The 57,671-nt window shown below is 43.0% G+C and carries 49 protein-coding genes (2 of these 49 running past the window's edge); 25 read left to right on the plus strand and 24 right to left on the minus strand.

Features of this window, described 5'->3' with window-relative positions; genetic code table 11:
• Positions 1-90: the end of a tRNA (guanosine(37)-N1)-methyltransferase TrmD gene (gene trmD, locus AAEY88_RS10795; RefSeq protein ID WP_350562282.1), read on the plus strand. The gene continues 675 nt to the left of window position 1, outside the view; 90 of the gene's 765 nt are visible here — the last part of the coding sequence; its start codon lies beyond the left edge, outside the window; the stop codon is at positions 88-90.
• A gap of 208 nt (positions 91-298) precedes the next feature.
• On the plus strand, positions 299-730 hold the full coding sequence (gene rplS / locus AAEY88_RS10800; protein WP_350562284.1) for a 50S ribosomal protein L19: 432 nt from the start codon (positions 299-301) through the stop codon (positions 728-730).
• Positions 731-913: 183 nt separating this feature from the next.
• Here the strand turns inward: rplS and AAEY88_RS10805 are convergent, their stop codons facing one another.
• The gene (locus AAEY88_RS10805; protein WP_350562286.1) at positions 914-1,471 is read right to left on the minus strand and encodes a DUF4442 domain-containing protein; all 558 of its coding nucleotides are present in this window, start codon (positions 1,469-1,471) and stop codon (positions 914-916) included.
• Between the two features lie 316 nt (positions 1,472-1,787).
• Between AAEY88_RS10805 and AAEY88_RS10810 the strand changes: the two genes are divergently transcribed.
• From AAEY88_RS10810 to uvrC, 3 genes are all read left to right on the plus strand, one after another.
• A complete protein-coding gene (locus AAEY88_RS10810) occupies positions 1,788-2,147 on the plus strand; it encodes an HNH endonuclease (protein ID WP_350562288.1) in 360 nt (119 codons plus the stop codon).
• Positions 2,148-2,305: 158 nt separating this feature from the next.
• A complete protein-coding gene (locus AAEY88_RS10815) occupies positions 2,306-3,832 on the plus strand; it encodes a DUF3360 family protein (RefSeq protein WP_350562290.1) in 1,527 nt (508 codons plus the stop codon).
• A gap of 170 nt (positions 3,833-4,002) precedes the next feature.
• Complete coding sequence (gene uvrC, locus AAEY88_RS10820; RefSeq protein WP_350562292.1) at positions 4,003-5,847, plus strand: excinuclease ABC subunit UvrC; 1,845 nt, start codon at positions 4,003-4,005, stop codon at positions 5,845-5,847.
• A gap of 72 nt (positions 5,848-5,919) precedes the next feature.
• On the opposite strand, the gene AAEY88_RS10825 is transcribed toward uvrC, so the two are convergent.
• From AAEY88_RS10825 to lgt, 3 genes are all read right to left on the minus strand, one after another.
• Positions 5,920-6,516 (minus strand): dihydrofolate reductase, encoded by a 597-nt coding sequence (locus AAEY88_RS10825; RefSeq protein ID WP_350562294.1) that lies wholly within the window; start codon positions 6,514-6,516, stop codon positions 5,920-5,922.
• Between the two features lie 84 nt (positions 6,517-6,600).
• Positions 6,601-7,473, minus strand: a complete 873-nt coding sequence (locus tag AAEY88_RS10830; RefSeq protein WP_350562296.1) for a thymidylate synthase — start codon at positions 7,471-7,473, stop codon at positions 6,601-6,603.
• Positions 7,474-7,548: 75 nt separating this feature from the next.
• On the minus strand, positions 7,549-8,433 hold the full coding sequence (lgt, locus tag AAEY88_RS10835) for a prolipoprotein diacylglyceryl transferase (protein ID WP_350562298.1): 885 nt from the start codon (positions 8,431-8,433) through the stop codon (positions 7,549-7,551).
• 322 nt (positions 8,434-8,755) lie between these two features.
• On the opposite strand from lgt, the gene AAEY88_RS10840 reads away from it, so the two are divergent.
• Positions 8,756-10,408 carry a DUF4139 domain-containing protein gene (locus AAEY88_RS10840; protein ID WP_350562300.1) on the plus strand — a complete coding sequence of 551 codons (1,653 nt, stop codon included), beginning with the start codon at positions 8,756-8,758 and terminating at the stop codon, positions 10,406-10,408.
• A gap of 213 nt (positions 10,409-10,621) precedes the next feature.
• Entirely contained in the window at positions 10,622-11,473 is an 852-nt protein-coding gene (locus AAEY88_RS10845; protein WP_350562302.1) for an NRDE family protein, read from the plus strand.
• Positions 11,474-11,651: 178 nt separating this feature from the next.
• On the opposite strand, the gene AAEY88_RS10850 is transcribed toward AAEY88_RS10845, so the two are convergent.
• Positions 11,652-12,170 (minus strand): RNA pyrophosphohydrolase, encoded by a 519-nt coding sequence (locus AAEY88_RS10850; RefSeq protein WP_350562304.1) that lies wholly within the window; start codon positions 12,168-12,170, stop codon positions 11,652-11,654.
• 450 nt (positions 12,171-12,620) lie between these two features.
• Between AAEY88_RS10850 and AAEY88_RS10855 the strand changes: the two genes are divergently transcribed.
• Positions 12,621-13,034, plus strand: coding sequence for an OsmC family protein (locus tag AAEY88_RS10855; protein ID WP_350562306.1), 414 nt, complete (start codon positions 12,621-12,623; stop codon positions 13,032-13,034).
• Positions 13,035-13,048: 14 nt separating this feature from the next.
• Positions 13,049-13,474 carry an MAPEG family protein gene (locus tag AAEY88_RS10860; protein WP_350562308.1) on the plus strand — a complete coding sequence of 142 codons (426 nt, stop codon included), beginning with the start codon at positions 13,049-13,051 and terminating at the stop codon, positions 13,472-13,474.
• A gap of 74 nt (positions 13,475-13,548) precedes the next feature.
• On the opposite strand, the gene AAEY88_RS10865 is transcribed toward AAEY88_RS10860, so the two are convergent.
• The 7 genes from AAEY88_RS10865 to AAEY88_RS10895 form a co-directional block, all read right to left on the minus strand.
• A complete protein-coding gene (locus tag AAEY88_RS10865; RefSeq protein ID WP_350562310.1) occupies positions 13,549-14,595 on the minus strand; it encodes a tRNA-dihydrouridine synthase in 1,047 nt (348 codons plus the stop codon).
• Between the two features lie 65 nt (positions 14,596-14,660).
• Complete coding sequence (locus AAEY88_RS10870) at positions 14,661-16,157, minus strand: UvrD-helicase domain-containing protein (RefSeq protein WP_350562312.1); 1,497 nt, start codon at positions 16,155-16,157, stop codon at positions 14,661-14,663.
• Positions 16,158-16,287: 130 nt separating this feature from the next.
• On the minus strand, positions 16,288-17,163 hold the full coding sequence (tatC, locus tag AAEY88_RS10875) for a twin-arginine translocase subunit TatC (RefSeq protein WP_350562314.1): 876 nt from the start codon (positions 17,161-17,163) through the stop codon (positions 16,288-16,290).
• Positions 17,160-17,885 carry a Sec-independent protein translocase protein TatB gene (tatB, locus tag AAEY88_RS10880; RefSeq protein WP_350562316.1) on the minus strand — a complete coding sequence of 242 codons (726 nt, stop codon included), beginning with the start codon at positions 17,883-17,885 and terminating at the stop codon, positions 17,160-17,162. The genes tatC and tatB overlap by 4 nt, the downstream gene beginning before the upstream one ends.
• A gap of 55 nt (positions 17,886-17,940) precedes the next feature.
• Positions 17,941-18,225 (minus strand): Sec-independent protein translocase subunit TatA, encoded by a 285-nt coding sequence (gene tatA / locus AAEY88_RS10885; RefSeq protein ID WP_350562318.1) that lies wholly within the window; start codon positions 18,223-18,225, stop codon positions 17,941-17,943.
• A 178-nt stretch (positions 18,226-18,403) separates the two neighbouring features.
• Complete coding sequence (gene hisI, locus AAEY88_RS10890) at positions 18,404-19,282, minus strand: phosphoribosyl-AMP cyclohydrolase (RefSeq protein ID WP_350562320.1); 879 nt, start codon at positions 19,280-19,282, stop codon at positions 18,404-18,406.
• 101 nt (positions 19,283-19,383) lie between these two features.
• A complete protein-coding gene (locus AAEY88_RS10895) occupies positions 19,384-19,827 on the minus strand; it encodes a thioesterase family protein (RefSeq protein WP_350562322.1) in 444 nt (147 codons plus the stop codon).
• Positions 19,828-20,587: 760 nt separating this feature from the next.
• Between AAEY88_RS10895 and rpmI the strand changes: the two genes are divergently transcribed.
• The 5 genes from rpmI to AAEY88_RS10920 all read left to right on the plus strand — a co-directional run bounded on the left by rpmI (position 20,588) and on the right by AAEY88_RS10920 (position 25,784).
• A complete protein-coding gene (gene rpmI, locus AAEY88_RS10900; protein WP_350562324.1) occupies positions 20,588-20,785 on the plus strand; it encodes a 50S ribosomal protein L35 in 198 nt (65 codons plus the stop codon).
• A gap of 110 nt (positions 20,786-20,895) precedes the next feature.
• Positions 20,896-21,252 carry a 50S ribosomal protein L20 gene (gene rplT, locus AAEY88_RS10905; protein ID WP_350562326.1) on the plus strand — a complete coding sequence of 119 codons (357 nt, stop codon included), beginning with the start codon at positions 20,896-20,898 and terminating at the stop codon, positions 21,250-21,252.
• Positions 21,253-21,694: 442 nt separating this feature from the next.
• Positions 21,695-22,750 carry a phenylalanine--tRNA ligase subunit alpha gene (gene pheS, locus AAEY88_RS10910; RefSeq protein ID WP_350562328.1) on the plus strand — a complete coding sequence of 352 codons (1,056 nt, stop codon included), beginning with the start codon at positions 21,695-21,697 and terminating at the stop codon, positions 22,748-22,750.
• A 95-nt stretch (positions 22,751-22,845) separates the two neighbouring features.
• Positions 22,846-25,263 carry a phenylalanine--tRNA ligase subunit beta gene (pheT, locus tag AAEY88_RS10915; protein WP_350562330.1) on the plus strand — a complete coding sequence of 806 codons (2,418 nt, stop codon included), beginning with the start codon at positions 22,846-22,848 and terminating at the stop codon, positions 25,261-25,263.
• Positions 25,264-25,484: 221 nt separating this feature from the next.
• Positions 25,485-25,784: an integration host factor subunit alpha gene (locus AAEY88_RS10920; protein ID WP_350562332.1), complete on the plus strand. Its 300-nt coding sequence runs from the start codon at positions 25,485-25,487 to the stop codon at positions 25,782-25,784.
• A gap of 286 nt (positions 25,785-26,070) precedes the next feature.
• Here AAEY88_RS10920 and AAEY88_RS10925 read toward each other — a convergent pair whose 3' ends face one another.
• Positions 26,071-26,409: a hypothetical protein gene (locus AAEY88_RS10925; RefSeq protein WP_350562334.1), complete on the minus strand. Its 339-nt coding sequence runs from the start codon at positions 26,407-26,409 to the stop codon at positions 26,071-26,073.
• Between the two features lie 667 nt (positions 26,410-27,076).
• Between AAEY88_RS10925 and AAEY88_RS10930 the strand changes: the two genes are divergently transcribed.
• A complete protein-coding gene (locus AAEY88_RS10930) occupies positions 27,077-27,982 on the plus strand; it encodes a neutral zinc metallopeptidase (RefSeq protein WP_350562336.1) in 906 nt (301 codons plus the stop codon).
• Positions 27,983-28,124: 142 nt separating this feature from the next.
• Here AAEY88_RS10930 and AAEY88_RS10935 read toward each other — a convergent pair whose 3' ends face one another.
• The 3 genes from AAEY88_RS10935 to trxA form a co-directional block, all read right to left on the minus strand.
• On the minus strand, positions 28,125-28,367 hold the full coding sequence (locus AAEY88_RS10935) for a hypothetical protein (RefSeq protein WP_350562338.1): 243 nt from the start codon (positions 28,365-28,367) through the stop codon (positions 28,125-28,127).
• A gap of 328 nt (positions 28,368-28,695) precedes the next feature.
• Entirely contained in the window at positions 28,696-29,964 is a 1,269-nt protein-coding gene (rho, locus tag AAEY88_RS10940; RefSeq protein ID WP_055125334.1) for a transcription termination factor Rho, read from the minus strand.
• A 539-nt stretch (positions 29,965-30,503) separates the two neighbouring features.
• On the minus strand, positions 30,504-30,830 hold the full coding sequence (gene trxA / locus AAEY88_RS10945) for a thioredoxin (protein ID WP_350562341.1): 327 nt from the start codon (positions 30,828-30,830) through the stop codon (positions 30,504-30,506).
• A gap of 443 nt (positions 30,831-31,273) precedes the next feature.
• On the opposite strand from trxA, the gene AAEY88_RS10950 reads away from it, so the two are divergent.
• On the plus strand, positions 31,274-31,987 hold the full coding sequence (locus AAEY88_RS10950) for an RluA family pseudouridine synthase (RefSeq protein WP_350562343.1): 714 nt from the start codon (positions 31,274-31,276) through the stop codon (positions 31,985-31,987).
• Positions 31,988-32,234: 247 nt separating this feature from the next.
• Positions 32,235-33,851, plus strand: coding sequence for an NAD(P)/FAD-dependent oxidoreductase (locus tag AAEY88_RS10955; RefSeq protein WP_350562345.1), 1,617 nt, complete (start codon positions 32,235-32,237; stop codon positions 33,849-33,851).
• Between the two features lie 22 nt (positions 33,852-33,873).
• On the opposite strand, the gene AAEY88_RS10960 is transcribed toward AAEY88_RS10955, so the two are convergent.
• The gene (locus tag AAEY88_RS10960; protein ID WP_350562347.1) at positions 33,874-34,815 is read right to left on the minus strand and encodes a D-2-hydroxyacid dehydrogenase; all 942 of its coding nucleotides are present in this window, start codon (positions 34,813-34,815) and stop codon (positions 33,874-33,876) included.
• A gap of 476 nt (positions 34,816-35,291) precedes the next feature.
• On the opposite strand from AAEY88_RS10960, the gene rapA reads away from it, so the two are divergent.
• Positions 35,292-38,180, plus strand: coding sequence for an RNA polymerase-associated protein RapA (gene rapA, locus AAEY88_RS10965; protein ID WP_350562349.1), 2,889 nt, complete (start codon positions 35,292-35,294; stop codon positions 38,178-38,180).
• Between the two features lie 386 nt (positions 38,181-38,566).
• Entirely contained in the window at positions 38,567-39,469 is a 903-nt protein-coding gene (locus tag AAEY88_RS10970) for an acyl-CoA thioesterase II (protein ID WP_350562351.1), read from the plus strand.
• Between the two features lie 138 nt (positions 39,470-39,607).
• On the opposite strand, the gene mutY is transcribed toward AAEY88_RS10970, so the two are convergent.
• From mutY to AAEY88_RS10995, 5 genes are all read right to left on the minus strand, one after another.
• Complete coding sequence (gene mutY, locus AAEY88_RS10975; protein ID WP_350562353.1) at positions 39,608-40,876, minus strand: A/G-specific adenine glycosylase; 1,269 nt, start codon at positions 40,874-40,876, stop codon at positions 39,608-39,610.
• A gap of 179 nt (positions 40,877-41,055) precedes the next feature.
• Positions 41,056-41,988 carry a GIY-YIG nuclease family protein gene (locus AAEY88_RS10980; protein WP_350562355.1) on the minus strand — a complete coding sequence of 311 codons (933 nt, stop codon included), beginning with the start codon at positions 41,986-41,988 and terminating at the stop codon, positions 41,056-41,058.
• A 72-nt stretch (positions 41,989-42,060) separates the two neighbouring features.
• A complete protein-coding gene (gene ylqF, locus AAEY88_RS10985; protein ID WP_350562357.1) occupies positions 42,061-43,017 on the minus strand; it encodes a ribosome biogenesis GTPase YlqF in 957 nt (318 codons plus the stop codon).
• A 142-nt stretch (positions 43,018-43,159) separates the two neighbouring features.
• Complete coding sequence (locus tag AAEY88_RS10990; RefSeq protein WP_350562393.1) at positions 43,160-46,258, minus strand: DUF2339 domain-containing protein; 3,099 nt, start codon at positions 46,256-46,258, stop codon at positions 43,160-43,162.
• A 245-nt stretch (positions 46,259-46,503) separates the two neighbouring features.
• Positions 46,504-47,241, minus strand: coding sequence for a dienelactone hydrolase family protein (locus AAEY88_RS10995; RefSeq protein WP_350562359.1), 738 nt, complete (start codon positions 47,239-47,241; stop codon positions 46,504-46,506).
• Between the two features lie 251 nt (positions 47,242-47,492).
• On the opposite strand from AAEY88_RS10995, the gene AAEY88_RS11000 reads away from it, so the two are divergent.
• On the plus strand, positions 47,493-47,996 hold the full coding sequence (locus tag AAEY88_RS11000) for a YcgN family cysteine cluster protein (RefSeq protein WP_350562395.1): 504 nt from the start codon (positions 47,493-47,495) through the stop codon (positions 47,994-47,996).
• A 26-nt stretch (positions 47,997-48,022) separates the two neighbouring features.
• Here AAEY88_RS11000 and AAEY88_RS11005 read toward each other — a convergent pair whose 3' ends face one another.
• Positions 48,023-49,381 carry a DUF4105 domain-containing protein gene (locus tag AAEY88_RS11005; RefSeq protein ID WP_350562361.1) on the minus strand — a complete coding sequence of 453 codons (1,359 nt, stop codon included), beginning with the start codon at positions 49,379-49,381 and terminating at the stop codon, positions 48,023-48,025.
• Between the two features lie 257 nt (positions 49,382-49,638).
• Between AAEY88_RS11005 and AAEY88_RS11010 the strand changes: the two genes are divergently transcribed.
• The 5 genes from AAEY88_RS11010 (at position 49,639) to AAEY88_RS11030 (ending at position 57,148) form a co-directional block, all read left to right on the plus strand.
• Positions 49,639-50,538, plus strand: coding sequence for a CBS domain-containing protein (locus AAEY88_RS11010; RefSeq protein WP_350562363.1), 900 nt, complete (start codon positions 49,639-49,641; stop codon positions 50,536-50,538).
• A 320-nt stretch (positions 50,539-50,858) separates the two neighbouring features.
• Entirely contained in the window at positions 50,859-52,433 is a 1,575-nt protein-coding gene (gene lnt, locus AAEY88_RS11015; RefSeq protein ID WP_350562365.1) for an apolipoprotein N-acyltransferase, read from the plus strand.
• Positions 52,434-52,590: 157 nt separating this feature from the next.
• The gene (locus AAEY88_RS11020) at positions 52,591-53,043 is read left to right on the plus strand and encodes a hypothetical protein (protein WP_350562367.1); all 453 of its coding nucleotides are present in this window, start codon (positions 52,591-52,593) and stop codon (positions 53,041-53,043) included.
• 318 nt (positions 53,044-53,361) lie between these two features.
• On the plus strand, positions 53,362-54,924 hold the full coding sequence (locus tag AAEY88_RS11025) for a peptide MFS transporter (protein WP_350562369.1): 1,563 nt from the start codon (positions 53,362-53,364) through the stop codon (positions 54,922-54,924).
• A gap of 406 nt (positions 54,925-55,330) precedes the next feature.
• Complete coding sequence (locus AAEY88_RS11030; RefSeq protein WP_350562371.1) at positions 55,331-57,148, plus strand: aminopeptidase P family protein; 1,818 nt, start codon at positions 55,331-55,333, stop codon at positions 57,146-57,148.
• A gap of 147 nt (positions 57,149-57,295) precedes the next feature.
• Here AAEY88_RS11030 and AAEY88_RS11035 read toward each other — a convergent pair whose 3' ends face one another.
• A protein-coding gene (locus AAEY88_RS11035) for a hypothetical protein (protein WP_350562373.1) crosses the window boundary here: on the minus strand, positions 57,296-57,671 show its final stretch. The gene runs 392 nt beyond the window's last position; 376 of the gene's 768 nt are visible here — the last part of the coding sequence; the start codon falls outside the window, past its right edge; the stop codon is at positions 57,296-57,298.

The raw sequence follows: 57,671 nt of genomic DNA on the forward strand, positions 1-57,671 counted from the left end.
GCACGGCGACCAGACTTATGGCAAGTATTCACTCCGACGGTACAGCAAGCCAAATGGTTAAAAGCATTGGCAAAAACAGATAAAAAGTAACTTTTATAAAGAGTAATTTTTATAAAAAGTAACTTTGATAAACAGTTAATTAATAAAATTTTGAGCAACAACAAGACGAGTCATATCATAATGGCCGTTTGTCAAACCCCCATTTATGTTGTATCCAGTTAATACGAGATACGATTACCTATTACAAACAGGTGATACGCGTGAAGCCTCTATCGTCTAATGTGAGGAGATAACTCTCATGAGCAACAAGCATCCATTGGTTCAGGTCATTGAAAACGCTCAATTGCGTGAGCACCCAAGCTTTGCCCCCGGCGATACCGTCGTGGTTCAAGTAAAAGTACGTGAAGGTGAGCGTGAGCGTCTACAGGCTTTTGAAGGCGTCGTTATTGCTAAGCGTAACCGCGGTTTAAACTCAGCGTTTACCGTCCGTAAAATCTCAAGTGGTGTCGGCGTTGAGCGTGCATTCCAATTGCATTCACCCATCGTTGATAGCATTGTAGTGAAACGTCGCGGCGCTGTTCGTCGTGCGAAACTGTACTACTTACGCGAACGTTCTGGTAAATCAGCACGTATCCGCGAAAAGCTTGGCGTCCGTCCATCAAAACCAGCTGCTCAGAAAAAACCTGACGCTGGCGTACCTGATGCAGTTGAGACTGCCCCTGGTATTTAAGCATTGCGCTTAAACTTGCCACAGTTGCTGAGCCGTTTATTATGCGGCAACGCAACCAAGCAAAAGTAGATACAAGCCCTTATTCATAGGTTTATTTATAAATAAGTGGGCGTGCCAAAAAAGACAAAACCCCAATCTGTGCTGATGCCAGATTGGGGTTTTTGTATGTATAAAGTCTAATTTTTATGACCTAATATTATCAATGTGGCTACTTTGGTCTTTTGATTTACTATTCTTACGCAGACGAATATAAATGGTTTTGGTCACAGTGGCGATAACTTTTTGCTGGTCATCCACGATATCCGTCGTGTATTCACGAAATACGGCCTCACCCTCTTTTGCCAATTCTTGAATGGTGGCGATCTCAGTACTAGGAATTTTCATCCGGGTGGTAACTTTGCTGTTACCAGGAGCGACAAATTCAATATGGGAGCTTTTGTCCCACACCACATAAGTGCTACCCAACTGATGCATGAGCATCAACATATAAAACGGATCAACCATCGAGTATAAGCTACCACCGAATTGGGTGCCCACGATATTTTTATTGAGGGCATTGAGCCCCATACTGACCACGCATAACCCTTGATCGAGATCGACATGTTCTACCTTAATACTTGCGCCGACATAAGGGGCGTAGGTATTGATACGCAGCTTGAGCAGATGCGGTGTCAGTAGCGGCATGATGTTTTTTTTAGTCTTACGTCTTAGATTCTCTAAATTCTTCGGTAATAAACTCATATTTTTATCCTTTTATCTTTTGATACTCATGCCAGTTGTGCAAGTTTATACTGATAAGCTAAGTAGATTTCGCTTGGGAAGTAACGATTATATTGCTATTTTAAAGCATTAAGGTAGAGAGGGTTAATTTTCTTCTTTCTTCTACTAACCATTACCATTCAACATGAGCTGAGCAAAATAGCTCTATCATAATTAGAAATAGTCGGTGCTACCAGCTTTAAAGCGTAACTAAAATAGCTGCTTATTTGCTATACACAATGTTTTATCTAATTTAGATTGGTCGTATAAAATATAGATAGGATAGGAGGCGTTTCTCATGGCCATTATTTATGACAATGATGACTACAATAATAGTAATGAGCAAGTAGGCGATAAAGATATTGTATGTGAACTTTGTGGTCGTAGCGAGCTGACGCTAACTCGGCATCATTTAATTCCACAATCGCGGCACAACAAAGCCCATACTCAGCGTACATTCAGCCGTGAATCAATGAGAACTGATATCGCTATTTTGTGTCGGCCCTGTCATAGCCAAATTCACCGAATTTTTGATAATCATGAGCTATCAAGGTATTACCATACTATCAAGCGCCTGCAAGGACATAGTGAGGTACAAAAATTTGTTAGTTGGGTCAAAAAACGGCCAGTGGGTCTAAAGGTAAGAGTAAGACGTTGATTCTTGAGCAATACCGCTCCCAACAAAATTCGCATTTCGGGCCTTGATAGCATACAATAGCTGCGAATTTGTGTCGGGCGGCTTATTTTTTACAGTTTTGGGCAATTAAGTCGTCACTCACGGAAGAACTGAAATTTCAGTTACCATAAGGAGATGTGATGAGTAACACCCAAGTCCCCGCTTCAGGGTCTAATCCACAGAAACCAAATCCATCTGATTCCGATAATGAGTTGCAAGGCAGCTATAAAGAATTACATAAGCCAAGCTCTAGCTTTAAGAACCGTGACGCTTATCTTAATCGCGAATTACAAATCATGCAGCCTAAGCGCTGGCGTGCAAATTTACCGTTTCGTGATTATCGTTTTGAGTATGAAGACACTATCCCAGCGATGGCGGCAACGATTGGTAAAGTAGTGATGGTGGGCGCCATTGCTGCAACATTTGCAGGGCCATTAGGGCTAGGCGAAGCATTTGTGTTGGAAAACGTACGCTATGAGCTATTAATCGTTTCCGTTTTTATTATTTTATTCTCAGGGTTCTTTTTACCTACAGCCAACCTTGCTGGTACCCATGGGCCACTGATTCCTTTGATTCCGATTGTAGTCGCAGCCGGTGGTCATCCAATGGCCTTTGGTCTGCTTATCGGTGCTTTTGGTCTCTTGCTAGCGGTTAGCAAAGGGGGTAGTTTGCTGGCAAACCTGACTAGTAAGGGGGTGTGCGGTGGTCTGCTACTATACTTGGGCTTCATTGGCACCACCTCGCAGGTCAAAAATTTATTTGCGTGGGCAGAAGGTATTGGTATGTCGCATATTGCCTTTATTGTCATTTTACTGACGATTGTGTTGTATGCGGTGCTAGAAAATTTTCAAAAGCGCTGGCTTGCCGTACCGCTCAGTTGCTTACTAGGCGGTGGGGTGGCCTTTGCCTTAGGCGCGCCATTTGAGTTTCAGACCGGACCAGGTTTGCCGCATATGAGCCCTATGTATTGGTGGGGTGAGAACAGTGGTTGGATGCTTGGTCTGCCAACCGTCGAAAGCTTTGTTGTGGTGCTACCGTTTGCGGTATTGGCAGTAGCGATGTGGTCACCTGATTTTTTGGGTCACCAAGTGTTTCAAAAAATCAGCTATCCTAAACGTACCGAAAAAGTATTGATGGACATTGATGATACGATGGTCAGCGCCTCCGTTCGTCAAGTTGCAGGCTCGGTACTCGGCGGTGCTAACTTTGCCTCCTCATGGGGCACCTATATTGTCCCAGCAGCGATTGCTAAGCGTCCTATTCCTGCTGGTGCCGTACTGACGGCAGTATTCTGTGTGGTAGCAGGTCTTTGGGGCTATCCGATGGATTTAGCCATTTGGGAACCGGTCATGTGTGTGGCTTTGATTGTCGGGGTTTTTATTCCGCTACTAGAAGCTGGTATGGAGATGACCCGTGAAGGTAAAACCACCCAGTCCGCTGCGATCGTGGTATTCGCCTCTGCACTGGTCAACCCTGCATTTGGTTGGTCAATTACTCTTTTGCTTGATAATTTAGGCTTGATTGGTTCAAAAGAACGCAGTGCTAATTTGTCAAAAATGAGCCGCTGGATTATTCCTGGGGTGATGTTTGTAGTATTGACGGGCGTCATGGCAGTGGTCGGTATGCTGCCTGGTATTCCAGCTTTGCTACCGAATTTCCGTCAGTAAACGTCTTTGTTAAGCGTATCTACTTAAACATAAAAAAGTCAGCCACGTGCTGGCTTTTTTTGGCTTAGAATTACTAGCGCTTGCTTGTAATACCGATAAAGCATGCTTGCAAAACAGCCATTATCCCCCATAATTAGTGCTATATCAGCATCTTTGAGAGCACTACTTTTATGGCCAATGTCTCAGCGTCGAGTGCTATCGACGATAAGAAAGCCCGTCTTAAGCACCTTATTAAACGCCTGCCAAATCTGCCAGGGGTCTATAAAATGCTAGGAAAAAATGGCGATATTCTTTATGTAGGCAAAGCAAAATCGCTGAAAAGTCGGGTGAATAGCTATTTTGCCAAGACCATTGATCATCCAAAAACTCGGGCATTGGTCGCCCGTATCCATAATATTGAGACCATTATTACTCGTGGTGAAACTGAAGCGTTGTTGCTCGAGCAAAATTTAATTAAGGAATATCGTCCACCCTATAATGTGCTACTGCGTGATGATAAGTCGTATTTGTATGTGTTTATTTCAGCGGACAAGCCTTATCCACGATTGGCTTATGGTCGCGGTAAAGGCAATCATCAAAAAGGCCGTTTTTTTGGGCCTTTCCCCTCAGCCCATGCGGCGAAAGAAACATTGGTGTTAATGCAAAAAATGTTTCAAATGCGCCAGTGTACTAATACCTTTTTCCGTCAGCGTCAGCGCCCTTGTTTAGAATATCAAATCAAACGCTGCCGTGCGCCCTGCGTAGGTCTAGTATCACCGGAAGATTATGCTGAGGATATGAACAATACCATTCGTTTTTTAAAAGGTGATTCTGGTGATATTCATAGTGCTTTGATTGAGAAAATGGAAGCGGCCGCCGAAGAATTAGATTTTGAAAAGGCGGTATTTTATCGCGATCAGCTGTCGATGTTGCGCGAGGTGCAAGCAAAGCAAGCGGTCTATACCGTAGAGGGCGAGGCCGATGTGATCTCGATTGCCAGTCAGGCAGGAATGAGTTGTGTTAATGTTCTGACCGTACGCGGCGGACGGGTACTTGGCGGTAAAAACTATTTCCCTGACGTCGATAGCAGTGAGCCGCTGGCAGATAATCTATCCGCTTTTATCACCTCATTTTATTTTCAAGTAACCGATGATCTGCCCGCTGAGATTATTTTAAGTCATGAACTCCCAGACCAAACGGCGGTCAGTGAAGCACTGGCGACCCATTTTGGCAGTAAGGTCACCATAAAAACCAGCGTGCGCGAACATCGGGCAGAATGGTTAGAATTGGCAACTTTAAATACTAACAATGCCCTAAAAACCAAATTGGGTGATTATCTTGAGCTTCATGCACGTTTTGGGGCACTTAAAGATGTACTAGCGTCAGTAACGGACCGAGTTATTGATCGTATCGAGTGCTTCGATATCTCCCATACTATGGGCGAGGCAACCATTGGCAGCTGTGTGGTTTTTGATCAAGGCGGCTCACGTCGACGTGATTATCGCCAGTATGCCATCCATGATATTAAAGGTGGCGATGATTACGCCGCGATGAAGCAAGTGTTGACTCGCCGCTATAAGAAACAACCGTTGCCAGATTTATTATTAATTGATGGCGGTAAAGGTCAGCTCAGTATGGCAAAAGAAGTACTGGTTGAGCTGGGTATTCTCGGTGATACTTTGCTGATTGGTGTTGCCAAAGGGGAAGGGCGTAAGGCAGGACTGGAAGTGCTACATTTCTTAGAGCATGAGCCGCTTGATTTACCTATGGACAGTAAAGCGTTACATTTGCTGATGCATATTCGCGATGAAGCGCATCGTTTTGCTATTACCGCGCATCGTAAAAAACGCGATAAGCGTCGGTCATCGTCGGTATTAGAAGTCATTCCAGGACTGGGTGAAAAGCGTCGCCGCGATATACTCAATCATTTTGGCGGAATGCAGCAGTTGCTGGGAGCATCGCAGCAAGAGTTGGGCGGAGTGCAGGGGATAGGTCCGGTGTTGGCGAAGACTATTTATAAAGTCTTGCACGAGTAGGGTGATTTTACTTTAACCCTGCAAATATGACACTCTAAATTATCTAATAAATGAGCCGCTACTGCTTTATACTTAGCGGCTTTCTCTTTGGTAGGTCACAAATTTAAAGTCTAAGCTGCTTTTATCGTCGTGCATTTGCTCAGACTCTTGTTTAATATCAAAATCACTAGGTAGCTCAGGATAGAAAGCATCGCCATCACTGATTTCAGTATCTACATGAGTCAGCTCAATGCGATCGGTATACATGAGGGCATCGCTAAAGACGCGCTCACCGCCAATCACCCAAATCGTATCAAGGTGCAATCCATGCGCTAAACTTGCTGCTTGCGTTAACGCCTCATCTAAGTTATGAACCACATAAGCGTTATCACGTCCTACCAAACCTTTTTGCTCGGCATAGTCCAATTGGCTAGTGATAATAAAGCTAATACGCTTTGGCAATGGCTTGCTGTCCATCGATTCAAAGGTTTTGCGGCCCATGATGACGATACCTTGCACTGTACTTTCATTTACAGAGCTTTCCGTTTTGCTAGTTTGGTCACGCGTGGTCATTTTCTTAAAATGTTGTAGGTCCGCGGAGATATGCCAAGGTAGCTCATTACCTTTTCCGATGCAGCGGTTACTACTGATGGCCGCGATTTGGGCGACTTGGATATTGGCATAACTCATAGAGAATCCTTTTGATTAATACACATAACTGCTGTCGGCAAAATGTGCTTACTTATAGAACGAATTACTTATAAAAATAGGCATTTATACCGCAACCTTGGCTTTAATACCAGGATGCGATTCATAGCCCTCAATGCGGATGTCATCATACTCAAACGCGAAAATATCTTTAACTTCAGGATTTAACGTTAAGGTTGGCAACGCATAAGGCGTGCGGGTTAACTGTAACTCAGCTTGTTCACGGTGGTTTTGGTAAATATGACAATCGCCACCGGTCCAGATAAATTCACCGACTTCAAGGCCACAAACTTGCGCCACCATTTGGGTTAGAAGCGCATAGCTAGCAATATTAAACGGCACCCCTAAGAACAAATCAGCCGAACGCTGATACAGCTGGCATGATAGCTTATTGTCTGCCACAAAAAACTGAAACATCGTATGACAGGGCGGCAATGCGACTTGCTCCGCTTCGCAAGGATTCCAACCTGAAACGATCAATCGCCGTGAGTTAGGATTGGTTTTTATTTGATTAATAACATTCGTGATTTGGTCAATACCATCGTCATTATAAACCTTGTTGTAGCTACCATCTTCGCTTTTACTGGCACCGTAATTACGCCACTGATGACCATAAATAGGGCCTAAGTCGCCAGCAGGACGATTAAAGCGCGCAGTCTGCTCAGCGGTTGCCCACTCATTCCAAATCCGGACATTATGCTGCTGTAAATAATCGACGTGGGTGCTACCCGTTAAAAACCATAGCAGCTCATAAAGGATAGATTTAAAATGGACCTTTTTGGTGGTTAATAGCGGAAAGCCTGACCCTAAGTCAAAGCGCAACTGTGCCCCAAAATGGCTCAGCGTCCCGGTTCCAGTACGATCGCCTTTCTCTGTACCTTGGTTGAGGACGTGGCGCAGCAAATCAAGATACGCTTGCTCATTGTTGTTATTGATCATAAAAGTGCTCTTTGGTATTATTAAAACGTATCATCAAAACGTATTATTAAAAACAGTGCCGACGAAAAATGGCACTTAATAAGCCGCTTGCTTACCCCAATCATAGATATCGCGCTTATAGGCGTAAATCAACAAGATGATACCGAGGATAACCATCGGTGCACTCAATATTTGTCCTTTGGTCATCCAGCCTAATAAAACAAAGCCTTGGTCGGCATCCGGCTGACGGAAAAACTCAATAATGAAGCGACTGAAACCGTAGCCTAATAAGAAGACCGCGGTCACTGCCATACGCGGGCGCGGCTTAGATGAATACCACCATAAAAAGAGGAACAATAACAGACCTTCGGCCAAGGCTTCATACAGCTGCGAGGGATGACGCGGCAATAAATACTGACCGTTTACATCAAGCATTAGCTCTTGTAAAGCAGGATTGGCTTGGAGCTGTTGTATATCAAAGCCAGCAGCTTGCGGGAAATAGGTTAGCCAGTTATAACCACCATCAGAGACCCGTCCCCACAGCTCACCATTAATATAGTTACCCAAACGTCCGAAGAGCAGGCCGGTTGGCACACAGGGAACGATAAAGTCGAATACTTGAAAAGGGGTCTTTTTGTACTTACGGGCAAAGAACCACATACCGAGCATGACACCAATAAAGCCACCATGGAACGACATCCCGCCTTCCCATACCTTTAAAAGGTAAACTGGGTTTTGCAGCAGCTCGCTGAACTGATAGAACAGTACATAGCCGATACGCCCCCCTAAGATAACCCCCAGCGCTCCATAAAACACTAAGTCAGAGACCATATCAGTCGACCAGTTATCGCGTTTAGTACTGCGATACCACGCCAGACCGTAAGCGGCAGCAAATGCCAATAAATACATCAAGCCGTACCAATGAACTTCGATAGGTCCAAGCGATAACGCTACGGGATCATACTGGGGGTGAATCATCATAAGGGCATCATAAATTTAGCAATAATATGCCGCTCATGATAGCAAATTTCGTCCTTCGAGCATACATAATTGCTATTATGGTTAAGTCATTACTATCGTCTAGTTAAAGACAGGAGGTTGTAGTAATGCCATCAAAAAGTCGATAATATATATCAATGTATTGATAATTTTTAGGGTCGGGCGCTTTATAAAAAGCGATTCAAAAGAGCAGACAGTAAATAGAATCATATTTTAAAAAGACAGCGAGCACAGTCGATACTATGCTAGTTACTTACTGTACTGCTTACATCATGGATTGATTATATTTTTTGAGAGATTATTTATGCAAACTTACTTATTAGTATTACCTGCTGCGATTGATAAAATTATCTCATCATGGTTTGTCGTATCAACATTTAGGAAAACTGTACCGTCGCTAGCGTTCTTTGGTATAGCGGCGTTTGGTTTACCGACTGCCCAAGCAGCAATGAGTAGTATTGAACAAGTTACCATCTATCAAGGCTCAGCAAGTGTGACGCGTGCTTTGCCCATTAGTGGTACAGGCGAGCAAACACTTATTTTTTCTTGTTTGTCCCCTTTTATTGATACCGATAGCGTGAGTGTCCAAACGCTTGGAGGTGTTAATGTTGGCGAAGTTAGTATTGAAACTCTCAGCGGTGAACAAGCAGCACAATGCCAGTATCAAGGCGATGAAAAAGTACAAACCCAGCAGCAGACCTTAGCAGATATTAGTGCTGAGCTAGAAGCGGCGCGCTTAGCAAAAGCCTACCTGCAAAATCTGACCAAAGTTACCCAAATTAGTATTGATGGTAATTTGGGTACTAGTGCTCGTGATATAGAAGCACAAGCTAAAGCAGTCAATAAAAGAATTTTAGATATCCAGCAGCAACAAGCGCGTGCTCAAAATATCCTCAATCAGTTGATGGTTGGAAGCTCAGGAGCTACACGTGATAGCGTCACTCAAGTAAGTGTCCGTACTGCCAGCCGTTCTCCAAGCTCTGTTAAGCTGCATTATCAAGTTCGCGGTGCAGGATGGGAGCCGACTTATCAAGCGCGCTTGAATACCGATAGTGAGCAGTTGAGTATCACTGCATCCGCTATTATCGCCCAGCAGACCGGTGAGAATTGGACAAACGTACCCCTAACTCTAAGTACTGTTAATCCCAATCAAACGACCACTAGCCAACTGCCGTTAGTAGATCGTTTATCGTTATATGAAGAAGATAAAGATAGATTGGTTAGACGTGCACCCCCTATGATGGAAGCGGTTGCTGACGTGGCCATGGAAAAAAGCTACATTGCTTCCGCAGGCTCTAGTATGGCACCGCTACCTAGCTTTACAGTGAGTAGTCAAAATAAGAACGGCATTATAGAATATCGCTTACCACAGCGGGTAAGTATCCCAAGTGATGGTCGACGCGTACGTACGGTCATTGACGAGCAATCTGGTAAGAGTAAGCTTTGGATTCGCAGTACCCCCAGTCAAGAGGCGGCTGGTTACTGGTATGCTTCAGCACCGTTTTTGACCCCAGCTTGGGCTGATGGTTCGCTACAGCTATACCGTGATGATAACTATATCGGGCAATCGCGCTATAATTATCAAATGCTAAAAGAGCAAGGCATTGGCTTTGGTATTGATCCCAATATGATCATCAAGCAATTGATCAATGAAAGCAAGCAAGGTGATAAAGGTGTTTTCAACCGTATGCAAACGCTGACGACTACCCAAGCGTATCAGTTTACCAATCAACATAATCGTAGCGTGCGCCTGCAAGTGCTAAGTGCTGAACCTATTAGCAGCGATGACGATATTAAAGTCATTGCAACGCATACGCCGCCGATTAGCGAACAGGATTGGAATGATAATAAAGGTATGATTGCTTGGGAATTTGCTTTACCAAGTAAACAATCACAAGTGGTAAAGTCTACTTATCAGATAAGCTATCCTACTGAGAAAAAGTTAGAAACTAATTAATCCCTATAGTAAGTACCAAATAAGAGAGACACAACACATAACATCGCATGGCTGGTAAAATCTTATCGCTTGTTATGCGGTCAGGCCATTTTTCGATGCTGCAAAAATTTCTCCAGTCACGCCTTATCCGTTTTAGAATAGAGTAACTATAGACAGAAATATCGCTATCAAAACCTCTTAATAAAATTGTATCGTCAATAAAAAAGGAGCCATATGTGTATTGTCGCCATCGCTTGGCAGTTATTTGATGAGTTGCCGCTAGTACTCCTGTCTAATCGTGATGAGTTTTTGCAACGCCCGACTGACACATTACACCAATGGTCAGATAAATCCATTTATGCCGGACGTGACTGTCAAAGTGGTGGCACTTGGCTGGGCATTCATCAAGAGCTACAGCAAGAACCAAATCAACAGATAATGCAGCAAACACCACAAGCAACCTATCACCAAAATGGACGTTGGGCAGCGGTGCTGAACTTTCGTGATGGCGTGCAGGCAAGCTCGAACGAGCGTTCACGAGGCGAATTAGTGGCCGACTTTTTAACCAGTACGATGAGTCCTATGGCTTTTGCGCGGCAAATTAACTTGCAAGATTATGCAGGCTTTAATTTGATTATCGGTGATAGAAAACAAGCGGTTATCGTTAATAATCGCGGTCATGCACCCACCCTGTTATATGCAGGGCTGCATGTATTTTCTAATGGACAGCCAGAAGAAGGCTGGTTTAAAACTGAGCGGTTGCGAGGTAGATTACGTCAAGAAGTGTTACCGCTGATAGCTGAGGACAGCTCGCCTGAATATTGGCAAGAGGCTGCCTTTAGTGTACTGTCAGATAACACCAAAGCGCCAACGGACAGGTTGCCCAATACTGGAGTAGATATAGCTATTGAGCAAGCGCTATCTTCTATCTATATTGAACCTGTTGCTTTAGCTAATCTTGAGACCACAATGCCAAATTACGGCACACGTACTCAAAGTATTTTGACCCTACGCCATGAAAGCGCTGTAAATTCACAAATTAGCGCCGAGCTTATGAGTCATGAGATAGTTTATAATAATTTTTAGGGCGTGTTAGCAATTGATATCTACACCCACTTTAAGTCTTATAATCTAATTGATAGTAAGCTATAAATTCTCGTAATATGGATACAAAATATAAAGCAGTTGGCATAAAAAATGCCTACCCTAATAACTGATATTTCACAGATTTTAGGGTAGACACCTATCGATAACCAACCATCTATTAAACTGATAAATGATCGTTTTGTTCAGGGATAATCAGCTCCTGCCTGAGGGGCAGTTCACGCGCCAGTTCTTGCAAGGCGCGGCGATAAACCCCACGTTTAAAGTGAATCACTTGCCCAAGTGGATACCAGTAGCTGACCCATTGCCAGTGATCAAATTCAGGTTTCCCCGAATCAAAGCGGATATGTTGAGTATTCAGCTCATCTAAGCGCAGCAAAAACCATTTTTGTTTCTGCCCAATACACAGCGGATATTGTCCATGGCGTACATAGCGTTTTGGTAGACGATAGCGCAACCAATCTTGCGTCACTGCCAATAAATCTACGTGACACGGATATAGCCCGACCTCTTCCCAAAGCTCGCGATACATCGCATCCATCGGCGTCTCCCCACGGTCAATACCACCTTGAGGGAACTGCCAAGCATTGTGACCAATACGTTTTGCCCACAGAACTTGCCCTTGTGTATTTGCCAAGATGATACCGACATTGGCGCGAAAGCCGTCTGCATCTATCATGACCAAACCCTTAAAATTATTTAAAAACAGCTTATTTTAATCTCATATTAATACGGCAGTCATAGTTATTATTGGGTGACTGGATCACTATGCAATCAAAACAAGTTTCATTACCATTATTAAAGCAAGAAACGGCCTAAATGTGTAACAATATTTTGCTATAAAATGTTTCACGAATTTTAATCATTAAAATCAAGCGTTTATATGTTAGCTTTTTTGACTAAGTTGTAGTGAGGATTTGGCAGAAATCTTAATCTATGGTTAAGCGTATTTCTAACGATATTTTTATAAAATAGAATTACTTAATCATAAATAACAGTTGTCCTATAAGTGGCGTTTTGCCTTATGCTAAACTAGCAACGTGGCGTCACTAGCGATCAAAACCATCAATCAAAACCATCAATCAAACTAAAAAATTCAACCCGCCGCTTTAGAAAAGGATAACGAATAATGGCAGAGACAAAAGCAAGCGTCACCTGGCAAGAAAACAAAGCCTTTATAGGCGTGTCTCCATCAGGACATAACGTACAAATTGATGCCGATAAAGAAAAAGGCGCCAGTCCCATGGAGTTGATTTTGCTTGGGCTTGGTGGTTGTGCCAGCTATGATGTCGTAGCGATTTTACAAAAGTCGCGCCAAGAGTTAGTAGGCGTGCGTTGTGAGCTCACCGCTCAGCGTGCCGAAACGGTACCAGCGGTATATACTGATATTCATATGCATTTTGTAGTGACCGGAGATGATATTCAAGAGAAGCAAGTTGAAAGGGCCATTAAGCTGTCAGCAGAAAAATATTGCTCAGCCAGTCGGATGTTGGTACAGGGCGGGGTGAAGGTGACCCACGATTTTGAAATTATCGCAGGGTAGGGGCAAAGATACTTATGAATGCACTATTTGGGTTTATTCCCGATACCGCCGCCGCCGCCATATGGGCGATGGTAGTGGCCAGTCTGTTGCCATTATCTATGGCGATGTTAGCTAAAGTATTTGGTGGTTTTAGTCTGTCTGATAACGCGCATCCGCGTGAGTTTTTGCAGGGTACTACGGGACCAGCAGCGCGTGCGAATGCCGCGCAACAAAACAGCTATGAGACGCTACCAATATTTTTAATCGCGGTATTAGTGGCGATGCTGTTTTTTGTTCCGCAAGTGATTATCAATAAGCTGGCATGGCTTTATGTGCTTATTCGTATTGGTTATTGCGCTGCATATATTGCCAATCTATCGATATTTCGCTCGATACTGTGGGTACTATCGATTGCTTGTTGCTTGATGCTGTTTTATTTAGCGATTCGGATTAGCGCTTAATACTAATGTTTTGACAATTTCTATAATCTTTCTTCTAAAAGTGGCTATTAATTATTAGGCGTTATGACTATTAATTAATAATGGGTGTCGTTATTAATGGTACTGGTCTGTAACGCAGTAATAATAGCTGCTTTATTTTTTTCTCGTTTAATAGTATTCCATAACAGTTGCGCCTCGATATAACCTTTAGTGAGCATACCCAGCCACTGCTTATATCGACCAATTAGCACCACATCATTTTTCGCTTGCCCTTCTAAGAACTTAATTTGATGCGCTATCAGTGCGTGCCATGGTAATACCGTAGTAGTGTCATTTTCTGCTTGGTTATTATTCTTATCAACAAGGGCAATCAAATCCGGGCGCGTCACTGCCCCACGCCCTAGCATGAGATGCGCTGTGCCCGCTTGCTGCATGCAAGCTTGTGCCTGTTCAGCTGTCCAAATCTCACCATTGGCAATTACCGGAATATCAAGTGCGTTGAAGCTCTGAATTTTATCCCAATAGGCAGGTGGCTTATAGCCTTGGGTTTTAGTACGCGCATGAATGGTTAGCCAATCTGCGCCACTATCCGCGATAGCAGCACGTATTTCATCCATCCTAGAAGTATCGGTATAGCCCAAACGAATCTTTGCAGAGACAGGAATATCAGCAGGGACGGCTTGACGTACCGTACTTATAATCTCATATAGCACCGCTGGTTCATCTAATAATACTGAGCCACCACGATGATTATTGACGGTCTTTGCAGGGCAGCCAAAGTTAATATCAATCGCTGGTGCACCAAGCTCGCAGGCATAAGCGGCATTTTCTGCCATCAGCTGCGCCTCACTACCCAACAGCTGCACATGAATTGGAGTACCAGAGGCGGTCTTGGCATTATGATGCAACTCTGGCACATATTTATAAAATACGTGTGCTGGCAAGACATGCTGGGTCACCCGAATAAACTCACTGACTGACCAATCATAAGGACGGCCTAAATTATGGGCTATTTGGGTCAAAATCTGGCGCATTAAAGGGTCGCTCAAGCCTTCCATGGGTGCTAATAAACGCACCGGCTGCGCAAATAACTGCTGTATCTTAGATGGCTGTGATGAATTAGGTTGCTGGTTATTATTCATATCTAATGCTTCATTTTTAAAGTAAAACCGTTAAAAAAGTGATGCTGGTGACTATTGCTGGGCGATCAACTGCCATAAATCACTTTTTTACCCGTTTGTAGCCCTGAGATTAGACTTTGAATATTATGAATGTCTAAGTTGGATTGAGCTCGGGTACAGGCCACATATAACAATCGTAATTCTTCGGGACTAATTTTAACGGCATTGGTAGTAACGTCATAATAAAAGTCATCATCAAGCTGGACGCGTCCCCATTCTAGCCCTTTGGCCTTATGTGCGGTAGAGATGACGTAATCGGCATTCTCAATACTGGTCAAGCTATTGACCGCTTGGCTTAACACATTGGTACCGTGATCATCGACCAGTTTTACCAAGGTTTTAAGGTCACTACCTTCTGAAGTTTCAGAATACTCCTGCACATCAGACCAGTTATAGAAATAAGCCAGTTCGGGAACGCCATATGCAGACTTGCCGTTCTTGAGATTTTCTGCTGCCTGACAGAATTTCAGCATACGATCCGTATCGGCTTGCAGTGCGACTCGGTGTCCTAACTTAAGCCCCGTCAATAATTGCGACATGGCTGCAGCGTTAGTACGACATAGAATCGCATCTTTTTTACTATGCACTAAGCCTTTTTCGGTCGAGGACTGCTTATTGGGATTGCCTTTGAGTGGCACGTCTTCTTGTAGTGCTTTTAACAAGGTATTGGCAATCTCTGCAATAGGGTCACCAAAGCGAAACGACTGGGTTAATAAGGTTTGCGGTAGCGGCAGTTTTTTCATCGCATTGACCGCGCCGCGCCATTCATAAATCTGTTGATGAGCATCACCCACATAAATAACTTGCTTTGATTGTTGGGTTAAAATTCCCATCATCAAGGGATCCGCATCTTGTGCTTCATCGAAGAGGATAAAGTCAGCAGGAATACTAGGCTTAGACAACGCCCAAAGTTTGAGATAAATATCATGACCGACACCGGCTGGATGGCGCACATCAATCGACTGTAACCAGCGCTGTTCCACGGCAGGGTAGAGCATTTCTCGTAGCTGCTCTGCATCAGACCCATCGAGCCAACTTGGAAACAATAGATGCCTTGGGGCCGGATAGCTGGCATGAGTACTACAAAAGTTGCTGACTGCATCACTGACAAAGCGCGCCAATCTCGCCGGTGTTAAGGTAATATACTTATTGATTCCATCCATTTGCCGGCGGACTTGCACTGGCTGCAATCCTAAGTCATCACCAAGGCGTTTGGGTGAAAAGCGGGGTAATGACAGCTTGGCAGTTATATCACGAGGAACATGACGATAGGCCAGTGAATGAAAGGTGCGACAATCAACATGCGACGGGAATTTTTGCCGCGCATCGTTAGCAATCGCCTTGTTAAAAGCTAAATATAAGCCGCGTCCGCGCAGACGCTCGCCGATAAGTTTTAGCGTCGTCGTTTTACCTGCACCAGCATAGGCCACTACTTTAAAGGACTTGTGATCCATCGCCATATTGAGTGCGTTGAGCTGTTCATCGGTAGGATGGCTCATATAAGCGGGCATAGATGCGGACATAAAACAGTACCTAGAATGCGAAAAACGACAGGGGTAAAAAAAGCCACTGCATAGACAATGGCTGATTAACAAATAATGGTGATAATAATAAAAAGTGAAAAAAGAGCGGATGTATAAGCTTAACGTGATGTTATTTATTATCTAATACTGCATCTTTGGCCGTTGAAGTAGTGCTAGGCTCTTCTTTAATTAATATTTTTGCTAATAATAAACCCAGCTCGAACAACAGCCACATTGGAATCGCTAGCATCAACATTGAGACGCCATCGGGCGGGGTCACTACCGCAGCAAGGCCAAAACAGCCGACAATAATATATCGCCGCTTGTCCTCTAGGGTCTGAATGGAGACGAGACCGATTAATATCAAGAGCAGAGTGACCACCGGAATCTCAAATGTCAGTCCAAAAACCATAAATAGTTTTAAGGCAAAGCTCAGATAACTGTCGATATCAGTCATCGGTAGCACGTTTTGCGGAGCGAACATGATAAAAAACTTTAAGACACCTTTGAGCACAATAAAGTAGGCAAAAGCGACGCCCGCATAAAACAGGAAAATAGAAGACAATAACACTGGAATGGCAATTTTCTTTTCTTTTTTATACAAGCCAGGCGCAACGAATGACCATACTTGATACAAGATATAAGGCATTGCAAAGAAAGCGGCGACGAATACTGTCAAGCGTATCGGTGCCATAAAGTTAGAAGTAATATCGGTGGCAATCATAGTCGAATTGATGGGGAGCTGAGCGACTAATGGATCTGATAAAAAGTTATATAAATCACGTGAGAATCCCACCAACGCCAAAAATATCAGCAATACTGCGACGCATATCTTAATTAAATGTGTGCGTAGCTCAATTAAATGCTCAGTAATGGGCATATCTGCAAGGGTACTCAATATCTCGTCGGATTTGCTCTCGCTAGCATTATCCGCTTGAGGTTGCCCGCTGTCTTCTACTTCAGCTATTTTTTCTTGGCGGCTTTTTCGCCGTTTGAATAAATTCATTCATCCGCTCCTTGCTTATCCAAAGAGGGTTGGGTATTTGGTGCAGGGCTATGTTCGGTTTTGTTTAAATTTGCATTTAATAAGATATCAGCTTGATAGTTTGGCAGAAACGGCGGCGTAGGTAGACGCCGCGCCTTATCATAGGCGCCAAGACGGAACCACATATTTTCCCATGGTTTGGTAGTAATAGGTGAGACAGCAGTATGAGCGGAAGACTCATCTAAGGTTTCAGTATCATCCGTTGACTTTATCGAGTCGGTTATCTGATGCTCTTGTTGATTATTTTTATCTTGGTCTGGATTAGAACTGGAGTCTTGATTGGCATTGATATCTTGATGATAGGCATAAGCAAATGCTGCTGGTGTGGCTTGTTTTTGTTTATCTTTCTCTTGCTCATAATGCTTAGCTGTCTGAGAGGAGTTATTTAGATTTTGATTTTGTGAATGCTCAAACTCTTGCATACTACCGCGCATTTCTGCTATTTCGCGCTTCATATTTGCTTCAGTCTGACGGATTTTGGCAATCTCATTTTGCATTTGTTGACGGGTTTCTGCCAAATCAAGCTCTGCTTCTATTTCAGACTGCAATGTCGACACTGTACGGCGAATTTTGGCATACCATTGCCCAGCAGTACGCGCGGCCTGCGGCAATTTTTCTGGGCCCAATACAATTAAGGCAATGACGCCAAACAGGAGTAATTCGGAAAACCCGATATCAAACATAGTAGTTAAACACCGCTATTTACACCTACGCGAAACAGTCAAAAAACCGCATATTTTATACCTTATGCTGGTCGTCAACAGGAGCAGGGCTGATATCAATATCATCAACCTTAGTACCTGCGTTACTGCTATATTTGGTATCTGACGGCTGAGCCTTGGCATCATGATCAAGAACGCGATGCTTGTGGGCGTGTTCGGTCTCTTCGTTTTTGACGGCCTCTTTAAAACCTTTCACTGCACCGCCCAAATCTTTGCCAGCGTTTTTGAGCTTGGAGGTACCAAATACCACCACCACCACAACCAACAAAATAAGCCAATGCGTAATGGAAAAACTACCCATAACGGTATCCTTCTGTCTTGGAAAGAATAATATCTAGTATGGTACTTTGAACCTATCAGCCAAATGGTAACATAAGACGATTTGGCAGAATAAAACTTAGGCAACAGTCCTATATTATAACGCGCACTGATGACAAAAAGGTGAAAACAACAATAAATACACAGGCTTAACTGTTAATCTAAGTCTGGCGTAGTGCTTTTTCATCAATACCTGATAGGCCAAAGCGCCGCCCTAGCTCATTCAGTACGGCATCTGACTCAATATTGAACCACGCTAGACCTACCAAAGTATGAAACCAGACATCCGCGACTTCATAGATAAACTCATGACGCGCCGCATCATATTGCTCTTTCCCTGTTAGCTCATCGCAATTGGCTAAGTCTTTAGCCGCAATGATGCTTTCTGTAGTCTCCTCGCCCACTTTTTCTAGTATTTTATTGAGGCCACGCGCGTATAAACTGGCGACATAGGAGCTATCGGCATCCGCTTGTTTCCGCATTGCCAGTACTCGATCAAGCTGCGGTAGAATCGCTGCGTTGATAGAGTTATTCATATTGTGAGTATTATGGGTGTCATTAGTCTGTGTACTAGTATCGGCAGGCTTATCCACTTTGTTTTTATTTAAATGCTGTTTATCTAAGTTAGTGTTGTTATCTGAATGATAGATATCAGCAGGGTCTTTGAGGATATCATCGACGGTCTGCCATATGGGCTCTGGCCCTGACAAATCTAAGCGCTGATAAAAACAAGACTCACGCCCGGTATGACAGGCGATACCCCCAACCTGGGTGACGCTAAGTACAATCACATCAGCATCGCAATCTAAGCGAATGTCATGTACTTGCTGAGTATGACCTGAGGTTTCTCCTTTATGCCACAGTTTATTGCGTGAACGCGAAAAATAAACTGCAGTCTGGGTTTGTACCGTCAATTGGAGCGCATCGGTATTCATCCATGCCATCATCAAAATGCGTCCTGACTGATGGTCTTGCGCAATCGCAGGTATCAGTCCATCAGTATTAAAACTTACAGTGCTAAGCCAAGCAGGTACCGTCATAATCTGTCATCTTATAAAAGGTTAAGTTAATAGAAATGGCAGTAACAAGGATTAGAAATTTAATAACTGCAAATTTGGACAGTCAATTCTTTAAGATGTCATTAATGTTCAAATCGCTGTTGGTCTAATGCCTCTTTGATACTGCTATTGAATAATATCATTTTATTTGCACGATAGTCATAGTGAATAAAACGTTTGATAGCCTTTGCCACTAATGAGCCATCATACATACGAGTGACTTTGATGACCATATCACCGCTATCATTAGACAAATTTTCTATACCCACCTCAAACAATAATTTTTCACGCACCCGTACCCGACTGACGACAATTAACTGTAAGCTATCGACAATCAAGCCTTGGTAGTCCGCGCTCATCTCTTTAATGCCTTTAGAATAGAAAAATCGTGCCTGTGCTTCGGTTAGTAGGGCAATAAGCGATTCTAGTCTCAAGTGCTGACCAACATCAATCTCTGTATTACGTACACGCATGACCGTTTCAAAGACAAACACCCTATCATCGAAGGCTAATTCTTGGTCTGTCAACATCATCTCCTACATTACTACCTTTATACAGTGAGTTGCGATTAATGAATGAACAGCAATATTATCAAAGCCATAATCAATAGCTGGGAAAATAAATAGTCCAATACTTTTACAGATAGTGCGGTTTTAATAACTTTTTAAACACTACTTAAATGGTTTACAAACTACGCAAACGTTACTGCTACCAATAAAGCATAGCTTAGGTTGACATACAATATATTTAGGAATAGGCGGTCGTATTAGGTAACAGGCTGTTCATACCTACTAATAAAGCATCGCTTAAGTTGAGATTCAGTATATTTCAGAATAAGCAGTCGTATTAAATAATAGACTGTTTTGACCTCTGTAAAAGACCGTCGTGATCAAGTTTTTATAGATGTTGATCGTTGTTTTCTATAACAAGCCAGTGTTTTTTATAACAAAAGAGGTATTGATGGTTTGGAAACGATTAAAGAGAGTAATGACTAAAATAATGAGTACAATCGCAGTTTTAACTGGTAAGACTTTATGAATAAAAAGCCCCAAAGTAAGCTTAAAGGTATATTAATAACTGAGCATAGAAGAATCTGCAAATAAACGCTTAAGTAACCCGCTCTAAAACTTTGCTTGGCAAAATGGCGTCACTTCTGCTAAAATAGCGCCTCCCACCTCGAGGCAAATAGCGGGTTAGCTATTATCTAGACCCAACAGATTAGATAAAGCATGCTAGCATTAACTATTTGACGACCAGGTTCTAACAAAGACAAAGAGGCAATCACTCATGAAAGTGAAGATGAAAACCAAACGCGGTGCCGCTAAACGCTTCAAAAAAACAGCGCACGGCTTTAAGCACAAGCAAGCATTCAAAAGCCATATTCTGACCAAGAAATCAGCTAAGCGTATTCGCCAGTTGCGCGGTCTTAAGATGGTGGACAAGTCTGACGAAGCAGCAGTTCGTCGTATGTGCCCATACATCTAATCGACTATCGTCATCTGAATTTTATTTGACTTTGCAATCTGACAACACTGTTTATCGCTAAAATATCATTTATCGCTTAACAGTGCTTACAAAAAATCTTGGAGCAAATTATGGCCCGTGTAAAACGTGGTGTACAGGCGAATCGCCGTCACAAAAAAATCTTAAAGCGTGCAAAAGGCTACTACGGTGCCCGTTCACGTGTTTATCGTGTAGCGGTACAAGCAGTTACTAAAGCTGGTCAATATGCATATCGTGACCGTCGCAACAAAAAACGTACTTTCCGTCGTCTTTGGATTGCCCGTATTAACGCTGGTGCACGTTTAAACGGCTTAAGCTATAGCCGCTTTATCAACGGTATGAAACATGCCAACATCACTGTTGACCGTCGCGTACTTGCTGACATCGCTATGCATGATGCCGCAACTTTCAGCGTATTGGTTGAAAAAGCAAAAGCAGCCTTGGCGTAAATATTAAATTCGTTCAAACGCTTTATTCGATTAAAAGTAATGAGTGTTTGAACATATGAGTTTACTATTAATTAATAGTACGATATTAATAAAAGCTACCGCTGGTCGGTGGCTTTTTTTATATTACCCATTCTAGTCGCTGGTTAGTATTGCTAACTGGTATGGGTAATTAATTGCTCTTATAGCTGTATAAATCAGTTGTCTAAATATTCAAGCCATTGATCTTAATGATATTTATCTAATAGATGACTGGGTAAATGGTTTGTAATATTTGGTCAAACCCTTACAATTACTGTAGATTAGTCTAGATAATTTCGATACAAAGAAACCGAGCGCAGATAGTAGCTAGCTTATCAAAGCAGACACATCAAGCGAGGTTGACGTTGTAGCGGATTTATATCGGTTTCACTACAGTCTGTTTAAATCAGGAATGAAACGTCTTATGACTACCCCTGCTGCTACGGCCGATTTGTCGGCGCTACCGACCTTATCCACTGAAATTAGTGAGCTCAACGAAGCGCAGTTAAGCGATTTTACCAGTGCTGCCGAAACCTTAATTGCTCAGGCTACTGAGGTGCCCGCACTACAAAGTCTGCGCGTACAACTGACGGGTAAAAAAAGCCTATTAACTGGCTGGTCCAAACAGTTGGGTAAGCTTGATAGCGGTGATAAGAAAATCTATGGCGGTATGCTGCATCAAGTACGTAGCCGTATTCAGCAAGCACTCACTGAACAGCAGCAGCAGCTAGAGGCTCAAGCGCTACAAGCCAAGCTAGAAGCGGAGCGCATTGATATCACTTTGCCAGCGCGCGGTGGTCAAAAAGGTCACTTGCATCCGGTCACTATGATTACTCAGCGTATGCAGCAGTTTTTTGTGCAAGCTGGTTTTAATGTGGCGACTGGCCCCGAAGTTGAAAGTGACTATTATAACTTTGAGGCGCTAAATATTCCGTCGCATCATCCAGCACGTGCCATGCATGATACCTTTTATTTTGATGCCCATTATTTGCTACGCACCCATACCAGTCCGGTACAGATTCGTACGATGGAAAAAACCGCACCGCCGATCCGTATTATTTGTCCAGGCCGTGTTTATCGCAATGATTCAGACCAAACCCATTCGCCAATGTTCCATCAACTAGAAGGGTTAATGGTGACAGAATCAAGTACCTTTGCTGAGCTTAAAGGTTTAATTAGCGAGTTTTTGCAGGCGTTCTTTGCTAAAGAACTAACCGTCCGTTTTCGTCCGTCATTCTTTCCTTTCACTGAACCATCGGCTGAAGTCGATATTTTAGCGGATAACGGTAAATGGCTTGAGGTGATGGGCTGCGGTATGGTACATCCACAAGTGCTGACCAACTGCGGTATTGATGCTGATAAATACACTGGCTTTGCATTTGGTATGGGTATTGAACGCTTTGCAATGCTGTATTACGGCATTGACGATTTGCGTCTATTCTTCCAAAATGATGTGCGTTTTTTAAAACAGTTTGGCTAAGTATATATTTATATAGCCTAGCAATGATAAGCTAATAGCGCCGCAATTCTGGCAATTTTACTACAATTATTTTGATGTTTTGATCCGAGATATTTATGAAAATCAGCGAACAATGGCTACGTCAATGGGTAAACCCTGCTAACACTAGTGAGCAATTGGCTGAACAGCTCACCATGGCGGGGCTTGAGATTGATGATCGCTCTGCGGTCGCGCGTCCATTTAGTGGCGTGGTAGTCGGTGAAGTCATCAGCGTTGAGCCCCATCCGGATGCTGATAAGCTACGTGTCACACAGGTCAATATTGGCGCTGCTGAACTCATACAAATCGTCTGCGGGGCGCCCAATGTCCGTGTTGGTATGAAGGCGCCGGTTGCGACTGTTGGTGCGGTGCTGCCAAGCGGCAATGCTGATAATGATGGCGCAGGCTTTAAAATCACAGAAAGTAATCTACGGGGTATCGATTCTAATGGCATGCTATGCGGTGCTTCTGAAATCGATTTGAAAGATGATATAGACGGTTTGCTTGAGTTGCCAGATGATGCGCCGATTGGTATAGATATTCGCGACTATTTAGGATTGGATAATCAGATATTTGATATCTCTATTACCCCCAATCGTGGTGACTGTTTTAGCGTACGCGGTATTGCTCGTGAGATTTCAGTCATTAATGATTTGTCGATACAGACCCCCGATATTGCGGATAACGTATCATCATCTGATAGTAATGCTATACCTGCGGTCACAGTAATTGCAACAGAAGCATGCCCGCGCTACTTGTTGCAGTCAATCAATAATATTGATCGTAACGTTGATAGCCCAAAATGGATGCAAGCGTTACTTATCCAATCAGGTCTACGCTCGCATAACTTCTTAGTTGATGTGACCAATTATGTGCTGATGGAGCTTGGACAACCGCTACACGCCTTTGACGCCGATACCATTGTCGGTGATATCGTTGTACGTTTGGCACAACCTCAAGAAAGCATTATTTTATTAAATGAGCAAACTATCAGCCTAACCGGTGATGAGTTGGTTATTGCCGATGATAAAGGCCTATTGGCACTAGCCGGTATCATGGGCGGAGCGCGCAGCAGTGTGACTGATAGTACGATTAACATTGTATTAGAAAGCGCATTTTTTAGTCCGTTAGCTATCGCTGGGCGTGCGCGTCGTTATAGTTTGCATACCGATGCCTCACAGCGTTTTGAGCGTGGGGTAGATTTTGAATTACCAGCATTGGCACTGGCACGCGCTCGTGAGTTGATTACTAGTATTACTGGCGGACAAGCAGGGCAAATCATCAGCGCTGAAAGTCTTGATAATTTGCCAGCCCGTGCACCTATTACCTTACCGATTACTAAAGTCAAAGCGGTTATCGGTATTGATATTGAAACGGTAGTTATGGTGCGCATTTTAACCCAGTTAGGATTTGATGTAGAGCAACAACCGGAAGCACTAATTTGTACGCCGCCATCGTATCGCTTTGATATGAGTATAAAAGAAGATTTGATTGAAGAAATTGCGCGTATTTATGGCTATGATAATATTCCCAGCACCTTACCGCACTTGCAAGTCAGCATGGATTATGATGATACCGCTGATTTGACTTATGAGATGAAGCTAGCAATGGTTGATGCGGGCTACATGGAAGCGATTAGCTTTAGCTTTAGTGATGCAAAACTCGAAGCATTAATAAATGATGAGGCACTAGGAGAAGTATTGGCACTTGCCAATCCGATATCTAATGATTTGGCCGTCATGCGTCGTACTTTATTGTCAAGCTTGTTGCCTTGTGTGCAATACAACTTAAATCGTCAGCAGTCACGGGTGCGCTTTTTTGAGACCGGTCTTAGCTTTGTTGGTCATAGTATTAGCGAATTAGTACAAACGCCAAGTATTGCTTTAGTAACAGTCGGTGACATTTGGGATGAGCAGGCATATCAAAACCGCGCGATAGACTTTTACGATCTCAAGCATGACGTTGAACAGTTACTACCTGCACAAATAGATAATGCTCGTATTCGTTATGAGCGCAGTGAGCTTGATTTTCTGCATCCTGGTCAAAGCGCCAAGTTATATATCGATGATCACTATGTTGGCTGGCTGGGGCAACTGCATCCGAATACGGCTAAGCAGCTTGATTTGCCAGCAACGTGGGTCGCACAGTTAGAATTAGTACCATTATTAGCCCTAGCGCGTGAGCAACATGCCATAACAACCCCTAGTAAGTTCCCGCAAGTACGACGTGATATCGCAATTTTGCTAGATAGTGATATCAGTTTGCAGACGTTACAATCTACCATTCGCGCAGCAGCGGGAGAGATGTTAACGAACTTATGGTTGTTTGATATTTATCAAGGTGAGCATGTGCCGACCGGGCAGCGTTCATTGGCTTTTGCGCTTATTTGGCAAGATAGTATGCAAACCTTATCAGATGAAGCTGTTAAAGCGGCAACTGATAAGGTAATTCAGGCATTAACTGAGCAGCATAATGCGCAACTGCGTGACAGTTAACGTTAAATACCATCTTAGTTGTTGGTAGCTAAAAGCCTTACTAACGGTAGGCTTGGTAACATTACATCAGTCAAAAAAATAGTTAACTGGTTATTAATAAAGGGTTTTATCATACACTTTGTCAAAAAGACGGTAAAAACCCTTTATAATAGCCAAGATTATTCGTCATACCGCTACACGACGTTAGCCACGATATATCAAAATAGTATAGGAGTCGTACTGTGAGTACCTTAACCAAATCTGATATGATTGAACATTTGATGAATCATCTCAACTTAACACGTCAAGAAGGCCGCTGTGTGGTTGAGAACTTTTTTGATGAACTGTCAGATAGCCTAATTGATGGTAAAGAGGTCAAGCTTTCAGGCTTTGGTAACTTTGAGCTTAAAGATAAAAGTAGCCGTCCAGGACGTAATCCAAAAACCGGCGAGCCTGTTGATGTCTCTGCACGCCGTGTGGTTACTTTTAAGACGGGTCAAAAGTTCCGTCAAAAAGTTGACGAGTGTCTATTTGAAGTTTAGAAGCGCGCGCTAAATCGCTTTGATCAACCTGAGTAAGCTGTCAAAAATTTGCCGATGTTATTGGATAACGTTGATAAGTATTTCTTCTACATGTCGTTGTGATCATAGGCAGTTGTAGAGATTATTATTAGTAGATATTGAATAATGCTAACGTTCTTATAACAGTATTAGCCATCTATAAAATCATTAACAGACACGCATAAAAAAAGAGAGCCTAGGCTCTCTTTTTTTGTAAGATATTCGGTATTTATTACATACGATATTAATAATCGATGGTAATAAAAAATTATTGAGCAGGCTCTTCAATAACAACCACTTCGTCAGCAGCGTTAGCAGCGTCAGAATCAACAGCGCCAGCTTCAACAACAGGAACTTCAGCGTCCATTTCGTCAGTAGCAGTAGCAACTTGAGCGTCGGCGATATCGGCTTCAGCAGCGGCAACAGCAGTATCAGCATCGGCAGTAGGAACAGTTGCATCAGCTTCGTTTAGCTCTTCTGAAGCGTCTTGTACTTCTTCTTGTGCATCAGTTAAATCTTCAGCAGCGTTTTCTTTGTTGCTGTCACAGGCAGTTAGGCCCATAGTGGCAGTCATGATACCGGCTAGTGCAAGTAATTTAAGTTTCATATGGTTTTCTCCAAAAAATGAAATGAGCTGTAGCCACAACAAAAGGTTGACCGACCGAACTATTTCGGAAGTCAACTATTCTTAGTCACAGCTACTCAGCTTTGGTGTATTCTATATGTTTTTCTCAGGAAGGAAAAGCAATTGTACAATTGAATAACAATAAAATAGTAAATAATCATTATGAACTGTAATTTAGTATCTTTTTTAGTACAGTTAATAGCATTAATTTTCGTATTATTAATGAGTATATAGTAATTAACAGTAATATTTTCAAGGCCTCAACGGGTTTAAGAGCACGTTGTAAGAATAACGTGCTCTAAACACTTATTAAATGAATATTTCGTCAAAAAGAAATGGACAGATGGTATTTTGTGAGATATAAAGCTAAATAATAATATTGTCAGTCGCCTTACTATTTAATCAAGCACTAAGCCTAGTAGTCACTGATATGTTTAAAGACAATCAAATCTATAAAGAACAAAATGACTCAAATGATGGAACAATAAGAAATAGTATCATAAGGATAAAGACAGTAGATTGATTCAATAAATACTTACCGAGCGCAGAATAGCTGAAATATTCTATGCCCTTTATGTCGTTTAACTTTTTACAGCATATGAACGCCAAAGATAATAATGATATATAGCATATATTTAAGGGGGACACCATGAAATGGCAAGGCAGACGAGGCAGTTCTAACGTACGGACGAGTAGTGGTGGCGGTAAAATGCTCGGCGGTGGTATAGGTGGAATCATTATTGCTGGTATTCTATGGTTAGTATTTGGAGTAAACCCAATGACTGCCCTACAAACAGGTCAAGTAGTGGCTGGTGGTGGCGATAACACGTCCACTGAACCGGCTACCAGCGACGACCGTGATACACAGTTTGTCAAAGTTGTATTGGCCGATACTGAAGCGGTCTGGCATCAAGTATTTAATGAAGCCGGGCAAACCTATCAAGAGCCGTCGTTACTGCTATTTAATAATCAAGTTAGCTCAGCATGCGGCAGTGCTACTGCTGCGACAGGTCCTTTTTATTGCCCAGGCGATCAGACGGTTTATCTAGATTTATCATTTTTTGCAGAAATGCGCCAGAATCTCGGCATCACTGGTGACCAGCAAGGTTCAGGTGACCGCGAAAATCAAGGGAAAGCGGGTGATTTTGCTCAAGCTTATGTCATCTCACACGAAGTTGGGCACCACGTACAGACTCTATTAGGTATTACGCAGCAGGTCAGTCAGGCGAGCAGACAGGTAACCCAAACCCAGGCTAATAAATTATCTGTCCTACAAGAACTACAAGCAGATTGCTTTGCAGGTGTTTGGGCGCACCGCAATCAGCAGCGTACTGAGTCTATAGTAGCAGGTGGTTTTTTAGAGGCAGGTGATGTGGACGAAGCGATTAATGCGGCTGGGCAGATTGGAGACGATCGCCTAGCACGTGCGAGTGGTGGTGCGGTAGTGCCAGATAATTTTACTCATGGTACCAGTCAGCAGCGGGTTTATTGGTTCACTCGCGGTCTTGAGAATGGGAATGTGCAAACGTGTGATACTTTCAGTGGTGCGTTATAATAGTTTTTATTTTTATAGCTACCTTATAAATAGACAATAACAAAAAAGCCTGCAAATAAATTGCAGGCTTTTTTGTTTTTTAAACTACTTTGACAATAAATTAAGCCAGGTTCTTTAAAGTAGATTATTTACAAATAGCAGACTAGTTAGACTTATCGATGATGTAACCACCAGCACCACCAAGTGCTGCACCAGCTAATGCACCGCGAGCGATGTCTTTGCTGTCACCTTTACTTCTAATAAGCGCACCAGCAGCAGCACCAGCAGCAGCACCTTTAGCAGTGTTGCTAACGTTGCCACCATAGCCACCTGTTGAATTACAACCAGTCATAATGATAGCAGAGCTTGCAATGGCAGTCATTGCGATATTTTTGGCAAAGTTCATATTGTCACCTATTAAGTCATCAAATTTAAATTAAGTTGTCTTCAAATTTATACCATTTTATAAAATAAATACATACTCTATAAAGTATATTCATACTGTGTCTAATCTTAACCTCTCCATATCATTTTGGTCGTAGTAGAAACGCTAAGCTTTGCAAATAGTCTGTAAGCGATGTTGCCACTCTGTATCATTGGTAGTGCTTTCACTGAGGGTTCTTGTATTTATAACGATAATACGCTAACTGTTTTTTATAATTCATGTAAGTTTGAATCAAAAAAAGACCACCTCAGGGCGATCTCTCTTAAAATAATTATAAATTTGACCAAAACTAGTTCTGTGATTTGCGCTTCATTTGCTCAAAGAACTCGTCATTAGTTTTAGCTTCTTTCAGACGGTCGAGTAAAAACTCGGTTGCTTGTACGCCGTCCATCGGCTGCAATAACTTACGCAGAATCCAAACTTTGCGTAGCTTGTCTTCATCAAGTAAGCGCTCTTCGCGGCGGGTACCTGATTTTTTGATATTAATCGCTGGGAAAACGCGTTTTTCAGCCAAATCTCGCTCAAGAGTAATTTCTTGGTTACCGGTACCTTTGAATTCTTCAAAGATAACGCTGTCCATTTTACTACCAGTATCAATCAAGGCACTGGCAATAATCGTTAAGCTGCCGCCTTCTTCAACATTACGTGCGGCACCAAAAAAGCGTTTTGGACGCTCAAGAGCATTGGCATCAAGACCACCAGTTAACACTTTACCTGATGAGGGAATGACAGTGTTATAAGCCCGAGCAAGGCGGGTAATAGAATCTAGTAAGATGACGACATCTTGCTTATGTTCTACCAGGCGCTTGGCTTTTTCGATGACCATTTCGGCCACTTGTACGTGACGCTGTGGTGGTTCATCAAAGGTAGAGGCCACCACTTCACCGCGTACCGTCCGTACCATCTCGGTCACTTCTTCTGGGCGCTCATCAATGAGCAGCACGATTAAGTAACATTCAGGATTATTACGGGTGATAGATTGAGCGATGGTCTGTAGTAACATCGTTTTACCCGCTTTTGGCGGTGCGACGATAATAGAGCGCTGACCTTTACCAATCGGGGCAATTAGATCGATGATGCGACCAGTCAGATCCTCAGTAGTACCGTTACCCAATTCAAGCTTAAGATGTTCAGTTGGAAATAGGGGCGTTAAGTTTTCAAAAATAAGCTTATGGCGTGAGCGGTCTGGGGTATCAAAGTTTATTTCACCCACTTTTAATAGGGCAAAATAACGCTCAGAATCTTTTGGCGGGCGAATAGTGCCAGCAATACTGTCGCCTGTTTTTAAACTAAAACGACGTATTTGGCTGGGGCTGACATAAATATCATCAGGACCGGCCAAATATGAGCCTTCAGAGGAGCGCAAAAAGCCAAAGCCATCCGGTAGCACTTCAAGCACACCATCACCGTAGATGGCTTCACCATTACGAGCATGCGTTTTTAGGATAGCAAAAATAATGTCTTGCTTACGGCTACGCGCCATATTGTCAAGACCCATTTCTTTGGCAATAGCCAATAGCTCAGCGATTGATTTTTTCTTTAATTCAGTTAGATTCATAGATAAGTCATTAGCAATTGATCGGGTGAAAACTGCCATTAGCAGCACAACCCACGACATTGATTTAAACAACGATAGTGGAACAATAGGGTGTGTGTGCACAGAGTTGAGTTTTAGGTAGCGCTGGTTTTTACCTATCAAGTTATTATCAGCTGTCTAAGTTTAGAACAGAATGACAAAAAGCGAAGATAAAGAAGGCTATATAAGAGTCAAAGAAAAGAACTCAGTATCAGTAATTTTATTTAGTAGTTGTATTCAATAGTTGTGTTTAGTAATTATATTCAATAGTACAATTGTGTTTTGTGTTGATAAACACGGGGAGAACAGCGACAAGACGCTAAGGAACAAGGTTAAGTTTTTCTTGTCAGCAGACTATACGTTTTTCACATTGGACTTGTCAATTATTTTTGTTAAAAAAGTCGTATAATTTACTGTTTTGGTAGGAAAGGACGAAAAAAGCCATTATCTTGTACAGATAATGGCCAATGATAACTGGTTTTAGTTGGCTTGTTATTTATAACAAATTTGGTTTTAGATGCTTATAAATATTTATCAAGCACTTTAGCGAGCTCAGCTTTTGGTTGTAGACCCATGACTGAATCCACTTTTTCGCCATCTTTAAAGACGAATAGGGTTGGAATATTACGAATGCCAAAACGGCTTGCTGCTTGTGGGTTGTTATCGACATCGACTTTAACGATTTTAACTTTACCTTGGTATTCGGTAGCCAAATCTTCTAAGATAGGGGCGATGGCTTTACAAGGACCGCACCAGGTTGCCCAGAAATCTACTAAGACTGGCACATCAGATTGCAGTACGTCTTGGTCGAAGTTGGCATCGGTGGTATTTACAATAAGGTCTGACATAATTTTTCTCTCTTGTTGTGTCATCTCTGCTGCCTGTTAACTATAAGTATTTTGGCGGATGATATTTAAATGCCAGTTCATTAAATTGCTTATTTATTAACGGCCTAACAGGAATTAAGAATGGGTGAAAATGTGCCATTATACTAACATGTTTGTTGTATCTTGACAGATAGAGACGGGTTAAATTACTCAACAATTAATATTAGTATAATAAATCGAAACACAACTCAACAAGTTGCATCGTAGCGGTCGCCAATATTACACTTAACATTACAAATGGCTATTATAATTATTAAACTTGGTAATTTATAGAAAAATTGACTTTTATGGGCAGTGATTTTTATGCTCATATAGTCAGTCAAACTGAGACAGGTATAATATCCTAGTTGGTCAGCTTTTAACTTCATCTACATTCCAATTAACTCAAATAAATAGCGATTTATATGCCTTTTAGTAATGACGTCATAGCAGATCTAAATAGACAAGAAACCCAATATCCACGCGAGTTTTTTCAGACATTTGCGCAACAGATTACTATCTATCAAGATGAAGATATTTGGGTAGTTGATAAGCCAGCTGGGCTGCTCAGCGTCGATGGCAAGACATTGAAGGTCAGCTTGTTATCACGGCTTGAGCAAGCTAATCCAAAGGTTAAGCTAATTCATCGTCTCGATATGGATACCTCAGGGTTATTAATTTTTGCTAAAAATGCGGCGGCACAGACCAATATTAGTAAGCAATTTATTGATCGTCTACCGCAAAAAACATACCAAGCCCGAGTGTTTGGTACCTGGGAAACGGTTGGGGCGACTGGCAAGATATCAGTACCTGTCCGTTATGAGCCGGCAACCAAACCGCGCCATATTGTCGATCATGATTGGCATAAAAACGCGCTGACGTTGTATGAGATTCTGGCACATGAAAGCTGCGAGGGGCAGGCAGTCACACGGGTAGCGCTTAAGCCAGTGACTGGTCGTAGCCATCAGTTGCGCGTTCATATGGTGCACTGTGAGCATGTTATTATTGGTGATCCTATTTATGCAGAAGGCTTGGCGTTGGATATTGCGCCACGCTTGAATTTACATGCACAGCAATTAAGGCTAAAACATCCGGTGCTTGGCGCTTGGATGGACTGGGAAAGCGCTGTCCCTTTCTAAACGCTTATTATCCAACAGTATGTAGTCGAAATAGCCCAGTAAGGTTAATTGAGAAAAGATGAATAAGCGACGGTGCATATCTATGAACAGTAGAGTCAGATATTCTTTATAAAGCGTCTAACTATTAAACTACTATAAATGCTGATGTGTCTGTTTTAGGTTACATTGATTCTATCAGAAGAACCGTTAAAACAGCGTAGCACTAGATAGGTTAAGGATAATAAAATACCAGAAAAAGGATAGGACTATGATGGGTATTAACTCTACTAAAAACGCTATTAACAAACGGTTTGCACGCTCAAGATCCCAAGCTAGTACCTCCGTAGATTATGAGATACTCATTATCGGTGCCGGTATCGCTGGAATTGGTATGGCTTGTCGCTTACAACAACAAGGCCAAGCGTTTTTCGGTCATAAAAATGCCACAAAGCAAAAGCATAAACGCGAAAGACAGAATGCAAGCCAGCGGTTTGTCGTACTAGAAAAACGTGCGGATCTCGGCGGTACTTGGGATTTATTTAATTATCCTGGCATTCGTTCTGATTCTGATGCCTTGACCTTTGGCTATAGTTTCCGGCCGTGGTTAGATCATAAAATGCTGGTAAAAGGTGCTGATATTAAACGCTATGTTGCTGATACTGCTCGCGAGTTTAAGGTAATAGAACATATTCGTTATCGTCATGAAGTACAGCAGCTCTCATGGTCGAGTAGCAATCAGCAATGGACGGCAATGGTCAAAGATCATACCAGCGGTGAGGTATTCACTTTAACGGCGAACTTTATCGTTGGGGCGACTGGCTATTATGATTACGATGCGGGATACCGCCCGTACTTCAAAGATGAAGAGCAGTTTCAAGGCGATATTGTGCATCCACAGCATTGGCAAAATATCGATTATGATGATAAAAAAGTAGTGATCATTGGCAGTGGGGCGACGGCGATGACTCTATTGCCGGCACTTGTTGATAAAAATAGCAAGCAATGCGCACGCCACGTCACGATGTTGCAGCGCTCACCGACCTATGTGGCCAGTGTGCCCGGTGATGATCATGCGCTTGATTGGCTATCTGGTAAATTTTCACCCTTGTCAAAGCGGCACGCCTATACCCTATTGCGCGTGCGTAACGTATTATTTCAACAAGGGGTTTATCAAGCAGCTACCCATGCACCGAAAGTAATGAAAGCATTCTTGAGACATGGGGTAAAAAAAGAGCTTAAAGGTAGCGGCGTTGATATCGCGCATTTTATGCCTGCATATAATCCATGGGATGAGCGCTTGTGTGCGGTGCCAGACAGTGATTTATTTAACGCTTTGCATAGCACGCGGGCAGCAGTTGTCACCGATCAAATTAGCCACTTTACTAAGACCGGCATTGCGCTGAAATCTGGTAAGCATATTGACGCTAATATCATTATTACTGCAACGGGACTTAAATTGCAGATGCTGGGCGGCGCCTCATTATACGTTGATGGGCAACCAATTGACGTCGGTAGCCGCATGACTTATAAAGCAGTGCTGCTTGAGGGCGTACCTAATATAGCGATACTGTTTGGCTACACTAATGCCTCTTGGACATTAAAGATTGATTTGGCCTGTCAGTATCTGGTTCGGCTGCTTGATTATATGCATAAATACCGCTATCAGGTGGCGTGCGCGCAGGCCGAAACGGAGCAAGAACAAGTAAAAGCTCAACCGGACACCATACTTGGGGCACTATCAGCAGGCTATGTGCGCCGTGCCAAGGATGAGCTACCCAAACAAGGCGACCGTTATCCATGGCAGGTCACTAATAATTATCTAAGCGATCGCGTCATGTTCAAATACCGCAAAATTAATGATGAATGGCTGCGTTTTATGCGTTAAAGCTATCTTAGCTTTTATGGGTTTAGCTGTTATTAATAAAGTCAGCGACTTGTTTACTTAGGATTTGCCAAAGTTTTTCTTGGGCACTTTTACTACCCCAGGCATTATGCGGACTAAAGATCACCCGTGGATGATTGCCAAGGTCGAGTAGAGGATCATCATTAGTAATAGGCTCTTGTTCAAAAACATCGCTAGCATAGCCGATAATTTGCTCATTGTTAAGAGCATCAGCGAGTGCTTGACTGTCAACAATACCGCCGCGTGCGACGTTGACCAGTAGCGGCTGTTTGCTCATCTTTGCTAAAGTATCTTTATTGATCAAGTGCTGTGTATGCTCGTTCAATGGACAATGCAGACTGATGACATCAGCGCAAGCAAGTACCTCATCAAATGCCGTATAGTCATTATTGCGCGGCTTACGGCCCTGATGCTCTGCCCATAATACGGGCATACCAAAAGCTTGAGCAATCTCGGTCACGCGCTTACCGATAGTGCCAACACCAATAATACCTAGAGTTTTATCTTCTAAATCTATGAGCGGCACATCAAGTAGACAAAAATTACCATTGGTTTGCCAAGTGCCATCAACGACTTTTTGATGATAATAAATACCCGCACGCATGGCATTGAGCATCAGCATAAAAGTGTGCTCAGGGACGCTTTTGACCGCATAGCCGGCGACATTATATAAGGTGATATTATGGGTAGCGCAAGCATCTTGGTCGACATTATTCATACCGGTAGCTGTCAGCTGAATAAGCTTGAGCTTGGGTAGCTGATTGATAACTTCAGCAGTAATTTGCACTTTATTGGTAATGATGATTTCAGCGTCTTTACAGCGCTCAATGATAATTTTTGGGTCTGGTGGTGTGTCATCGTAAGTAATATAGTCGTTAATGCCTACTGGTGCTGGCAGATTAATGCCATCAGAAAAGGTTCCTTTATCTAAAAATACCGCTTGCATGTTATCTCCTTATTTATAGGTCTTGAGACATTATTTATTATTCAAATGAATGTTGTTTAAATTGCTCTTATTTCAAGTGATAAGGTGATCACTGTTAAGTTTATTAGTCCTAATGGTCAGACATCAATGATTTATGCCGCCTAGCAGAATAGCAACTATTTGTTATAATGATGCTTGCTTAATGTAGCATGACTGACTTAAAACAAAAAATGCAAGAAGATATAGCATGTTGTCAGCTTTATGAAACCTTACTGGCCTCAATGCTAATGCTTGCTATTAATATGCTCTTGAAAAGTCAACTTATCGCACGCATCTAACCGCTAACGCTATATAATGGTTCGGCTTATTAACGTTACTCGTTAACGGCTAAACCAGACAATAAATATAGGCATCTTTTAATCCTTGATGCCTGCTTAATATGGTAGCAGCTGCTACCGTCTATTTTTTATCACTTGAGTACAAAAAGACATCGCCCTATGACTATCTCTGCCGCTTCATTGCACAGTACCGAATTCGCCGTTGGTCAACGCCATTTATCTGATACTGAGTCCGAACTGGGCTTAGGTGTGGTCATCGATGTAGACGACCGATGTGTGCATATTCTATTCCCTCAAAGTGAAGAGACCCGCGTCTACGCAAAAAGCTCCGCCCCGTTATCACGTGTGGTGTTCAAAGTTGGTGATAGCATCTGTGATCAAGAGAATCACAGTTATACCGTCACCGCCGTTGATGAGGTGATGGGGGTACTCAAATATAGTGTCGATGGCAATAAAAAAGGCATTATGGAAACCCGTCTCGCTGCCAATATTACTTTGGCAAAACCGCTTGAGCGTCTATTAGCAGGACGCATTGAGCGCGGGGATTGGTATGATTTGCGTCAAGATATTCTGCGTATGCAATCCGCACTTGCCGGACACCCGCTAAAAGGCATGATGGGCGCGCGTGTTGACATTATTGAGCATCAACTGTATATCGCCCATGAGGTAGGTAAACGTATTGCACCACGTGTATTGCTCGCCGATGAGGTGGGACTGGGTAAAACCATCGAAGCCGGTCTGATTATTCATCAGCAGCTGCTATCAGGTAAGGCTGAGCGGGTCTTGATATTAGTACCGGACAGTTTGCAATATCAGTGGATGATTGAGTTGCGCCGCCGCTTTAATCTCAATTTTGCCTTATTTGATTTGGTACGTACCGCGGCAATTAAAGAGCATGATCCTGAGCAAAATGTATTTTTGACCGAACAATGTATGATTGCCGGTATGGATTTGTTGCTTGACCATCCTGATTTATATGATCAAGCGATGGAAGCGGGCTTTGATTTGTTAGTGGTTGATGAGGCGCATCATTTGCATTGGGATGAAGAACGCGGTGGCAATGATAAATATGATCTAATTGCTGACTTTGCCGAGGAAACGCCAGGGGTGATGCTATTAACGGCAACACCTGAGCAGCTTGGTACGCAAAGCCATTTTGCGCGTTTGCGTTTGCTTGATCCAGATCGCTTCGATAATTTAGATGAATTTATCGCCGGTCAAGAAGCTTTTGCTGAAACTGCAGCTGTTGCAGATATTCTGATAGAAGACAAACCGTTAAGTGCGGCGCAAATTTCAGCCTTGACCAGTCTCTTAGGGCTAAATTCAAATGAGCTGGCAACGATTAATGAAGACGATAAGTTACGTACTCATGCGCTCAATGAATTATTAGATCGGCATGGTACGGGGCGAATATTATTCCGTAATACCCGCGAGAGTGTCAAAGGGTTCTATGGACGTAGCAGCCATCCGCATCCACTGCCGTTACCTGATGTATGGCAAAACAGTTACCAGACCACAGGCAAGCTGCGTGAACAACTATGGGGTGAAGAAAATCAGCCTGATGGTGGCTGGCTAGAGGACGACCCACGTGTGCCGTGGCTGATTGACATTCTAAAAGGTGAACTCAAACATACTAAAGTGTTGTTGATAGCTCGTAGTGGCGCGACGGTTGAAAGTCTAGAAGCCGTATTGCGCTTACATGCCGGTATCAAAACCGCTATCTTTACGGAACAGATGACCCTGCTTGAGCGTGACCAAGCGGCAGCATTCTTTGCTGATAGCGAAGGTGCGCAGATATTACTATGCTCGGAGATTGGCTCTGAAGGGCGTAATTTTCAATTTGCAAGCCAACTAATATTATGGGATTTACCTGCCAATCCTGATACTTTAGAGCAGCGTATTGGTCGTCTTGACCGTATTGGACAAACGCAGCAAATAACCTTGCACGTTCCTTATGTTCAAGGTACGGCACAAGAACGCTTATATCACTGGTATGATAGTGCGCTTAATATGTTTAATCAAATTTCACCGACGGCCCAAAGCGTACAAGAGCAATATATCCAGACGCTGAAGCCATTACTTGAAGGTGCGGACACGGCCGATAATCGCACAATTCTACAAGAGCTGATCACTGATGCATTGCAAACCCGAATGGCACTTGAAGCGCAGCTACAAGCAGGTCGTGACCGTCTATTAGAATATAACTCCTGTCGTCCACGTGTTGCTAGTCGTATCGCCGAAGCCATGCATGATTTTGATGGTCATAATCTATTACCGCAGTTTGTTGAGCGCTTTTTAGCCTCCGCCAATATTGACTATAGCGTCCAGCGCGATGGTTCTTGGGTGATTGCACCACTAGACAGTACTGAGATTAGCGAGTATATCGATGGTCTACCGCTTGGTGACGAAGACGGTATGACTTTGACCTTTGAGCGTGATCTGGCACTGCAACGTGAAGATATCGAGTTTATCACTCACGAGCATCCGTTGATGCGCGGCATTTATGAACTTGCTAGCACCAGTACCTTTGGCAATACTACTGTTGGTATGCTCAAAAGTGCTGCGATGCCGCAAGGAACGATCATGCTAGAGGTCAACTTTCGCGTTGAAGCCATTGCACCAAGGCTTCTGAACTTACCGGCGACCTTGTCCGCACAAAATATTCGTATTTTTATTAGCGAGCAAGGCAGTGACCTATCAGAACGGATCAGTGCTGAGATGATTATGCCACATATTGAGCGCTTGGATAATAATCGGGCGCGGCAAGTGCTTAAGGTACGCGGCGATGTCATCGAAAGCCGTTATTATGAGGCTGAAGAAATTGCCCGCACGCAACTGTCTGACATTGGTGAGCAGGCAAGTGCGCGCTTTAGCCAGCAGTGGTCACGTGAAATAAAACGCTTGAAACATCTACAAACTATCAATCCTAATGTGCGCCCTGCTGAAATTGAGCGCCTAGAGCAGCTAAAAGGGCAAGGTGAACAAGCATTGGCAAACTTATCGTTAGTACCAGATTCTATTCGGGTGTTAGTGGCTGTGAAGCCGTAAGTTGCCTATCTTTCCACTTTTTGGTGCTCAATTATTATTACTATCTATACGTCTATATAATAAGAAACGAGGTACTAAGCAGTATCTCGTTTTTTGTTATTAATAATACCAATGTCATTTTATAATCTAGCCTATGCAGTCAGGTTAATACTCGGCAGCTGGCGACCAATCCCTAGTCAAAGGTGTAAATATTGGGTAAGATGCTTGCCTTTCAATATCGTTATTAAACATAGAGATAGCCACATTTACCAAATACTAAGTTGTCGAAAGTACTGGTATTAATCATACCCTATTCATATTAAATACCATTTTAAGCAATCTCAAGCCGTATCGTAGTGCTGTTGCTCGCCGATAATGGTTATTGAAAAATAAGGAGACTTACCGTCATGTCTGATTATTCGCAACTGATAGATGAGCTGCTCGCTACAGTGGCACTTATTGAAGTCAGCCCCGATGTGTTTGAAGGCAAAAGCCATGATTATGTAGGCGCTCGTATTTTTGGTGGGCAAGTGCTCGCTCAAGCGATAATAGCAGCGGCGCATACCCTTACCGAAGACAAACCTTGTCATTCGCTGCATGGGTATTTTTTGCGTGGTGGGGATATCACCCAGCCTGTCATCTATCAAGTGCGCCGCTTACGTGATGGTCGTAGCTTATCCGCGCGTGAAGTGACGGCCATTCAATATAAACAGGTACGCGGTAAGCCAGCTATTGAGCAAGTTATCTTTTCGATGATTGCGTCGTTTTCACCGATGGAAGATGGCTTGGAATATCAAGAAAATATGCCCGTTTATCCCCCACCTGAAGACTTAGCTACTGAGCAAGACCTAAAAGAGCAGTATGTCGGTAAGGTGCCAGATGCGTTAAAAGCGCGCTTTATGCGCCGCCGTCATGTAGAGATCAAGCCAGTCAAACCGCGCGATCCTATTCATCCGGAGCCGATGAAACCTAAGCAAGCCAACTGGCTGCGTATTCGTGAATTGGGCGCGCAGCCGCTAGCAATTCAGCAGGCACTATTGGCCTTTTCGTCTGATTTTTATTTGGTGGGTACCGGACTGATGTCGCATGGCGTTAGCTTTATGACTAATGGCCTGCAAGCTGCCAGTATTGATCATTCGATGCATTTCCATCGCACTTTTGATCTGAATGATTGGCTACTATATGACATGTGGAGCGATACGACATCTAATGCTATGGGATTGAATCATGGCCAGTTCTGGCAAAATGGCAAGCTGGTTGCGACTGTACAACAAGAAGGGCTGATGCGTTTGCGCGTACCGAAGTCTTAGTTTGCTATGGAATCTTTATAGCTCGTTTCAATAGGATTTTTTGATCGTAAGTTCTGATAGTAATGAAAGTAAAAGCGACTCATAATTATTTATGAGTCGCTTTTTTATTACCTCACTTTAGATTTTTATTCTAGGATTTTATTCTAAAATCTTAACCATTGCTCGTGGCAATCCTAGCGTTACCTGAGCCTCATTACCGTTTAGCCAATGTAGATTAATTTCAGCTGCTTGCAATGCTGTAGTCAATTCTTGAGACTGTTCGGTATTTAAGGTTAATTGTTGTGGGGTCAAATACCAATGAAAATGGGTCAGTGAATGCTTGATAGGCGCAGGCGCATCATGCAATAAATCGCTACTTACTGATTGGGCTATTAGCTGATTCTTACTTAACCAATCGTTAATAATTTGCTCAGCGGTGGTAAATTCTACTTCGTATACTTTTTCATTACTACGCACGTCATGCCGTGGTTCAGACGTTATTTTATTATCTTGCTTATTTGCAACTACCTTGCCGTCAATTTTATCTACAAACTCTAACGGTAAACTCCACAGTCCACCCCAAATACCATTATCTGGGCGCTGTAGCCACAGTATCTCGCCCTCTGTATTTTCAATAAGTAACGCATTACTAAATTTACTAGGTTTGGGTTTCTTTTTGGCTTTGACCGGATATTCTTCTTCGCGACTTTGCGCATGGGCCAAACAATCAGTTTGCAACGGACATAATAGGCAGGCAGGTTTGCGACGCGTACATAAGGTTGCGCCCATATCCATCATGGCCTGCGCAAACAGTCCTGAATCCTGCTCTGGGGTTAAGCGTTCCGCCAGCGCCCACAGCTCTTTAGTGGTCGCAGATTTGGTAATATCACCATCAATCGCTGCCCAGCGGGTCAGCACTCGCTTCACATTGCCATCACAGATAACGCCATACTGATGCAAACCCATCGCCATAATCGCCCCAGCTGTTGACGGGCCAACGCCTGAAATCGCCTCCCAACCCGCCAGCGTTTGCGGAAAGCCGTCAGTTTCAGCAATGGTTGCCACCAGCTGCTTGGCGCCTTTATGCAAATTACGCGCACGCGCATAATAGCCTAATCCTGCCCAATGTTCTGCTATCTCATCCCATTCCGCTGCTGCCAAATCCTGAACCGTCGGAAAGGAAATCATAAAACGTGCAAAGTAGGGCAAGACAGTCGTCACTTGCGTCTGTTGCAGCATGACTTCTGATAACCAAACAATATAAGGGTTGGGCGTGTCAGTCTGGTGTTGTTGCCACGGTAAATCATGGCGACCATTAGTGGCGAACCAATCGAGAAGACGTAGGGCGAAGGAATTTAGCGAGGTAGAAGTGTGATTAAAAGTGTCGTCTGAAGGTGTGGAATTTATCTTGGCAGTAAGCTGAGTCATAGGCAATTATATCATTATTAATAATCAAAAATTTGCAGGTAAATAGGCAAATGAGAAGGTAAGCAATCGTAATTATTCACTACTATATAAGGCTTAAGAGGTTATAAATAAAGTAATAAATCGTCTATATATACGAAAATGAAAGTGGTTAATGCTAACTGAATGATTGGCGAATAATATTAACGATAAACACTACTTAAAGTTTGTCCGGCAGCATTTTTCCACTCTATCCAACCATTGGATGAGCGGCCTGTTACCAATTGGCTAGCTTCACTTGGGGTTTTAAAAAGTCGGTTTTCTGTTAATTCGTAAAGGTTATTGTCAATGGAAATTAACTCGCCTCTACTGAATAGGCTTTCCTTTAATTTGACGATAACCTTTGCTATGGATGGTGCGTTTTGTTTGCGTATAAGTGAGTCTGCCAGCACTATAAAACCATCGTCATCATAATAACCTGTAGCAGATGTTCCTTGGGTTTTACAATAAAATAGCATAGGTTCTGGTTTGATAGGGGACACTTGAGCAGGAGTCTTCTTAATATTTATACTGTCCTTAGAATTGACAGCAGGCAAAGACTCATTACTATAAGTACTCTTGTCATTGATACTGAGTGTTTCAAAAATAGGCTGACCTAAAGTCGATAATAAAACATTAAGGGTATAAAAAAGCTCTTCGCAGTCTGCTTTTAATGGATCAGGAGTATGCGGAAGGTTGCCATTATTACCATTTTGTATTTCGTAGCGACCAACTTCAGTAGCCGTTGCAATCGCCTTATACTCCATATATAAAGCATGAGTTTGGGTCATAGTATTATTGGTTGAGAGCATCACAAAAGCACGTGTCCAAAAGTCTTTATCACCATGTTGGTTGAGGCGTCTTTTAAGATCACCCGTTTGCCCGACATAAAGTAATGGCTTGTTGGTACTATCCGTATCACCTACCAAAAAATACAAACCAACTTGATTGGCTTCTGGCATCACAAAAAAGTCATTGATATGGATGCGCGGAATTTCAATCAGGCGTACCGTTCTAGTGGTCATCTCAGCCAAACGTAAACCACGAGGATTGCCTTTTGGTAAATATATTTGAATAGTTTTAGCCGATGGAATCATAGACAATCTAATTAATAATAAACTTTATACAAAAATTCGAATAGCTTTCAATAAATTGAGTAAAAAACAACTCTACTTACGATTTTTACGAGTACGTAATCGGCGTTGACGCTTCTCTTCTTCTTTGGCTATTTTCTTTTCCTCCGCTGCGATACGTTGCTCTGCTACTACGGCTTCTTCAGCCTCACGCATCTCAGGCGTTTCCAAACTAATACGACCTAATGTGCCACTACGTAGTTCATTAACTAAGATTTCTGACATGCGGTAAGTATCGATTTTATTACCGGCACGCACACAACCACGATTGCGACCAGCGACTTCAAAGAATTCCCAATCTGTTTTTGGCAGATCTTCAATTTTATAGCGGGCTTTTAATAGTTCAGGATACGCTTGTATTAGGTATTCTGCGGTATAGCTGGCGACATCGGCAAAGTCAAAGGCGGTATCACGAATGCCGCCAGTAGCCGCTAGACGATAGCCAGAATTTGCATTTTCAACTTTTGGCCACAACATACCGGGCGTATCGTACAGCATGATGCCGCCCTCTAATTTGATAAGCTGCTGCGATTTAGTCACTGCCGGTTCATTGCCCGTTTTTGCCACTGCTCGACCTGCCAAAGTATTAATCAAGGTCGATTTACCGACGTTAGGAATACCCAAAATCATGGCTTTAATCTGTCGCCCTGACTCTGCTTTATTGGGCATCAGTTTTTTACATAGCTCAACGATTCGGTGGACGTCAGAGGCTTTATTATCATCAAAAGCCAGCGCTTTTACGCCATCTTCTTGTTCAAAATAATCCATCCATGCTTGGGTCATATCAGGATCGGCTAAATCGGCTTTATTTAAGATTTTAATAACGGGTTTGTCGCCGCGTAGGGTGGCTACCATTGGATTTTCGCTGCTATAAGGAATGCGCGCATCGAGCACTTCGATAATCACGTCCATTTGGGGCATGATTTCTTTGACTTCATTACGGGCTTTATTCATATGTCCAGGGAACCACTGAATATTTACTCTAGTATCCATTTGCTTTAATAACCTTTTCATTCATAGAATTTAGCGCTAAAGCAGACAATGCCTCGCTTTTAACAATGGCTTTAGCTATGGCGTTCAGTTTACTACAGAACCAAAGCGATGACGTTGTAATTTATCTTGGTCTAAGGCTGCACTATTCGTCAGGTGCTTTAGGGTGACTCAAATGGGTCGGCGGCAACGGCGCCAAATAACCTATTAACAATATCAAGCTACCGGCCCCAAGAAAGGATATCACTCGCCAAATTGCCTCAGTCTGCGATAAGTCAACCAATACCAGTTTAAGTACGACTATGCCTAATAAGCCAATGCCCATAAACCAAAGCGCACGCTGCCAGTAACGGCTGGCAATAATCGTGGCGACCAATGCCAATAACGTCCATAAAATCGTCAGTCCGGTTTGTACTTGTTCACTGTGCCATGCGCCCCAAGCCTCATAGTCCCAAAGCGGTGTGCCAATATAGGCATGTAGCGTTCTGACCAGCATACTGGATATAACCCAAAAGCTGATAAGCCCTATAATAGTCAATAAAGAATCGCTAGTGAATACTCTATTGTTTTTAGGATTAATAGTGGCCTTTTCCTGTTTGACGTATTGTTTATTAATATAGTAAATACCGAGCCCATATAACAACACTAACCATAGAGCAATATCGTATAGGTTAATCAGTGGAAAATAGGGCAGTCCCCAAATCACACCATCATAAGACCAATTGGTGACGACGACCCAAAATAAAGTCACTGGAACAAAAACTTTAGCACAGCCTAATAGTGCACTCTGCCAGTTAAACCAATACAGAGCTTGCTGTTCGCTAGCATTTGCGCTTTGAACATTACTACTAGCTTGTCTGACCCTTATTAACCACAGTCCAGCAAGCATCAGCGCTACCGGAACAATTACGGTTATGATACCTTGCGAATCTGGTAGGCCATAATGAACTGCTGCCGATAGGACTAATACTCCTGTACCGAGCCAGCTAGCGCTATCATACTGTGACAGCTTGGAATGGCTATACCAAGTCTTTAACCACAACTGTCCAACCACTAGCCAGCCAATTGATAAGGCGGCAAATAACAGCCAATGGTATGTCGTCCACTGATAATTGAATTCAAATTTTTGTGGCAGCTGTAAGATAAGCATGGCATAAAATATTAATAACAGCCCATGGCTAAACTGTCTAATCTCGCTCCATGAACGGTAATGATTAATTAGCCAATAAATAGCAAGGCTAGATATCGTTGCCATTGCTATCAGCGTGGTGGTTGCTAACTGCCAGCTGGCAAGCCATTGATCGAAATCGACAACCAATACATAAGTAGACCAAGCAATAGCGGTGAGCGTCAAAAAGCTGATGAGTGAAGGGCTTTGCCAAATAATTTTGAAAGCGATACTTTGACTATTAATAGTAGAGAGCCATTGTTGAGCGGCCTGTGTGCTAATTCCCAATGATTGGGCATATTGAGATAGGGTATCCGTTGCTATGTTTTGAGATGAGGCTGGCTTGGATTGCTGACTCAAGTCGCGGCTTGGATTAACAGGTGAATTACTAGCACGTAGGATAAAGACGGTAGCTAGGGCACCTATGGCAGAAATGGATAAGGTTAAGGTAGGATAATATTCGATAGATAGCGCTAGCTTGAATACTAAAAGCGCGACACTAACCAGCTGCAGTAATAGCCCAAATAGTACTGACCACGCCCGCAATGACCGTCTGCCAAACCACACTAATGCTAAGCCTTGTACCGACCAGCCAAAAGCGATCCATTCTGCATCCAATGCTAGCGGAATAACCAACGCTAAAAATCCAAAACCTAATGCTAGCATGCCTTCGGTAATCAATGCATAACGCTGACTGCGCTGAATAAATAACCAGCCCAATCCCAAATAAATGGCGGCTAATAGGGCGCTAGTAACTGTCAACGCATTAGAAATATCATTTAATAGCGCAGAAAATAAACCAAACGCCAATAGGGGTACTGAAAAGAGTAGCCCAATATCAATAGGGAACAGATACGAGCTATTTGCAGCATTATGTTGATTGTCGCTATTAGTTTCTGTGTCATGATCGGAATTATAAGCAATGATTTGCTGCGCATAGCGGATGACTACGAATAAATACAGTATTAAATGTAACGTTACTAGTAGTACCAACGTCCAGCGCTGCGTATCAATTACTGTCGTTAAATTCTCAGTAGCGCCCCAATAGTAGGCCAGTCCAAAAGTGACGCCAACACCCAATAAATTAAGCACTTTCCAAGGCCGATAATGCGCGATGGCAGCGATAGTAACGTTTAATAGTAAGTAGTAGCTAAATAGCGCCGCCAAACTACTGGTATCAGCGCTGGTTAATATTGGCGCAAAAAAGCCACCGGATAATGCCAATAATGCTAAAGGAAAGGCATTTTGGCGAACGGCTAAAGCCACGGTTACCGCAGATAATATGCCTAGCGCGATAAAGCTTGGTAGGCTGCTAATGACTTGATAAACACTATAAGCAAAAAAGGTGCTCAAATAAGCAATGGCTATGCCGGTACCTTGTAAGGTAATACCGTAAGCAAAGCGTTCTTTTACCAGTTTAAGGCCTAGTCCTGCCAGCCCTAATCCCATAATGACAATCGCTACCAGTTTCAAACTGATAGGAACTTCTATATATTCGCTTAACAAACGCAGTAATAGCACTACGCCCACGAGTAACACCAACACGCCGACACGAACGACTAAATTACCACCCAAAAACCAGTTTTTAACAGAATTAAACAGCGAGGTGACAACAGACAGCGAGCGCTCATCTGGCTCTATAGGTGCAGTCCGTTTTTCATTTAATAGTTGATGGCTGTTATTGTCTGCGTTTTCAGGGGCAGGGAAGTTTGATACCAGAGTATTTGGTATGGGTGGGGGTAATGAGGTTGATGTGGATATTGGTTCAGGTTTTGACGAGGGCAATTCGGATGTTAGAGCTGTAGGTACGGATAAGAGAGAGATTTTAGCACTAAAAATATCCCCAGAGCGAGGCGCAGAATCAGTTAAAGAATTGGCTGTAGGTTCGGGAGCAGCATGAGATGATGTTGATGACCAAACGCTGTCTTTATGCTGCTGCAGCTCCTCTTGCAGTTGGTTCATATTCTGACGTAGCTTAGCAAGCTGCTGATGCAACCTGAGATATAGCACAAACATAATGACCAGCAAAAAGACAATCACCAACCAGCCTAATGATTCTATTAAAAAATACAGCATCAATGCCACTCAATTAATCCTACAATGAGGTGATAATGACGCTATTTAGAGATAAGCACAAGGGTAGCGATTATGAATTGATACACAGGTAAAGAGTTTGCTGGAAAACTTATCAATATTTTTATCCCCATTAATTTTTTGCCATAAAAAAACAGAGCATGACTCGCATACTCTGCTATAGATTCATTATGGCTAATCTAAAAATAGTCATTCAAGTGACTGATCTAAGCTACCGATTTAAATGACTAGCCTAAATTGGCTTTCATAAATTCCAGCATGTTATCCCAGCTTTGCTTCGCTGCGGTCTCATTGTAGCCAAGGTCAACATTGTTTTTAGCGCCACGCTCATCTGCGTTTGGATTGGTGAAGCCATGTTTTGCATCGTCATAGACATCAATGGTGTAATCAACTTCAGCGGCGTCTAGCTCTTTTTTAAGACCTTCAATCGCCTCCATAGACACCATAGAATCATCGCGACCGTGAGCCACTAGGACCTTCGCTTTGAATTTGTTATCCGCTGGCTGTTTTGGTTCAGGGTTACCATGGAAAGTGGCGACTGCTTTTAATGGCATGCCTTCGCGTGCCATATCAAGGACAATTTTGCCACCAAAGCAAAACCCAATTGCGCCTAGGTTATCGCCATTGACCGCCAATTGATCACTGAAGTCATTGAGAATCAAACGACAGCGCGCCATCAGCATATCTTGGTCTTCTAATACTTGTTCCATCCACATATTTGCCTGAGCAGCATCGGCGGTTAGTTTGCCTTCACCATATACATCCATTGCAACAGCGGCATAGCCTGCTTTGGCTAAGCGTTCGGTAATGGTTTTTGGATGCTCGACCACACCCCACCATTCTGGTGCGACCAAAATACCTGCTACTGAATTATCATCTGAGGCGTTTTCTGGCAACGCGACATAGCTGATTAGCTGAATGCCATTTTCAGTGGTGCTTATTAGTTCAAACGTCTTAATTGACATATTATTGTCCTTTTATATTTTGAGTTTTATAGCATGAATGTTGTTAATGCATTTGTATTTATCAGTATGCAATTTGCTTACCCGTACTACCTTAACGCCCATAACGGTCAAAAACAGCTATAATACTGTAACGCTCTTTATCAAAATGCTACTGCGATCTTATGAAGCTAAATTTGTTACATCAATCCGATACCAGCTTAGACTTTCATCCAGACAAAAAATCGGATATAAAGTCAGAGACAGCCGTGCCTATGCTTACCGATAGCACGCCAACTGAACCCTTGCGTCCGCAGTTTTGGTCGCGCTATACGCTAAGCGAGCTGAATCATAATGAGTGGGAAGCCTTATGTGATGGCTGCGGCAGTTGCTGCTTGATCAAATATATTGATGAAGATGAGAATGGTGACGTTGACGAAAACCTAGTTGAATATACTGATGTGGCCTGCCAGTTGATGAATTGCGCTACCGGTTACTGTCAGCATTATGATACTCGCCAGCAGTATGTGCCGGACTGTATTCAACTGACCGCTGAGAAGATGCCAAATATGATGTGGTTACCTGAGCACTGCGCTTATAAACGGGTGTATAAAGGGCAGGCGCTACCAGATTGGCATCTATTATTGACTGAAAATGCGGTTATTACTCAACAGCAAATGCGCGCCGCTAATATTGGAATAGCAGGTCGCTGCGTCACTGAGACTGGCATGGCTGATGAAGAGATGGAAACGCGAGTGGTCAATTGGGTAAATCCTTAGCTAATATTCATTTAGCAGCTGTTGGTTCAGTTTGGATTAACCCTTATGGCATGAGAGTCGGCAAGAAGTGGAATAGGGATACCTTGACGAATTTGGGTCGAAAAGTCACTGTTGCGAACATCACTGATACTCATATCTGTAGTATCAGGCGACTGATTGACGAAGCCTTTTACTTTCGGGTTAATATGCGCCTGTTCATACCACTTGTCCATTGACCACGGCTGACCGTCTTGCTCTGGAGCCGCATCGAGCATACCTATGTCATATAGATAGTTTGGCAGCCAACCGGAGACCCAAATTCGATAATCCCATGGTAGCCGCTGACCACTAACGATACGCGCCATATAAAAGATAATATTGGTACAGTTACTGGTCAAAGTGTTATACCACGCTGGTTCTGTGTTTAACTCATCGGCGACGGTTAAATAAGACTCAAACAATGATCTAATTTCGCGTTGTTGTAAATGACTGACAGGGAATAAATAAACCTGTTCGCCGCGCACGTTCGTACGAGTATAAATAATATCGCGCTCTTCAGCGGCAATTAAACTCAACTCAAAGCGCTTAAAAAATCCGCCAAGCGCTGAAAAATATTCACCATTTTCTTTGCGAATTTCTAGTGAGAACGATAATGGCCTATCATCTTCGAAGCGAAAACTGACTAAGGTATGGGCAATCAGTGGCCCCATCCAGTAGGAATTAATCACATCGACGCCGGATAATTTGGACAGATCTACAGTACGGGACTCCCAGCGCTCAACGGTATTCTTGCTGGTTTTATTGGCATTAGTCTCATTAGCGCTATGCCAGTCAAAGTTGCGTACATTGGTAAATGTAATCAAATCAGGGTTATTCGAATCGCGCTGATAAGAAAGTCTTTGACTGACATCAGGCTGCCAGTCGCGTTGCTGCTGCGGTGTAATGGAGATAAACCAGCCAACACCTATCAGCCATACGCTAGTATATAATCCAAAAAGCCATTTAGTGGCGGTAATTTTAGTGGTTGTGCCTTTATTAAAAGCTATGCTGTTAGAGGCTGTGTTTTTAGCAATATTCCCTTTAGAAAGCCTACTTTCAACTGTTTTGTTTTTGGACAGCTTATTATTAAAAATATTGGAAAAATAGCGCAAAGTAAGTAGCGACGTTAATAAACTCACTATCATTGCTGTCACTAACCAAGATATTGGACTATGCGACCCAAATTGATACCAAATTGCCATCAATAGCCAAACGGCGGATGATAGTAGCGCCACCACAATAAAAAACTGCACAATATAATGCCACCGCGTGCGTTGCTGGCAAGTGTTGTCTTTATTGCGGTTTGCTAGATTGTGGTCAGTCTTACGTAACGAGAACAACTGCGAAAAAAAAGAGCGAGGCGACATAAGCGTAGATTAAATGAATAGAGGCTTTGACCATAGCAAAGTATATAACCTACTGACAATACAATTTGGATAAATTTATCGTTGAATGTCAGTGAGGCATGAGATAAAGTGAAGCTAATTTGCGATGATCTATCGTTTCTAGGTCATGGTTTATCAGCTGTTTTTATTTGGTATTTAATCCCCATTTACTATGGTAGTTAGTATTTTTCTTACCCTATCTTAATTATCCTGAACTAAAGAGGTTAACTTACATAACCATGTCTGACGACACACCCAGCCCGAGTAGTTGGTCGATGCGCGGCTTAAAACGCTGGCTATCGACCGCCCCCGAAACCCGTGATGAATTGATTCGTTTGGTGCAACACTCGCGCCAATTTTTAGAGCCTGATACCGTCGATATGTTAGAAGGTGTATTAGATCTACCCGCGACCCAAGTGCGTGAAATCATGACCCCGCGCCCGCAAGTCATCGGTTTGCACGAAAGTACCGGCCTTGCTGAAGTGATGGACATCATCCTTGATACCACTCACTCACGCTACCCTGTTTTTGACAGTCAAGATGATGATGCGATCATTGGGATATTATTGGCTAAAGACTTGATTCCTATTTTAGTGCATATGGTGCGTGATCAAGAAGATAAAATCGATAGTAAACGCTTAAAGGACTTGGTACGCCAGCCTTTATATATCAGTGAGTCGGCGCGTTCTGATACCTTATTACGCTCTTTGCAGCGTACGCAAGTACATATGGCCATTGTGGTTGATGAGTTCGGTGGCTTTGCTGGCGTGGTGACGATGGAAGACCTGCTCGAGGAGATAGTCGGCGATATCGTCGATGAACATGACGACTTCAATGAAGACAGTGATATTAACAATATCGTCGTCCATCCAGAAAAACCCAATACTTGGCGTGTACAAGCGTCTACGGTCATTGAAGACTGTAATGACGAGTTGGGTAGTCGCTTCGATGATACCGATGTCGATACGATGGGCGGTCTGGTGATGCAAACCCTTGGCTATGTGGGTGACCTCGAAGGGGAGAGCGTACAAATCGATGACTGGCAAATTACAGTCACTGATGTAGAAGGGCGCTTTATCCATGATTTGGAGCTGACCAAAACCAATCCTGATCAGTCGCTATCAATAGGCAGTCAATAAATCGGTGCTTAGCAATTTTTACTGAAGCTGATACTATAAATATCAGCAGTACTTTTCCTCAGTATCCTCAACGCATAAAAACATGAATGATAAAAACACGATTGCGGTCGTGTTTTTTGCTTTTTAGGTTCTCATACATAAATTCCTATAAATATGTAACGGTATGCTAGTCAAACAAGATACGCAAATTTTCCCATTTATTATTATAGGCTGGTATCATGGGCGAGTTTTATTTTGAGGGGCTGCCTGCTGTACTAAGCGGTCTATTTCATAATAAATTTTGACTGCAGATTTAAGACTGAGAACTTTGGATAATTGATATGCGCCTGTCTACCGTTGATTTACAAAAGCGTCTGAACCCCAATAAACCTAAGCGTTTATCGCTTGGTCTGGCTATTTTAATTGCGTGGCTGGCAGGGGCAATATTTTTATTCGCACTCGCGCCTTATGGATTCTGGCCACTAGCGTTGGTCTCTCCGGCGATTTTGTACGCCCTACTAATACCAGCCATGAGTGGCAAGCGCGCCTTTATTATTGGCGAGGCTTACGGCACCGGATTGTGGTGTGTTGGCGCGTTTTGGTTATATACCTCTATCCATGATTATGGTAATACGCCAGTATGGTTAGCGCTTATTTTGATTGCGTTGATGGGTCTCGGTATGGGACTATTTCATGGCTTTTTAGCGTTGGTTTTTAACCGTATGGTTGGTAAGCAGCCGTTTTCGTTTGCCGCCCTTTGGATATTGCAAGAATGGCTAAAAACATGGCTGTTTACCGGCTTTCCGTGGTTGTTTGTTGGTTATGCTTTTACTGAGCAGTATTGGCTGTCATCACTAGCGCCAGTTGCTGGGGTGTTTGCGGTCTCTTTTGTCGCGGTATTATTGGCGGCAAGTGTGGTTGAGCTATTGCGTCGCCGCGGTGGCTATATGATTGCTTCAATAGCGCTATTAGTGATTAGCACGTCGTTATGGTTGATTAATCCACAATGGACGAAGCCTAAAGGCACACCCGATTTATCAGTGTCCTTAATTCAAGGTAATATTCCGCAAGATATAAAATGGCTGACCGAATATCAAGTGGAGACCCTCAAAATTTATGCAACCTTAACGCGTAGTGAGTGGGGGCGCGATATTGTGCTGTGGCCTGAGTCGTCTATTCCGATGTTTCAGACTGAGGCTGTTGGCTTTATCAGTGAAATGGTCAAAATGGCCAAAGCTACTAATACTACCTGGATAACTGGCATTCCTTATAAAGATGAGGCGGCATTCGATGCCGGTACCGATAAATACCCGCCTTTCTATAATAGCGTGATTGCGCTGGGTGCGCAGGCGGATGGTTTGTATAAAAAGCAACGTCTAGTGCCATTTGGCGAATATATTCCGTTTGAAGGAATGCTTGATATTCTGCCTAACTTAGCAGGCAGCCAAGATATAATGAGCTATAGTCGTGGTAGTGACCAGCAGTCACCGCTACAGGTCCGTGGGCACAATATAGGTGCCGCTATTTGCTATGAGGTGGCATACCCTGAGACCACGCGCCAAAATGCGATAGATACCGATTTTTTACTGACCATCTCTAATGATGCGTGGTTTGGCACTTCAGCAGGACCTTTGCAACATCTACAAATGGTACAGATGCGCGCGTTAGAGAACGGCCGCTGGTTTATGCGGGCAACCAATACTGGTGTTACTGCTATCATTGATCATAAAGGCCGCATCGTTAAGCGGGCGCCACAGTTTGAGCGCACAGTATTGCGTGGTGATATTCAAGCACGAGTTGGGAATACGCCCTTTATGCTCATGGGTCATTACCCTATATTAATCATCATTGCCTTGCTATTACTATTAAGCTATCTTGGCAAACGATCAACCAATCGTGAACGTTTGGGCCAATAAATAGAATTATTTATCGCTCTATGAAGGTCATAAATCCTTAATAAGCAAATTCTTTGATAATAATTCCTTTAAATAGTTAAGGGTTTTAACAAATCAGTATAAATTGCGATATAATAGGCCAATATTTTAAATATTTTTTGTGCAAGGTGGATAAGGTATGTCAGAAGATATCGTCAAAAACAATCCCATGAAAGAGTTCATGTTTGCCTTAGGCGGCGTCGCCTTATTTTTAGGTATCGTCTTACTCATTGGTATCTCAGCCTTTTTGCGCCCGGCTGGTGAGCATATTACCGCTGAGACTACTGAAGCGTCAGCAGCGGCTGATGGCGCGACGGCTATTGCTGCAGAAGATGCCGCACCAGCCCCTGTAGATACTGCTGCTCCAGCCAGTACTGATGCAGCAGCAACCTCAGCGGTAGCAATCCCTGCTGATGCGACAGTCACCCCTGCTCCCGGCACTGGCGATGCGATAATTGCTGCTGAAGCGGGCACGGCAACTACTGAAGGAACAGTGAATCAAGCCGCTGTTGCTGATGCTGACTTATCTGCTGAACAAGCGGATGGTGACTTAGAGGGCGGCAATGCTGATAAAGCGGCAGTCACGCAATAAATATCCTAGTAAGGTTCTGAGATTTAAAGGTGTCTAGGATCAAGGTATGGTAAGTAAACGTGCTGCTAGTATTAATATCTACTAGCTTTATAAAATAAATGGGTTTCTACAACTCCATAAAGTTGCCACAAATTATGCTAAAAACTCGTTCTCAGCTACTGAGGGCGAGTTTTTTATTGGGTATTACTGTCTAGCAAGTAAACAATTTTTTCTTTACTTGTAAAGATTCTAGTGGAACAATAACCTGCGCATATGACCGCCTATCAGAATAATTAAGGGCTTGGTCATCATTATAGTGATATTTAAAGGAATAAATTTATGAGCACGGAGTCACAATCAGAGTTTAGTGCCGCCGAAATAGCAGCGCTAGAAGATGGATTCATGGGGCATCCCAAACCGCTACGTCCATTATTTTTCACAGAAATGTGGGAACGTTTTTCTTATTACAGTATTCGTCCACTGCTGGTCTTATTTATGGTGGCGACCGTTGGTAGCGGCGGCTTTGGCTTCGATGAGGTCACTGCCTCGGCTATCTATGGTATCTTTGCCGGCTCCCTTTATTTGGCGGCAGTGCCTGGTGGCTGGCTGGCAGATAATTGGCTGGGTCAAGAGCGTGCGCTATGGTGGGGTAGTATTATTATTGCCCTTGGTCATTTGTGTATTGCGCTATCCGCTATATTTGGTATGACACTATTTTTCGTAGGGCTGATGTGCATTGTGTTAGGCTCAGGCTTATTTAAAACCTGTATCTCAGTGATGGTTGGTGCCTTGTATCCCAAGAGCGATTCGCGCCGTGATGGCGGCTTTACTTTATTCTATATGGGTATCAATATTGGCGCGTTATTAGCCGCACTTATTGTCGGTGTGTTTAAAGAGAAAGGCATGTGGCATGTGGGCTTTGGTGTCGGTGGTCTTGGCATGCTGGTTTCATTGTTGATCTATCGTTTTTCAGCTAAGAAAACTTTAAATCGTTATGCCCGTGCCAAAAACATTAGTCCTGAATGGGAACAAACGAACGGCCGTTTCAAAAATGTGGGACGCTGGGTAATAGGGTTCCTAGCCCTTTTGGCGTTGCTAACAATTTCGGTCAGTACCGGTATTATGCCATTTGCACCTGAAATGGTCGCAGAGTATATGACTTATATCATTGCAGCAGTGGTCATACTGTACTTTGTGGTGATGTTTCTCTCACCGCGACTGGATAAAACAGATAAGCTGCGTTTGTTAATTTGCTTCATTCTGATTATTGGCTCGACGCTATTTTGGTCAAGCTTTGAGCAGCAACCGACTTCTTTTAACTTGTTCGCTGATAACTATACCGATCTTAATGTCTTAGGCTTTGAGATACCCAGCATTTGGTTTCAGTCACTTAACCCTTTATTTATTTTAATGTTAGCGCCAATTGCTAGTATTTTATGGGTCAAGCTTGGCAATCGAGGTCTTGAGCCAAGTAGTATGACTAAGTTTGCGCTTGGTATGCTGTTGGCCGCCGCTGGTTTTGCTTTGATGATATTTGCCTCTAAAAGCATCTTGACCAATGCGGGTGGATTGGCCTCACCTTTGTGGTTGGTGGGCAGCCTATTCCTGTTGACCCTCGGTGAGTTAGCGCTCAGTCCTGTTGGCTTATCTGCTATGACTAAGCTTGCGCCAAAGGGTATGCAAGGCCAGATGATGGGGCTTTTCTTTGCGTCTATAGCGCTGGGTAACTTGGTTGCTGCCTTCTTTGGTGGTCACGTGTCAGCGGATAAGATCGAAGGGTTACCGGGTTTATTTACGACTATGACCATCTTTTTGGTGGTCACCGCCCTCATATTATTAGCATTAGCAAAGCCTGTTAATAATATGCTTAAAAAGAGTGAGCATGCTGATCAGCTTAGCTAATGAATGAGAGTTGTTACTATATCTGTGTGAATGACAACAGCACAAGTGACGCATGACAAGACGTGTTACCATAATCGGTCGCACGTTTTTGTTATCTGATTTGGGTAGATTTTCTATCAAGCTATTGAAAGCTTACGATTTGCCCAAACATCTAATAATGTTAGTTCTATAATAGCGTTTCGCTGGTGCTTATCTGGCTGTCTTTTTATATCGTGTTACCTTTATTCTCGATATTCTAATTTTTTATTTTTAATCAACTGATTCATTTGCTTAGATTCAAATAGTGCTTGTCATTACTAAGTACTAAATAATAACTGCTAAAGATAAGTTCAACTGCCCGAATAAAAAGACTATCTATAGGCGCCTCATAATAGAACTACTCTAAAAATTAATAAGGAATAACCCAATGAATAAACAAAACATTCATGATCGTATCGATAGTTTGCGTCGAGCATTAGTTGAGCAAGACTTGACCGCGATTATTGTACCTTCAGCGGACCCGCATCTGTCTGAGTATTTGCCTGAATACTGGCAGACACGTCAATGGTTGTCAGGATTTACAGGATCAGTGGGTACCTTAGTGGTCACTGCTGATTTTGCAGGGTTATGGACAGACAGCCGCTATTGGGTACACGCCGCTGATCAATTAGCTGATACCGGTATTAGTTTACAAAAAATGGCGCCAAAGCAGCCCAATCATATTGACTGGTTAGCCGATCATCTACAAGAAGGGGACAGTGTCGCCGTTGACGGTAATGTACTGTCTATCACTGAGCAAGATCGTTTATTAAATGCTTTTGACGCTAATGACATTACCTTGATTACTGATCGTGATGTCCTCACTGATGTTTGGGCAGATCGTCCAGCGCTACCAACGGCAAAATTATACGTCCATGATGCACAGTTTGTCGCGCAATCGGCTGCCTCAAAACTTGCAGCGGTACGAGAAGGCATGAAGGAAGCAGGCGCGACTCATCATCTATTATCGAGTTTAGATGATATCGCGTGGCTGACCAATTTACGCGGTGCTGATGTTGACTACAATCCGGTATTTTTAGCGCATATGCTAATTGATGAAGAAAAAGCGACTGTGTTTGTCGATAATAATAAAATCAGTAGCGATATTGAGCAAAGTTTAAAAGACAGCGGCGTTACCCTTGCTGATTATAATGCGGTACAGGACGCATTAGGCGCGCTTACTCCTGATGATTTATTGCTACTAGATCCGAGCAAAGTTGCTATCGGTACGTTATCAAAAATAGCAGATGATGTTGGCTTTATTGAACAAATGGCTCCCAGCACCTTACTTAAATCAGTTAAATCAGATGCCGATATTGACCATGTCCGTGAAGCGATGCGCCAAGATGGCGCGGCGTTATGTGAGTTTTTTGCTGCATTTGAGCAGCGCTTGAATGATGGCGAGCGCTTAAGTGAGCTTGATGTTGATAGTATGTTGATAGAAGTACGTAGCCAGCAGCCGCATTATGTCTCACCTAGCTTTCCGACGATTGCAGGCTTTAATGATAATGGCGCCTTGCCACACTATCGCGCGACCCTAGAAAAGTTCAGCTATCTAGATGTTGCTGAAGGCGAAGGCGGCTTACTACTGATTGACTCAGGAGCGCAATACCAAAACGGTACTACTGACATTACCCGTGTCGTCGGTATTGGCCAAGTAAGCAGCGATCATAAACGTGACTTTTCGACCGTGCTTAAAGCCCATGTTGCCCTTGCGCGAGCTAACTTTCCTAATGGTATTGCTTCACCTTTGATTGATGCGATTTGCCGCGCGCCATTATGGCAAGCGCAGATGGACTATGGTCATGGTACCGGTCATGGCGTCGGTTTCTTCTTAAACGTTCATGAAGGCCCGCAAGTGATTGCCTATAGTGCCAGCATACCTAAAGAGCGCGCGATGAAAGCGGGTATGATCTCAAGTAATGAGCCGGGATTATATCGTGAGGGTAAATATGGTATTCGTATCGAAAACCTTATGGTTAACATGCCAGTGCAGCAGCCTACGGAAACTGAGTTCGGTGACTTTCTGAACTTTGAGACGGTGACTTATTGCCCAATCGATACCCGTTTGGTTGAACCTTCATTATTGACTCAAGTAGAGATAGAGTGGCTAAATAATTATCATAGCCAAGTCTATGATGAGCTAAACGAGCGCGTTAGTGGTGCTGCTCTTGAATGGCTCACTGAGCGTACGCAAGCTTTGTAAAATCAGCCATTAAAGTATTAAGAGGTTCATAAAAAAGCGCCCAGTAAATTATTTACTGGGCGCTTTTTATATTAAGTTATATCAAGGCACATTAATGAAGCTTCTTATACCGTCTTTCTATATTAGAGAAGTGTTATAAAAGAAACGCTATTTTTTCTTAGCGATGCTATCGGTTGATTGTCTTGTCTCTAACAGTTGTTGGCTGACCTCAGAGCGCAACCATGCCTTTAAGTTCTCAGACATTTGCGTCATTTGCTCACTTAAGTAATCATCAATATGCATTTCCAACTCATGGATTAAATCTTCATGCGTGGCATTTAACTGAGAATTTTTTAATGTTAAATCAATGGCTATATCTGGACTAGATTTACTGGCGATAGCATTAATGCTACCAGTAGATATGATGCTGACTTTATCCTTAGCTGTTTCATGAGAACCTTTGTTTATTACAGCGCTCGCGTTACTACCGTTATTATTATGGCGGCTCTCACTGTTGTCACCATTTTTTTGCTGATCTTTAGCA

The organism is Psychrobacter sp. CAL346-MNA-CIBAN-0220 (assembly GCF_040309805.1).
GTDB lineage: Bacteria > Pseudomonadota > Gammaproteobacteria > Pseudomonadales > Moraxellaceae > Psychrobacter.

Bases quoted from the DNA above. Each gene is read 5' to 3' on its own strand.
- rplS (WP_350562284.1), top strand. From the start codon at position 299: ATGAGCAACAAGCATCCATTGGTTCAGGTCATTGAAAACGCTCAATTG.
- AAEY88_RS10805 (WP_350562286.1), bottom strand. From the start codon at position 1,471: ATGAGTTTATTACCGAAGAATTTAGAGAATCTAAGACGTAAGACTAAA.
- AAEY88_RS10810 (WP_350562288.1), top strand. From the start codon at position 1,788: ATGGCCATTATTTATGACAATGATGACTACAATAATAGTAATGAGCAA.
- AAEY88_RS10815 (WP_350562290.1), top strand. From the start codon at position 2,306: ATGAGTAACACCCAAGTCCCCGCTTCAGGGTCTAATCCACAGAAACCA.
- uvrC (WP_350562292.1), top strand. From the start codon at position 4,003: ATGGCCAATGTCTCAGCGTCGAGTGCTATCGACGATAAGAAAGCCCGT.
- AAEY88_RS10825 (WP_350562294.1), bottom strand. From the start codon at position 6,516: ATGAGTTATGCCAATATCCAAGTCGCCCAAATCGCGGCCATCAGTAGT.
- AAEY88_RS10830 (WP_350562296.1), bottom strand. From the start codon at position 7,473: ATGATCAATAACAACAATGAGCAAGCGTATCTTGATTTGCTGCGCCAC.
- lgt (WP_350562298.1), bottom strand. From the start codon at position 8,433: ATGATGATTCACCCCCAGTATGATCCCGTAGCGTTATCGCTTGGACCT.
- AAEY88_RS10840 (WP_350562300.1), top strand. From the start codon at position 8,756: ATGCAAACTTACTTATTAGTATTACCTGCTGCGATTGATAAAATTATC.
- AAEY88_RS10845 (WP_350562302.1), top strand. From the start codon at position 10,622: ATGTGTATTGTCGCCATCGCTTGGCAGTTATTTGATGAGTTGCCGCTA.
- AAEY88_RS10850 (WP_350562304.1), bottom strand. From the start codon at position 12,170: ATGATAGATGCAGACGGCTTTCGCGCCAATGTCGGTATCATCTTGGCA.
- AAEY88_RS10855 (WP_350562306.1), top strand. From the start codon at position 12,621: ATGGCAGAGACAAAAGCAAGCGTCACCTGGCAAGAAAACAAAGCCTTT.
- AAEY88_RS10860 (WP_350562308.1), top strand. From the start codon at position 13,049: ATGAATGCACTATTTGGGTTTATTCCCGATACCGCCGCCGCCGCCATA.
- AAEY88_RS10865 (WP_350562310.1), bottom strand. From the start codon at position 14,595: ATGAATAATAACCAGCAACCTAATTCATCACAGCCATCTAAGATACAG.
- AAEY88_RS10870 (WP_350562312.1), bottom strand. From the start codon at position 16,157: ATGTCCGCATCTATGCCCGCTTATATGAGCCATCCTACCGATGAACAG.
- tatC (WP_350562314.1), bottom strand. From the start codon at position 17,163: ATGAATTTATTCAAACGGCGAAAAAGCCGCCAAGAAAAAATAGCTGAA.
- tatB (WP_350562316.1), bottom strand. From the start codon at position 17,885: ATGTTTGATATCGGGTTTTCCGAATTACTCCTGTTTGGCGTCATTGCC.
- tatA (WP_350562318.1), bottom strand. From the start codon at position 18,225: ATGGGTAGTTTTTCCATTACGCATTGGCTTATTTTGTTGGTTGTGGTG.
- hisI (WP_350562320.1), bottom strand. From the start codon at position 19,282: ATGACGGTACCTGCTTGGCTTAGCACTGTAAGTTTTAATACTGATGGA.
- rpmI (WP_350562324.1), top strand. From the start codon at position 20,588: ATGAAAGTGAAGATGAAAACCAAACGCGGTGCCGCTAAACGCTTCAAA.
- rplT (WP_350562326.1), top strand. From the start codon at position 20,896: ATGGCCCGTGTAAAACGTGGTGTACAGGCGAATCGCCGTCACAAAAAA.
- pheS (WP_350562328.1), top strand. From the start codon at position 21,695: ATGACTACCCCTGCTGCTACGGCCGATTTGTCGGCGCTACCGACCTTA.
- pheT (WP_350562330.1), top strand. From the start codon at position 22,846: ATGAAAATCAGCGAACAATGGCTACGTCAATGGGTAAACCCTGCTAAC.
- AAEY88_RS10925 (WP_350562334.1), bottom strand. From the start codon at position 26,409: ATGAAACTTAAATTACTTGCACTAGCCGGTATCATGACTGCCACTATG.
- AAEY88_RS10930 (WP_350562336.1), top strand. From the start codon at position 27,077: ATGAAATGGCAAGGCAGACGAGGCAGTTCTAACGTACGGACGAGTAGT.
- AAEY88_RS10935 (WP_350562338.1), bottom strand. From the start codon at position 28,367: ATGAACTTTGCCAAAAATATCGCAATGACTGCCATTGCAAGCTCTGCT.
- rho (WP_055125334.1), bottom strand. From the start codon at position 29,964: ATGAATCTAACTGAATTAAAGAAAAAATCAATCGCTGAGCTATTGGCT.
- trxA (WP_350562341.1), bottom strand. From the start codon at position 30,830: ATGTCAGACCTTATTGTAAATACCACCGATGCCAACTTCGACCAAGAC.
- AAEY88_RS10950 (WP_350562343.1), top strand. From the start codon at position 31,274: ATGCCTTTTAGTAATGACGTCATAGCAGATCTAAATAGACAAGAAACC.
- AAEY88_RS10955 (WP_350562345.1), top strand. From the start codon at position 32,235: ATGATGGGTATTAACTCTACTAAAAACGCTATTAACAAACGGTTTGCA.
- AAEY88_RS10960 (WP_350562347.1), bottom strand. From the start codon at position 34,815: ATGCAAGCGGTATTTTTAGATAAAGGAACCTTTTCTGATGGCATTAAT.
- rapA (WP_350562349.1), top strand. From the start codon at position 35,292: ATGACTATCTCTGCCGCTTCATTGCACAGTACCGAATTCGCCGTTGGT.
- AAEY88_RS10970 (WP_350562351.1), top strand. From the start codon at position 38,567: ATGTCTGATTATTCGCAACTGATAGATGAGCTGCTCGCTACAGTGGCA.
- mutY (WP_350562353.1), bottom strand. From the start codon at position 40,876: ATGACTCAGCTTACTGCCAAGATAAATTCCACACCTTCAGACGACACT.
- AAEY88_RS10980 (WP_350562355.1), bottom strand. From the start codon at position 41,988: ATGATTCCATCGGCTAAAACTATTCAAATATATTTACCAAAAGGCAAT.
- ylqF (WP_350562357.1), bottom strand. From the start codon at position 43,017: ATGGATACTAGAGTAAATATTCAGTGGTTCCCTGGACATATGAATAAA.
- AAEY88_RS10990 (WP_350562393.1), bottom strand. From the start codon at position 46,258: ATGCTGTATTTTTTAATAGAATCATTAGGCTGGTTGGTGATTGTCTTT.
- AAEY88_RS10995 (WP_350562359.1), bottom strand. From the start codon at position 47,241: ATGTCAATTAAGACGTTTGAACTAATAAGCACCACTGAAAATGGCATT.
- AAEY88_RS11000 (WP_350562395.1), top strand. From the start codon at position 47,493: ATGCTTACCGATAGCACGCCAACTGAACCCTTGCGTCCGCAGTTTTGG.
- AAEY88_RS11005 (WP_350562361.1), bottom strand. From the start codon at position 49,381: ATGTCGCCTCGCTCTTTTTTTTCGCAGTTGTTCTCGTTACGTAAGACT.
- AAEY88_RS11010 (WP_350562363.1), top strand. From the start codon at position 49,639: ATGTCTGACGACACACCCAGCCCGAGTAGTTGGTCGATGCGCGGCTTA.
- lnt (WP_350562365.1), top strand. From the start codon at position 50,859: ATGCGCCTGTCTACCGTTGATTTACAAAAGCGTCTGAACCCCAATAAA.
- AAEY88_RS11020 (WP_350562367.1), top strand. From the start codon at position 52,591: ATGTCAGAAGATATCGTCAAAAACAATCCCATGAAAGAGTTCATGTTT.
- AAEY88_RS11025 (WP_350562369.1), top strand. From the start codon at position 53,362: ATGAGCACGGAGTCACAATCAGAGTTTAGTGCCGCCGAAATAGCAGCG.
- AAEY88_RS11030 (WP_350562371.1), top strand. From the start codon at position 55,331: ATGAATAAACAAAACATTCATGATCGTATCGATAGTTTGCGTCGAGCA.